Source organism: Pseudomonas sp. BNK-30, assembly GCF_047456185.1.
Lineage (GTDB): Bacteria > Pseudomonadota > Gammaproteobacteria > Pseudomonadales > Pseudomonadaceae > Aquipseudomonas > Aquipseudomonas putida_E.
Genome location: NZ_CP179904.1, coordinates 958,288 through 1,015,812, shown reverse-complemented (window position 1 = coordinate 1,015,812; position 57,525 = coordinate 958,288). Strand labels below are relative to the sequence as shown.

At 60.9% G+C, this 57,525-nt stretch carries 52 protein-coding genes and 1 other RNA gene (2 of these 53 cut by a window edge); 34 read left to right on the top strand and 19 right to left on the bottom strand.

Translation table 11 applies throughout. The annotated features are described in order from the left end of the window. The 3 genes from hemN to ACMGGN_RS04815 form a co-directional block, all read left to right on the top strand. Positions 1-1,170, top strand: partial view of an oxygen-independent coproporphyrinogen III oxidase gene (gene hemN / locus ACMGGN_RS04825; RefSeq protein ID WP_115274246.1) — the 3' portion only. 213 nt of this gene lie to the left of the window's left edge; 1,170 of the gene's 1,383 nt are visible here — the last part of the coding sequence; its start codon lies off the left edge, out of view; its stop codon occupies positions 1,168-1,170. A gap of 185 nt (positions 1,171-1,355) precedes the next feature. Next, entirely contained in the window at positions 1,356-2,090 is a 735-nt protein-coding gene (gene fnrA / locus ACMGGN_RS04820; protein WP_012315416.1) for a Crp/Fnr family transcriptional regulator FnrA, read from the top strand. Positions 2,091-2,145: 55 nt separating this feature from the next. Continuing rightward, entirely contained in the window at positions 2,146-2,694 is a 549-nt protein-coding gene (locus tag ACMGGN_RS04815) for an adenine phosphoribosyltransferase (protein ID WP_003254303.1), read from the top strand. Between the two features lie 111 nt (positions 2,695-2,805). On the opposite strand, the gene recR is transcribed toward ACMGGN_RS04815, so the two are convergent. The 4 genes from recR to ACMGGN_RS04795 form a co-directional block, all read right to left on the bottom strand. After that, the gene (gene recR / locus ACMGGN_RS04810; RefSeq protein ID WP_012315417.1) at positions 2,806-3,408 is read right to left on the bottom strand and encodes a recombination mediator RecR; all 603 of its coding nucleotides are present in this window, start codon (positions 3,406-3,408) and stop codon (positions 2,806-2,808) included. Positions 3,409-3,612: 204 nt separating this feature from the next. Further along, a complete protein-coding gene (locus tag ACMGGN_RS04805) occupies positions 3,613-3,948 on the bottom strand; it encodes a YbaB/EbfC family nucleoid-associated protein (protein WP_012315418.1) in 336 nt (111 codons plus the stop codon). A 63-nt stretch (positions 3,949-4,011) separates the two neighbouring features. Next, positions 4,012-6,105: a DNA polymerase III subunit gamma/tau gene (gene dnaX, locus ACMGGN_RS04800; protein ID WP_414156490.1), complete on the bottom strand. Its 2,094-nt coding sequence runs from the start codon at positions 6,103-6,105 to the stop codon at positions 4,012-4,014. A gap of 138 nt (positions 6,106-6,243) precedes the next feature. Continuing rightward, positions 6,244-6,729 carry a DUF2938 domain-containing protein gene (locus ACMGGN_RS04795; RefSeq protein ID WP_196996806.1) on the bottom strand — a complete coding sequence of 162 codons (486 nt, stop codon included), beginning with the start codon at positions 6,727-6,729 and terminating at the stop codon, positions 6,244-6,246. 82 nt (positions 6,730-6,811) lie between these two features. On the opposite strand from ACMGGN_RS04795, the gene ACMGGN_RS04790 reads away from it, so the two are divergent. The 3 genes from ACMGGN_RS04790 to ACMGGN_RS04780 all read left to right on the top strand — a co-directional run bounded on the left by ACMGGN_RS04790 (position 6,812) and on the right by ACMGGN_RS04780 (position 9,822). After that, positions 6,812-7,225, top strand: a complete 414-nt coding sequence (locus tag ACMGGN_RS04790) for a helix-turn-helix domain-containing protein (protein ID WP_119687518.1) — start codon at positions 6,812-6,814, stop codon at positions 7,223-7,225. A gap of 268 nt (positions 7,226-7,493) precedes the next feature. Continuing rightward, positions 7,494-8,786 carry a site-specific integrase gene (locus ACMGGN_RS04785; RefSeq protein WP_103469867.1) on the top strand — a complete coding sequence of 431 codons (1,293 nt, stop codon included), beginning with the start codon at positions 7,494-7,496 and terminating at the stop codon, positions 8,784-8,786. Between the two features lie 373 nt (positions 8,787-9,159). Next, positions 9,160-9,822, top strand: coding sequence for a hypothetical protein (locus tag ACMGGN_RS04780; protein ID WP_414156489.1), 663 nt, complete (start codon positions 9,160-9,162; stop codon positions 9,820-9,822). 584 nt (positions 9,823-10,406) lie between these two features. Here ACMGGN_RS04780 and ACMGGN_RS04775 read toward each other — a convergent pair. After that, positions 10,407-10,721: a hypothetical protein gene (locus tag ACMGGN_RS04775; RefSeq protein WP_103469870.1), complete on the bottom strand. Its 315-nt coding sequence runs from the start codon at positions 10,719-10,721 to the stop codon at positions 10,407-10,409. 123 nt (positions 10,722-10,844) lie between these two features. On the opposite strand from ACMGGN_RS04775, the gene ACMGGN_RS04770 reads away from it, so the two are divergent. The 4 genes from ACMGGN_RS04770 to ACMGGN_RS04755 all read left to right on the top strand — a co-directional run bounded on the left by ACMGGN_RS04770 (position 10,845) and on the right by ACMGGN_RS04755 (position 13,100). Next, positions 10,845-11,066, top strand: a complete 222-nt coding sequence (locus tag ACMGGN_RS04770; RefSeq protein WP_103469871.1) for a helix-turn-helix domain-containing protein — start codon at positions 10,845-10,847, stop codon at positions 11,064-11,066. Between the two features lie 50 nt (positions 11,067-11,116). Then, positions 11,117-11,323, top strand: coding sequence for a hypothetical protein (locus ACMGGN_RS04765; protein ID WP_103469872.1), 207 nt, complete (start codon positions 11,117-11,119; stop codon positions 11,321-11,323). 44 nt (positions 11,324-11,367) lie between these two features. After that, positions 11,368-12,333, top strand: coding sequence for a hypothetical protein (locus tag ACMGGN_RS04760; protein WP_103469873.1), 966 nt, complete (start codon positions 11,368-11,370; stop codon positions 12,331-12,333). A 155-nt stretch (positions 12,334-12,488) separates the two neighbouring features. After that, positions 12,489-13,100: a recombinase family protein gene (locus ACMGGN_RS04755; protein ID WP_414156488.1), complete on the top strand. Its 612-nt coding sequence runs from the start codon at positions 12,489-12,491 to the stop codon at positions 13,098-13,100. A 219-nt stretch (positions 13,101-13,319) separates the two neighbouring features. Here the strand turns inward: ACMGGN_RS04755 and ACMGGN_RS04750 are convergent, their stop codons facing one another. From ACMGGN_RS04750 to ACMGGN_RS04720, 7 genes are all read right to left on the bottom strand, one after another. Then, positions 13,320-13,757, bottom strand: coding sequence for a hypothetical protein (locus ACMGGN_RS04750; protein ID WP_414156487.1), 438 nt, complete (start codon positions 13,755-13,757; stop codon positions 13,320-13,322). 209 nt (positions 13,758-13,966) lie between these two features. Continuing rightward, positions 13,967-14,611 carry a hypothetical protein gene (locus ACMGGN_RS04745; RefSeq protein ID WP_400722821.1) on the bottom strand — a complete coding sequence of 215 codons (645 nt, stop codon included), beginning with the start codon at positions 14,609-14,611 and terminating at the stop codon, positions 13,967-13,969. 376 nt (positions 14,612-14,987) lie between these two features. Beyond that, positions 14,988-15,084, bottom strand: an RNA gene (gene ffs, locus ACMGGN_RS04740) — signal recognition particle sRNA small type. A gap of 132 nt (positions 15,085-15,216) precedes the next feature. Continuing rightward, the gene (gene ligA, locus ACMGGN_RS04735) at positions 15,217-17,547 is read right to left on the bottom strand and encodes an NAD-dependent DNA ligase LigA (RefSeq protein ID WP_046785302.1); all 2,331 of its coding nucleotides are present in this window, start codon (positions 17,545-17,547) and stop codon (positions 15,217-15,219) included. A gap of 275 nt (positions 17,548-17,822) precedes the next feature. Further along, the gene (gene zipA, locus ACMGGN_RS04730) at positions 17,823-18,707 is read right to left on the bottom strand and encodes a cell division protein ZipA (RefSeq protein ID WP_115274215.1); all 885 of its coding nucleotides are present in this window, start codon (positions 18,705-18,707) and stop codon (positions 17,823-17,825) included. Between the two features lie 204 nt (positions 18,708-18,911). Continuing rightward, positions 18,912-22,400, bottom strand: coding sequence for a chromosome segregation protein SMC (gene smc / locus ACMGGN_RS04725; RefSeq protein ID WP_414156486.1), 3,489 nt, complete (start codon positions 22,398-22,400; stop codon positions 18,912-18,914). A 3-nt stretch (positions 22,401-22,403) separates the two neighbouring features. Continuing rightward, a complete protein-coding gene (locus tag ACMGGN_RS04720; RefSeq protein ID WP_012315435.1) occupies positions 22,404-23,063 on the bottom strand; it encodes a GntR family transcriptional regulator in 660 nt (219 codons plus the stop codon). Between the two features lie 267 nt (positions 23,064-23,330). Here ACMGGN_RS04720 and xdhA point away from each other — a divergent pair, with 267 nt between their 5' ends. From xdhA to guaD, 4 genes are all read left to right on the top strand, one after another. Continuing rightward, entirely contained in the window at positions 23,331-24,785 is a 1,455-nt protein-coding gene (gene xdhA, locus ACMGGN_RS04715) for a xanthine dehydrogenase small subunit (RefSeq protein ID WP_414156485.1), read from the top strand. Then, a complete protein-coding gene (gene xdhB, locus ACMGGN_RS04710) occupies positions 24,778-27,177 on the top strand; it encodes a xanthine dehydrogenase molybdopterin binding subunit (protein WP_046785305.1) in 2,400 nt (799 codons plus the stop codon). Before xdhA ends, xdhB begins: the two co-directional genes overlap by 8 nt. A gap of 163 nt (positions 27,178-27,340) precedes the next feature. Then, positions 27,341-28,186: a xanthine dehydrogenase accessory protein XdhC gene (xdhC, locus tag ACMGGN_RS04705; RefSeq protein WP_046785306.1), complete on the top strand. Its 846-nt coding sequence runs from the start codon at positions 27,341-27,343 to the stop codon at positions 28,184-28,186. A gap of 10 nt (positions 28,187-28,196) precedes the next feature. Then, complete coding sequence (gene guaD, locus ACMGGN_RS04700; protein ID WP_115274211.1) at positions 28,197-29,501, top strand: guanine deaminase; 1,305 nt, start codon at positions 28,197-28,199, stop codon at positions 29,499-29,501. Here guaD and aqpZ read toward each other — a convergent pair. Both aqpZ and ACMGGN_RS04690 read right to left on the bottom strand, forming a co-directional pair. Beyond that, positions 29,498-30,196: an aquaporin Z gene (aqpZ, locus tag ACMGGN_RS04695; RefSeq protein ID WP_119687520.1), complete on the bottom strand. Its 699-nt coding sequence runs from the start codon at positions 30,194-30,196 to the stop codon at positions 29,498-29,500. The two genes, guaD and aqpZ, sit on opposite strands and share 4 nt — an antisense overlap. A gap of 121 nt (positions 30,197-30,317) precedes the next feature. Then, entirely contained in the window at positions 30,318-31,073 is a 756-nt protein-coding gene (locus ACMGGN_RS04690) for a GntR family transcriptional regulator (protein ID WP_012315441.1), read from the bottom strand. Positions 31,074-31,357: 284 nt separating this feature from the next. Between ACMGGN_RS04690 and ACMGGN_RS04685 the strand changes: the two genes are divergently transcribed. Continuing rightward, positions 31,358-32,707 carry an NCS2 family permease gene (locus ACMGGN_RS04685; protein ID WP_012315442.1) on the top strand — a complete coding sequence of 450 codons (1,350 nt, stop codon included), beginning with the start codon at positions 31,358-31,360 and terminating at the stop codon, positions 32,705-32,707. Between the two features lie 297 nt (positions 32,708-33,004). Here the strand turns inward: ACMGGN_RS04685 and uraH are convergent, their stop codons facing one another. Then, the gene (uraH, locus tag ACMGGN_RS04680) at positions 33,005-33,358 is read right to left on the bottom strand and encodes a hydroxyisourate hydrolase (RefSeq protein WP_012315443.1); all 354 of its coding nucleotides are present in this window, start codon (positions 33,356-33,358) and stop codon (positions 33,005-33,007) included. 377 nt (positions 33,359-33,735) lie between these two features. On the opposite strand from uraH, the gene puuE reads away from it, so the two are divergent. The 7 genes from puuE to ACMGGN_RS04645 all read left to right on the top strand — a co-directional run bounded on the left by puuE (position 33,736) and on the right by ACMGGN_RS04645 (position 40,687). Beyond that, positions 33,736-34,662: an allantoinase PuuE gene (puuE, locus tag ACMGGN_RS04675; protein WP_012315444.1), complete on the top strand. Its 927-nt coding sequence runs from the start codon at positions 33,736-33,738 to the stop codon at positions 34,660-34,662. Beyond that, positions 34,662-35,177 (top strand): 2-oxo-4-hydroxy-4-carboxy-5-ureidoimidazoline decarboxylase, encoded by a 516-nt coding sequence (gene uraD / locus ACMGGN_RS04670; RefSeq protein ID WP_012315445.1) that lies wholly within the window; start codon positions 34,662-34,664, stop codon positions 35,175-35,177. The genes puuE and uraD overlap by 1 nt, the downstream gene beginning before the upstream one ends. Positions 35,178-35,234: 57 nt before the next feature. Then, positions 35,235-35,738 (top strand): ureidoglycolate lyase, encoded by a 504-nt coding sequence (locus ACMGGN_RS04665; RefSeq protein ID WP_012315446.1) that lies wholly within the window; start codon positions 35,235-35,237, stop codon positions 35,736-35,738. 43 nt (positions 35,739-35,781) lie between these two features. After that, complete coding sequence (locus ACMGGN_RS04660; protein WP_046785311.1) at positions 35,782-37,110, top strand: urate hydroxylase PuuD; 1,329 nt, start codon at positions 35,782-35,784, stop codon at positions 37,108-37,110. A gap of 158 nt (positions 37,111-37,268) precedes the next feature. Then, positions 37,269-38,624 carry a nucleobase:cation symporter-2 family protein gene (locus tag ACMGGN_RS04655; protein WP_039601600.1) on the top strand — a complete coding sequence of 452 codons (1,356 nt, stop codon included), beginning with the start codon at positions 37,269-37,271 and terminating at the stop codon, positions 38,622-38,624. Between the two features lie 141 nt (positions 38,625-38,765). Then, positions 38,766-39,551: an outer membrane protein OmpK gene (locus tag ACMGGN_RS04650; RefSeq protein WP_012315449.1), complete on the top strand. Its 786-nt coding sequence runs from the start codon at positions 38,766-38,768 to the stop codon at positions 39,549-39,551. Between the two features lie 353 nt (positions 39,552-39,904). Next, positions 39,905-40,687: an outer membrane protein OmpK gene (locus ACMGGN_RS04645; RefSeq protein ID WP_039601601.1), complete on the top strand. Its 783-nt coding sequence runs from the start codon at positions 39,905-39,907 to the stop codon at positions 40,685-40,687. Positions 40,688-40,799: 112 nt separating this feature from the next. On the opposite strand, the gene ACMGGN_RS04640 is transcribed toward ACMGGN_RS04645, so the two are convergent. After that, positions 40,800-41,711, bottom strand: coding sequence for a DUF808 domain-containing protein (locus ACMGGN_RS04640; RefSeq protein ID WP_119687522.1), 912 nt, complete (start codon positions 41,709-41,711; stop codon positions 40,800-40,802). A 132-nt stretch (positions 41,712-41,843) separates the two neighbouring features. Between ACMGGN_RS04640 and ACMGGN_RS04635 the strand changes: the two genes are divergently transcribed. Continuing rightward, positions 41,844-42,455: a TetR/AcrR family transcriptional regulator gene (locus tag ACMGGN_RS04635; protein ID WP_039604598.1), complete on the top strand. Its 612-nt coding sequence runs from the start codon at positions 41,844-41,846 to the stop codon at positions 42,453-42,455. 105 nt (positions 42,456-42,560) lie between these two features. Here the strand turns inward: ACMGGN_RS04635 and ACMGGN_RS04630 are convergent, their stop codons facing one another. Beyond that, positions 42,561-43,001: a GlcG/HbpS family heme-binding protein gene (locus tag ACMGGN_RS04630; RefSeq protein WP_012315453.1), complete on the bottom strand. Its 441-nt coding sequence runs from the start codon at positions 42,999-43,001 to the stop codon at positions 42,561-42,563. 256 nt (positions 43,002-43,257) lie between these two features. On the opposite strand from ACMGGN_RS04630, the gene gcl reads away from it, so the two are divergent. The 8 genes from gcl (at position 43,258) to ACMGGN_RS04590 (ending at position 52,828) form a co-directional block, all read left to right on the top strand. Next, positions 43,258-45,033 carry a glyoxylate carboligase gene (gene gcl, locus ACMGGN_RS04625; protein ID WP_115274207.1) on the top strand — a complete coding sequence of 592 codons (1,776 nt, stop codon included), beginning with the start codon at positions 43,258-43,260 and terminating at the stop codon, positions 45,031-45,033. A gap of 68 nt (positions 45,034-45,101) precedes the next feature. After that, on the top strand, positions 45,102-45,884 hold the full coding sequence (gene hyi, locus ACMGGN_RS04620) for a hydroxypyruvate isomerase (protein ID WP_012315455.1): 783 nt from the start codon (positions 45,102-45,104) through the stop codon (positions 45,882-45,884). Between the two features lie 180 nt (positions 45,885-46,064). Beyond that, a complete protein-coding gene (locus tag ACMGGN_RS04615; RefSeq protein WP_039603965.1) occupies positions 46,065-46,958 on the top strand; it encodes a 2-hydroxy-3-oxopropionate reductase in 894 nt (297 codons plus the stop codon). 166 nt (positions 46,959-47,124) lie between these two features. Further along, positions 47,125-48,399, top strand: a complete 1,275-nt coding sequence (locus ACMGGN_RS04610; RefSeq protein ID WP_115274206.1) for a glycerate kinase — start codon at positions 47,125-47,127, stop codon at positions 48,397-48,399. Further along, positions 48,396-49,811: a pyruvate kinase gene (gene pyk, locus ACMGGN_RS04605; RefSeq protein WP_125924714.1), complete on the top strand. Its 1,416-nt coding sequence runs from the start codon at positions 48,396-48,398 to the stop codon at positions 49,809-49,811. Before ACMGGN_RS04610 ends, pyk begins: the two co-directional genes overlap by 4 nt. A 190-nt stretch (positions 49,812-50,001) precedes the next feature. Next, positions 50,002-50,871: an urea transporter gene (locus tag ACMGGN_RS04600; protein WP_115274204.1), complete on the top strand. Its 870-nt coding sequence runs from the start codon at positions 50,002-50,004 to the stop codon at positions 50,869-50,871. A 45-nt stretch (positions 50,872-50,916) separates the two neighbouring features. Further along, complete coding sequence (locus ACMGGN_RS04595; protein WP_046785318.1) at positions 50,917-51,741, top strand: ion transporter; 825 nt, start codon at positions 50,917-50,919, stop codon at positions 51,739-51,741. 88 nt (positions 51,742-51,829) lie between these two features. Beyond that, positions 51,830-52,828, top strand: a complete 999-nt coding sequence (locus ACMGGN_RS04590) for a sulfate ABC transporter substrate-binding protein (protein WP_119687525.1) — start codon at positions 51,830-51,832, stop codon at positions 52,826-52,828. 57 nt (positions 52,829-52,885) lie between these two features. On the opposite strand, the gene ACMGGN_RS04585 is transcribed toward ACMGGN_RS04590, so the two are convergent. Together ACMGGN_RS04585 and ACMGGN_RS04580 are read right to left on the bottom strand one after the other, a co-directional pair. After that, complete coding sequence (locus ACMGGN_RS04585) at positions 52,886-53,821, bottom strand: class I SAM-dependent methyltransferase (protein ID WP_115274202.1); 936 nt, start codon at positions 53,819-53,821, stop codon at positions 52,886-52,888. A 98-nt stretch (positions 53,822-53,919) separates the two neighbouring features. Continuing rightward, complete coding sequence (locus tag ACMGGN_RS04580; protein ID WP_161872762.1) at positions 53,920-54,816, bottom strand: DMT family transporter; 897 nt, start codon at positions 54,814-54,816, stop codon at positions 53,920-53,922. Between the two features lie 133 nt (positions 54,817-54,949). Between ACMGGN_RS04580 and ACMGGN_RS04575 the strand changes: the two genes are divergently transcribed. From ACMGGN_RS04575 to ACMGGN_RS04565, 3 genes are all read left to right on the top strand, one after another. Next, positions 54,950-55,387: an Lrp/AsnC family transcriptional regulator gene (locus ACMGGN_RS04575; RefSeq protein WP_039603292.1), complete on the top strand. Its 438-nt coding sequence runs from the start codon at positions 54,950-54,952 to the stop codon at positions 55,385-55,387. A 450-nt stretch (positions 55,388-55,837) separates the two neighbouring features. Continuing rightward, complete coding sequence (locus ACMGGN_RS04570) at positions 55,838-57,370, top strand: NCS1 family nucleobase:cation symporter-1 (protein ID WP_046785322.1); 1,533 nt, start codon at positions 55,838-55,840, stop codon at positions 57,368-57,370. A gap of 16 nt (positions 57,371-57,386) precedes the next feature. Next, a protein-coding gene (locus tag ACMGGN_RS04565) for an aspartate/glutamate racemase family protein (protein WP_012315469.1) crosses the window boundary here: on the top strand, positions 57,387-57,525 show its beginning. It continues 590 nt past the right edge of the window; 139 of the gene's 729 nt are visible here — the first part of the coding sequence; the start codon lies at positions 57,387-57,389; its stop codon lies off the right edge, out of view.

The following is a 57,525-nucleotide window of genomic DNA, read 5'->3' as shown; positions in this document are numbered from 1 at the left end:
TGCAACAAGGTGATCACCAAGGACCGTGGCCGAGCCGCACCCTACCTGCAGCGCCTGGAGCAGGAAATCCAGCTGATCGCCTGCCACCTGGACCCTAAACAGCGTGTTGAACAGTTGCATCTGGGCGGCGGCACGCCGACCTTCCTCAGCCATGTGGAACTGCGCCAGCTGATGGCCACCCTGCGCCAGCACTTCAACCTGCTGGACGATGATTCCGGCGACTACGGCATCGAACTGGACCCGCGCGAGGCCGACTGGTCGACCATGGGCCTATTGCGCGAACTGGGCTTCAACCGCGTGAGCCTCGGTGTGCAGGACCTGGACCCTGCGGTGCAGCGCGCGATCAACCGCCTGCAGAGCCTGGAACAGACCCGCACCCTGATCGAAGCGGCGCGTACCTTGCAGTTCCGCTCGGTCAACCTGGACCTGATCTACGGCCTGCCCAAGCAGACCCCGGAAGGCTTCGCCCGCACCGTCGAGGAGGTGATCCGCCTGCAGCCCGATCGCCTCTCGGTCTTCAACTACGCCCACCTGCCTGAGCGCTTCATGCCACAACGGCGTATCGACAGCAACGACCTGCCGGCCCCGGCAGCCAAGCTGGAGATGCTCCGGGCCACCATCGAGCAGCTCACCGCCGCCGGCTATCGCTACATCGGCATGGACCACTTCGCCCTGCCCGACGACGAGCTGGCCGTCGCCCAGGAAGAAGGTACCCTGCAGCGCAACTTCCAGGGCTACACCACCCACGGCCACTGCGACCTGATCGGCCTGGGGGTTTCGGCAATCAGCCAGATCGGCGACCTGTACTGCCAGAACAGCAGCGACCTCAATACCTATCAGGACGCGCTGTCCGGCTCCCAGCTGGCAACCCAGCGCGGGCTGCTGTGCAATCACGATGACCGCCTGCGACGGGCAGTGATCCAGCAACTGATCTGCCACTTCGAGCTCGACTTCGAGCCGATCGAAAGCGCGTTCACCATCGATTTTCGGGGCTATTTCAACGATCTTTGGCCAGCGCTGCTGAACATGCAAAAGGACGGCCTGATCCGCCTCGACGAAAAGGGCATCCGCATCCTGCCGGCCGGGCGCCTGCTGGCCCGCTCGGTATGCATGGTGTTCGACGCGTATCTGGCGATGCACGACCGTCAGCGATTCTCGCGGGTGATCTAGCCAAGCGAATCTTTGACCGTGTGGACAAGCCCGCTTGCCAGGCACACTATGGGCAAGAACGGACCCCCGGCATGATGCAGCTGGGGTTCGGCCAAGGCGCATCATCCTCGCGCACACTGGCCTACACCCTATGCCGTAGGTTACCCTTACGACTTATGTGTGCTTTCCCACAAGGATCGATTCAAATGTCCGAGCCAGTCAAACTGCGCGCCCACGGCCAGGCCCATTGCAAGGATTGCAGCCTGGCCCCCCTGTGCCTGCCTCTTTCGCTCAACCTGGAAGACATGGATGCACTGGATGAAATCGTCAAACGCGGACGCCCGCTGAAAAAGGGCGAGTTCCTGTTCCGCCAGGGTGACAATTTCGGCTCGGTTTACGCCGTACGTTCCGGCGCCCTCAAGACGTTCAGCCTGAGCGACAGCGGCGAGGAGCAGATCACCGGCTTCCACCTGCCCAGCGAACTGGTCGGCCTGTCCGGCATGGACACTGAAGCCTACCCGGTCTCGGCCCAGGCGCAGGAAACCACCTCGGTGTGCGAAATCCCGTTCGAGCGCCTCGATGAGCTGTCGGTGCAACTACCCCAGCTGCGCCGCCAGCTGATGCGGGTGATGAGCCGTGAAATCCGCGACGACCAGCAAATGATGCTGCTGCTGTCGAAAAAGACCGCCGATGAGCGCATTGCCACCTTCCTGGTCAACCTGTCGGCACGCTTCCGCGCCCGCGGCTATTCGGCCAACCAGTTCCGCCTGAGCATGTCGCGCAACGAAATCGGCAATTACCTGGGCCTGGCCGTTGAAACCGTGTCGCGGGTGTTCACCCGCTTCCAGCAGAACGGCCTGCTGCGCGCCGAGGGCAAGGAAGTGCACATCCTCGACCCGATCCAGCTGTGTGCGCTGGCCGGTGGTGCGATGGAGGCCTGAAAGCCTGCTTGAAAAAGGTATACTGGCGCATTCGTTTTTCAGGATACCTGCAACAATGCACAGCGAAGCCTTCGACCTCAAAGCCCTGATCCGCCCGGTAGTGGACTTCCCCAAGCCGGGTGTGATCTTCCGCGACATCACCCCGCTGTTCCAGTCGCCACGCGGGCTGCGTTATGTCGCCGACCAGTTCATCGAACGCTATGTCGAGGCGGAGTTCAGCCACATCGGCGCCATGGATGCCCGGGGCTTTCTGATCGGCTCGATCATCGCCCACCAGTTGAACAAGCCGCTGATCCTGTTCCGCAAGCAAGGCAAACTGCCGGCTGACGTGCTGTCGGAGGGTTACCAGACCGAGTACGGTGAAGCCTTCCTGGAAGTGCATGCCGACAGCCTGTGCGAAGGCGATTCGGTGCTGATCTTCGATGACCTGATCGCCACCGGCGGCACACTGCTGGCCGCAGCCAACCTGGTGCGCCGCACCGGTGCACAGGTGTTCGAGGCGGCGGCGATCATCGACCTGCCTGAGCTGGACGGTTCGCGCCGGCTGCAGGCGGCGGGTGTGCCGACCTTCTGCCTGACCGAGTTTTCGCTGAGCGAGTACTGAGTGATTCTTGGGGTGCTTTGCACCCCTTTCGCGACACAAGGCCGCCCCTACAGGGGACCGCGTACGGCCTTATGTCGCGAAAGGGCCGCACAGCGGCCCCAGCAATTCAAATCAAAGGGAAATCGGCTTACGCCCCGCAAAGGCATGTGCCAGGGTGCCGCCGTCGACCAGCTCCAGCTCGCCGCCCAGCGGCACGCCATGGGCAATCCGCGAGGCTACCAGCCCCTTCTCGGCCAGCAACTGCGCGATGTAATGTGCTGTCGCCTCCCCTTCCACAGTCGGGTTGGTGGCCAGGATCACCTCGGTAAAGCTGCCCTGCTCCTCGATCCGCGCCATCAGCTGCGGCACGCCAATAGCATCAGGCCCCAGGCCATCAAGCGGCGACAGATGCCCCTTGAGCACGAAGTAGCGACCGCGATAGCCGGTCTGCTCCACCGCATACACATCCATCGGCCCCTCCACCACGCACAGCTGGGTATCGTCGCGGCGCGTATCAGCGCATTGCGGGCACAACTCCTGTTCGGTCAAGGTGCGGCACTGGCGGCAATGGCCAACCCCTTCCATGGCCAGGCTAAGCGCCTGGGCCAGGCGCACCCCACCACTGCGGTCGCGTTCCAGCAACTGCAGGGCCATGCGCTGGGCGGTTTTCTGGCCGACGCCCGGCAGCGTGCGCAGGGCGTCGATCAGTTGGCGGATAAGGGGGCTGAAGCTCATGGGAAAGGCCTGATAATTCTATGAGAGGCGGTTTATACCGGCGCAGCCTGACAGCGTCAAATCTCACCTATCACAAGCGGCGCTCGATCCAAAGGCCGCCAGAACATCCAGGCATGCGCCCGGCCGCATCAGCAACGACCTGTAAACAACACCACAAAAAAAGCCGCCCTGGAACCCAGCGGCGGCTTTTCAACTGCAAATGCCTTAGAACGGCATCTTGAAGCCCGGCGGCAGCTGCATGCCTGCAGTCATGCCACCCATTTTTTCCTGGCTGCTCTGCTCGACCTTGCGTACGGCATCGTTCAGTGCAGCAGCAATCAGGTCTTCGAGCACTTCCTTGTCGTCTTCTTCAGTCGACATCAGGCTTTGATCGATGCTGACGCGCTTGACGTCATGACGACCGGTCATCACCACGCTGACCAAGCCGCCACCAGACTGGCCCGTCACTTCGGCGTTGGCCAGCTCTTCCTGCATCTTGGCCATTTTTTCCTGCATCTGCTGGGCCTGCTTCATCAGGCCGGCCATGCCACCTTTCATCATGGGGGTATACCTCGATTGGGTCGTGTGATGCAGCCCGCCGCAGGCCGGCCGCATGGTTATCCGTTACTGACCCTGACTGACCAGGGCTTCTACAGGTTCAATAGTATCCTGCCGCACGGTCGCACCGAACTGCTTGATCATCTGCTGGATCAACGGATCCTGCTCGATCGACGCCACGGCGTCCTGCTGGCGCTCGGCACGCTTGCGCGAGGCTGCCTGGGCCGGGGTTTCCTGCTCGGGCAGGATAAGCTCGATGCGCAGGTTCAGCGTGCGCCCCAGGTGCTGGTTGAGCGCTTCATTCAGCCGGCGTTGCTGGGTGGCGTTGAACAAGGCGCCCTGACCCGGGTCAAGGTGCAGCAGCCAGTCGTCACCGTCTGCGGCCATCAGCGTACAGTTTGCGGCGATGTTGCCTGTCATCCCGGACACAGGCAACTGTGGGAATAATTCCAGCCATTGCAGGGCCAGGCCGGTGGCGGGCTTGGCGGCCGGCAGCGGCTCGGGCGCAGCGATGGGGGCCTCTTCCTGAACGTGCTCGACCAGCTCGTCCAGATAGCTGAAGCCCACCGGGTCGCTTTCGCCGCCATAGTAGTCCTCATCCATCGGTGGCTCGTCATCACGCTCCATGCCCGCCGAGGCGTAGGCAGACGGATCGAATGGCGGCTCGTCATAGGCCGGCTGGGCATCTTGCGGCTCGGCGACTGGGGGCTGGGGCGCGGCAGCCGGCGCAGGCGCAGGCGCAGGCTCCGGCTCCGGCTCCGGCTCCGGCTCAACGGCAACGGGAGCAGGTTTGGCAGCAGGCTCCTCCCAGGGCAGGTCGATGACTTCTTCTTCCGCTGCCGGCTCGGGCTCGGCCAGCTCGGCCTTGGGCTCAGGTTGTGGTGGCACAGCCGACATTGCCTCGACGACAGCCGCAGGCTCGGCTTGCGGGGCCGCAACCACTGCAGCGGGTGCTGCGGCAGCAACGACAGGCGCGTCGGGGACCACCGTGGGCGCTGCCACCGGGGTTGCAGGATCAGCTGTGGCCTGGCTGATCCCCACCGGCTTTAGTACCGGTTTCGGCGCATCGTCGCTATCGGCCGGTCGGAACGCCAGCATCCGCAGCAGGACCATTTCGAAACCGCCCCGCGGGTCGGGTGCCAAGGGCAGGTCGCGTCGGCCAATCAGGCCCATCTGGTAATAGAACTGCACATCTTCGGCAGGCAAGGCCGACGCCAGCGCCAGCACTCGGTCGCGATCACCCTGACCATTGTCCACCGCCTCGGGCAGCGCCTGGGCAATGGCGACCCGGTGCAACACATTGAGCATTTCGGCCAGCACGCCACTCCAGTCCGGCCCCTGCTCGGCGAGGTTGCGCACCGCCTCCAGCAGCGCCCGCGCATCCCCTTCCAGCAGCGCCTGCAGCACACCATAGACCTGGCCGTGATCGAGGCTGCCGAGCATGGCCCGCACATCGGCGGCCAACACCCTGCCCTCACCGAACGCGATCGCCTGGTCGGTGAGGCTCATGGCATCACGCATCGAACCATCGGCAGCGCGGCCCAGCAGCCACAGGGCATCAGGCTCGAACGGAACGTTCTCGGCCTCCAGGACATGACTCAGGTGTTCGACCACCCGCTCCGGGCTCATGTTCTTCAGCGAGAACTGCAAGCAGCGCGACAGGATGGTGGCCGGCAGCTTTTGCGGGTCGGTGGTGGCGAGGATGAACTTGACGTAGGGCGGCGGCTCTTCCAGCGTCTTGAGCAAGGCGTTGAACGAGTGCGTGGACAGCATGTGCACTTCGTCGATCAGGTAGACCTTGAAGCGCCCGCGGCTGGGGGCGTACTGCACGTTGTCGAGCAGTTCGCGGGTGTCCTCGACCTTGGTGCGGCTGGCGGCGTCGATCTCGATCAGGTCGACGAAACGGCCTTCATCGATCTCCCGGCACACCGAACAGGTGCCACATGGCGTGGAGGTGATGCCGGTTTCGCAGTTCAGGCACTTGGCGATAATACGGGCGATGGTCGTCTTGCCCACGCCCCGGGTACCGGTGAACAGGTAGGCGTGGTGCAGGCGCTGATTGTCCAAGGCATTGATCAAGGCCTTCAGCACATGGGCCTGGCCGACCATTTCGCGGAACGAGCGCGGACGCCATTTACGTGCAAGAACCTGATAACTCATCGAAAAACCATCGTAGCCTGATCGAGCGGAAGATCGCTAATGCTAGCGGAGCGGGGCCGAAATTGCACCCTGCATGGTTCGCCTACGCTGAGTAACTGGCGCACGATCCTGGGACACCTGTAATCCCGAGCACTTTCTTCAAAGAGCCGAAATAAAACCGGCACTCAAGTACAACCCAACCCCAAATACCAAGTGCGTAACCAAACTCTTCAGACAATTAGGCCAAGGCGTCGGCGTCCTGGCGGCAAAGAACCCTGCCCCCATCAATGGCTGCATGAAGCACAGCGGCGCCGCCACCGTCACCACACCCCACGCCAATGCAGGCCACACCGTCGGCGCGCGTAACCAGCCCTCGCCGGCCACCCCTACCAGCACCACCGCAAACAACACACCAATCCCATAATGGATCAACCACCCCCAGATCAGCTCGTTCGCCACCGGTTCGGCCCTGGCAATTGCCTGATGCCGTACTCGCCCCCGCAGCAGATGCCCTACCCAACGCCCCACCATGGCGAAGTTCAGCGTGGCGATACCCAAGCGCCGCAGCAACATCCCCCACAGGTCCATGATCACGGTAGCACCGACCCCGATCAGCAAAGCAGCTTGTAGCATGGCAAGCGTCATTGATTCAGCCCTCTGAAATTGACATTAAGCAACCTGCCACGCAGCATAGAAGTTGAAGTCAACTTCAAGTCAAGGCCCCTCAATGGATATTGCCGATGTCGCCAAACGCACAGGCGTCCCTGCATCGACACTGCGTTACTACGAAAAGAAAGGCCTGCTCGAGTCACTTGCCGGGCGTGGCCAGCGGCGCCAGTTCGCCGCCGATGTTACGGACAGGCTGGCACTGATCGCCTTGGGACAGGCCGCAGGTTTTTCCCTCGATGAAGTCGGGGCGATGCTGGTGGACCAGCAGGTCGATCGGCAGAGGCTGATGGCCAAGGCGGACGAAATCGATGCACAGGTCAAACGCTTGCAGGCACTTGGCAAGGGGCTGCGGCATGCAGCGCAGTGCTCAGAGGAAAACCACCTGGCCTGTCCGAAATTTCAGCGCTTGATGAAGCTGTCAGCAGCAGGGGCGCTGCGAGGTAAACGGGCCAGAGGAAAGGCCGTATCGTGACAGGCTGAGGTTTTTGAACCCCAGAAATGGAGGCGGCCCCACCAGCCACACCCCGGCACTCGATGTTCCCGCTATGGCTGCTCCCTTCCGGGCCTGACCGGGTGGCATGCAAGCATGCTCGGGAATCAATGCAGGCCTTATGGGGCAAGGGTTTCAGGCTGATGGGGGTAGCAGACGCTCTACCCGTGCAGACACCCAGCATGGGTGCTCAAAACTTGGGTGTAGCCAGCACTGTCACACTTTGCTGTAACACTTTGGTGTCACACCCATGGCCTACATCATCAAGCGCGGGGCGCTCTACTACCTGAATCTCAAGCTGCCAAAGCACCTATTCCCGAGGTGTAACACTTTGCGTTTGAGCCTGAACATACGGCATCGTCAAAGCGCCATCTTTATTGCCACATCACTGGTGCAGCGGTTGCATCACCACCTTAGCGAGCACCCTCTTGAAGACCTCCAGACGCTTCGTACGTTGTGTTCACAATGGCGGGACTCTACACCCACGCCCACTATCCAAACCGCTCCACGGATCGCTACGGCAGTCTCAGCGAAACGGAATAGCGACAGCCCTACCCTCGTGGCACTCTCCAAGCTTTATATAGAGGAAGGGAAACGGGGAGGCACATGGCGACAGGTCAGCACCGAGGAAGTCGAGCGAGCCTTATCAGACCTTTTCGAGTTGGTGGGTGACATGCCCGCTAAAGCCTTCGATGCGCACCAAGCACGCCTTCTAAAGGAACGGCTCAGCCTATGCCCGCAATATTTCGGCTTACGCCCCGAGTTCAAGGGAAAGACACTGAGGCAGGTGGTTGACTCAGGAAGTTCTTACAAGACCATCACCGCTGTCACAGTGAACAATCGGCTACGCAAGCTCACCGCCTTCCTGAACTGGTGCAAAACGAATGGGTACGTCACAGACAACCCACTGACGGGCATGAAAGTCATGACAGGATCAGCGAAGGAAGCCCGGCTGTCTTTTGAACCACACGACCTAAATGCCCTGCTGAACCACGATGCGCTGCGAAGAGAAGCCCGAAAGCACCCGTGGCGTTACTGGCTGCCACTCCTTGGGCGAACCACTGGGGCACGACTGGAAGAACTGTGCCAACTGCGTGTCGATGACTTCATTGAGCAACAGGGCGTCCAGTGCATCCGCATCGATGACAGCCGTGAAGGCCAGAACCTTAAGAATGCCAGCAGCCGCCGAGTACTTCCCCTGCACCCTTCACTGATTGAGTTGGGATTGTTGCAGTACGCTGAATCGGAGAGGACAGATGGAGCTGATCGCCTGTTCCCCGAGCTTGAAGCAGTACGCGGTAAACGAGGTCACGCGGCATCTAAATGGTTTGGCCGCTATAAGGCGAAACTGGGTATCACCGACCCACGCAAAACCTTCCACAGCTTCCGCCACACCTTCATCGATGACCTGCGTGATGCTGGCGTGCAAGACTCACTGATCAAGCGGATGGTGGGTCATGAAGATAGCTCCGTGACCTTTGGCATCTACGGTAGCAGGACGCCAATCAAGGCGATGGTCGAGGCCATGAAGCACATCAAATAACCTCGAATAACCCACCAATAACCTCGGTTAAACCTTCCCTTCAGCGGGATGATATCCAACCGCCTCTCACACCAAACCCAATGATTACAGGGCAAAAGGGAGCTATAGATTAAGCGAAGCGCGTTCCTCACCACGAATATCGGTTTATGGTGAAATCTGGCTTGTCAAGTATCGATCTTGACCGGTCATCGCAAAGCGTGTAAGATCCTTAACCTGCTTCAGAGAGCAGACAGACATACTGAAGAGCCTCCACCGCGACCACCAAATAGGTGCATTGCATGGGGGCTTAAATTTGCCTGCGATTTACCAAACAAAATCGGCACAACCCAAGAGGAACTGCCTATCGAAATGAACTTGAAGAGGAGAACGTACAATGGCATACGAATGCCCAGCTTTTACCGCATCACCCTTCCTTAACGTCGATGGACTGCTGATCAGCCCAACAACCGGCGAGATCTTTGGTTACGATGACAAGCCTTCTGTCTTCAGCAAACGCCCTGACTACCAGCCAGAACTGAGTAAGTGCCGCAGTGCTGACGACCTGCACGCGCATCTGAAGCACGTCGACCGCCGCAAGCTGCCAACGCATACGCTGCACTCACTGACCGACGCACAGAACTACGCCCATGGCCTATGGCGCCGGACAGGCGTGGACTGTCGTATCACTGTCCCGATGATGAACACTCTGAGCAAACTGCACGAGCTGGTTCAGTACCGGAACATGATCATCATGCCTCAAGCCGACTTGGCGAAGGCATTGAGTACAACAGCTCCAAACTTGATGAAGAAGTTGGGAGCGCTGATCAGCACCAATATGGTGCGCGTGAGCACCTCAAGGCAGGGTGGCATTCGCACGGGTGAAATCAAGCTGACAGTAAATCCATGGCTGATCTTCCGGGGTGATGATGCCAAACGGGATGAGTACATCAAGCATTGGTATCGTGACTGGACAACTCTCCACCCTCAATCGGCATCGAGCATGAATAGAAGAGGATGGGATGACAACACCATTACCACAGCAGCACTTGCCGCTTGACCCGAAATGCTGGTTGTTGACCTTGCGTAGTTTCACATCACTTTTTTAAAAAAACTACGCAAGAATCTTACTGCAAGCCACGCAATACAAGGGGTTGAAGAAAGTCCTATTATATACAAGGATTTCTTGCACCGTTCATAAACACTCATTAGACCGTCAAGTCTAAGCTGTATGCGTTGGCTCAGGTGAAAAACCCTACCCCTATTGCGCAAGCAATGAGTCGTACACAGGGACAACAAACAACAAGGTTGTCCCAAATGAAAAAAACTATCATTGCTAGCTGACGCTAACGGCCAAGCGTACTAGTCCAACCAACCAATAACATGGTTGGACAACAGAATACGAGCTACTACTAAAGCTACGCTCTGATCGTGCAAAACTCAATCCTGCGGATCGGATATTGTGCACAGGAACAGCGTCAGCTGTGGATAGTGCGGATTAGTAGTTTTGGGGGGTGGTTGTTGTTTCACCCCCTCTACACCGTTAGGTGTCCACGATCCTGACCTACGGTCATCTACAGTGCAACCAGCGGAAAGCTTGCCGCTTTCGGTGCGGAGCAATCGGCTTAACCTCATTAGGTAAAGCTACTTCATGAGCAGGAACAATCCCACAGTCACTGCAATTACTGTGAGGACGAAAATCTGGTCGTTTCTACGTTTGCTGGCTGCTTCGTCAGCCGCTACACGTTGATAGGTTTCAACATCGCTCAAACCCTGCACCTTGTAATCCAGCACATGGCCCATCTGCTTCTGTATCCGTGCATTGTGCTTGCTGTTACTACCTGCAACCAGCAGCCAGACGATCAACCACAGGCCGAACGTTGGTATGCAGAGCAGCAGGTGTAGCACGTGGCTGGTGGTCTTCTTCTGGCTAGCCAATACGAAGAGCTTTTCGTTCATAGTTGATCCGTCCTGACATGATTGCGCTTGCCCACCGATAGGTGGAGATTGACCTAATGTATCACTTGGTGTGTCATCAGTCAGTGTGTTCACGATCAGAGTGCGTCAAACCATCATGCGGGGATGCAGACAAACCAACACCTACGAAAAGCTTTTGGCCAAAGAATCCGCGAACTACGCAGCAGCCAAGGCTTCAGCCAAGAGGCATTCGCTGACAAATGCGGCTTTGTCCGTACCTACATGTCCCGCATCGAGACAGGCACAGCTAACCCCAGCCTTGAAGCGGCCAAGGTGCTTGCTGACGGCCTGAGCATGTCCCTTTCCGAGCTTCTTGAGGATCTGTAACCAGTCAGATCGACGCTACACTCAGGCTCGACCCCTCATAGGACTACTACATGGACGACCGTATCTCAGTCACTGCTGACACGCTGGAGCTGCTGCACCTCAACCAGACTGCCCTACGTGCTGGCCTTGAAGAACTCTCGCTTTGGATCAAGCAGCGGGGATCAACCAACGTGCACGACAATGTGCTCGGCATCCTGCAAACCTTGGACACAAACGCCCAAGCAATCGCCTCAGGGATCGATTCGCTCCGTTCCTGAGCTTTAGAACACCGCAAATTAAACTGCACGAGGCATCCACAACCATGCCCGGAAAACCGCAGCATTCATTGGCAAGCGGAATTACCACAAACTTCGGTTACTACCCAGTACGCTGCGATCTGGAGACTGAAAGGTTTTCCATCCTGACCCTACCAGATCACGAGGATACCGTATCCTCAATCGCCGAAGATGAGAATGTCATCGACGGCTGGCTCTACCCGGGACCACAGCAGCGATTGCACTTCGTGAGCGGAATTGTCCGATCAATGCCCTATAGTAGTCGCGTCTTTGGGCTGCCCAAAACTCATGCCTTAACCCTTCATAGAAGCAAAAACCAAGACGACCTCGACTTTGTAGTCTGGTGCCTATCCTTTTTCACTGGCATGCGCCTGACGAATACAGAGGCGGGTTTTCTTGATGCGACTCCCGTTAAGCCACACAAGCTCGTTGACTTCGTCCTCCACCGCCCCACCCTAATCGAAGCTGTGCATTTGGCACTCGATTTCCTAGAACAGGAACGCGACGCTCCTCGTGCACCCAAGAGGATCGCCGCAGTCATTCATGCTTTGTTCTTGGCCCAGTACCCACAGAGCCTTCCTTTTGAGCGGTTTCAATACCTCTACATGGCATTAGATGGCTGTTTCAAACTTCTCGAAGTCAAGGAGGAGACCAAGCTACGCGTGCCTCATGCACGACGAATCCAATGGATGTGTGAAAAATTCGATATTCCCATACCCGAATGGGCAGAAAGCAAAGCAGGAGCTTCGCCCCTATCAACCGCCCGTAATGATGCCATCCACGAAGCACTATTCTTCGATGAGCCTTTAGGGTTCTCGATTTACGGTGGTAACAAGCCTGATGGAGATCCCACAAATGTCACCCTGCAAATGAAGGCGTTGGTATGTCGGCTTCTGGTCGCCATTCTCGGAAGGGCTGATACCACATACGTCAAATCCCCAGTTAACACCCGAATGATACAAAGCCTTGAGTTGTCAGATCGCATCACCTAACGCCGGAAGGATACCGTGGAGGTGAGTTCATTTGGGTATAGATCAGCGAGTACAGGCAAACGGCACCACACGAATGTACCGAATAACTCGATAGACAACCCTAACGAGCACAGTTAAAATCGGCACATCCAAAACGGCACAAGGCACCAGCCATCATGTTCATCCGTGCATACCTTCGAGCTTCGACCGACTCCCAAGACGCCAGCCGTGCCAAAGGCGCTCTCGTTCAGTTCGCTGCTGACAACGGTCACAAGATCGCCGCCTTTTACACAGAGAACGAATCAGGGACCAAGCTCCATCGTCCAGAACTGTTTCGTTTGCTGGACGATAGTCATGATGGTGATGTGCTGCTGATTGAGCAGGTAGACAGGCTGTCCCGCCTTTCTCCTGATGACTGGGCAAGCCTGAAAGCCATCATCGCAGCGAAGAAGGTCACAGTGGTGTCGCTCGACTTAGCAACCAGTCATGCCGCATTGAAACCTTCCCAAGTTCAAGACGACTTCACCAAAGGCATGATCAACGCTGTGAACGGGATGTTGCTCGATATGCTCGCTGTGGTTGCACGCAAGGACTATGAAGATCGCCGCCGCCGTCAGGCTGAGGGTATTGAGAATGCCAAGGCCAGAGATGTTTACAAGGGCAGACAGGTCGATCAGGCACTTCATAACCGCATCAAAGAATGCCTTGGTGCAGGCAAGAGCATCCGCAAGACTGCTGAGATTGTGGGTTGTGCAGTATCTACGGTGCAACGAGTGAAGGCAGCGTAACAACTCTGGCGCCAGCCACGCCTCTGCCACTTAGATCAGGAGGTGACACCTCACCACCCCTACTTATTTTAAAAACAAGAACGATTCCTATTGGCTTATTCGCACCTGCTTAGCACCTCGGAAAAACCACCAGATTATATTTCTAGCTCAAGAGCCCAACCAGTACTGAATTGCAGAGGAGTTTTTGACGGCGGGGGCATAGGTTCCGTTTGTAAACAGCTACCCAACCCGGTTTTTCTTGTCATGAGGAGCAGAGCCCCAATCCAACTGATCAAGGTGATGCTTGGTGTTGATGTACTGCTGACCTACCACTTCATCAATCCAGCCATACTGCTGAACCACTCGCGGATTTACCCACCCATTGTACGCCAGCGACAGAATCTGGCTTCGCCAGCCTTGCAGGTAAGCCGGAACGTCAAACCTCCTGCAACCCCTGATGGCATCCTCACTCCCCAGCAGAGACCACGGGCGGTCATAAGCCCTGTCAAAGACAAAATTGACACTTTTCCTCTGCCAGTAGCTGTTACGTATGTCTCGCTGGCAGTCTTCAAAATCAAAGCGTCCGCCATGCTCAAAATCCCCCATGGCTCGCTTAATGTGAGCCTTGGCTAGCTTCCGTGCTTTATAGCGAATGATTTCATTGAAAATGGTAGACATCTGACATCCCTTTGTCAGTTAGGAAGTGGGTGATTAACAGTGCAACCTAAGCATGAATCCACTCCACCAAAGGTTGCCTTCCATTATTATCCCGAGCCAAAACCTTGGGCCAAGCTAAGGTGCATGGTCCTCGCGGCGGGGGGGATTTCGTCAGGGAAAAAGGGCAAGACACCTCTAAAGGTAGAGTCATTGCCCCTGCTTTGCCCTAGCTACTTCTTGTCAGAAATTGCGTTGACAGGACGAACCTGAAACTTCTTGCTGTAAAGCGGTGATTTGAAGTACCGCCCAACCCGCTCGGCGGTTTCAATCAGTCGATCCATAGCCTCTTCCAACCCTTCTTCCTTGAAGGCAATCGACTCTTCATTCGAGTGTATGCCTACATCGTCGTTGATGGTTTTGCACGGAACGAAAGGGTGGGCAATCTCTTCAAGGTACTGGTAGAAAGCACTCTTCGCTATCACCAACCCGAAACGGCGCCATGCATACTTACGACCCCAGTAATAACCGTCTTTCGCTCGGTGCCTCACACGGGCGTCATTCTTGCCCTTATTCTCAGCCAGCTTGTCTATCGAGAAATGTTTTGCAGCCGAGTAGCTCAGCAGCTTGTTAGCAGTGTCGGCCTTTCCTAGAGCAGACGGCTCAATGATGTTCCTCCCCGCCTTGTCTGTAACGAATCCGATGTTGTAGCGGTCTCCATCCACCAATTCCGCATTGCTGCTGTTGGTCTCGAATTGGTACAGGGTATCGGTAGTAAGCGGGTTGAACTGGTGCAGAAACTTACCCGACGGTAGCGCCGTGACCGTGTAGTTTCTGATGATCACATCATGGATTGTATACAGGTTTCTAGATTTCACCGCGCCGTCCTTGAGGTATCAATAGGCCGTACAAAATAGTGTCAATTAGCCTTCATGGCAATCAGGAGCTACACCCATGACACCGCCCGCTAGCCCGAAGAGCTAAACGGTTACCACTGACGACTGTCAAATCACCCTTGCGATTGCTGAACGCCGCATTTTTTAACAATGCACACGCTCACCCCATAACCATCATTGATGCACAGGGCTGCACGACATACCTGAGGGGATGACAGAACAATGATTGGGGGAAGCGGGATAATCGGATAGGATAATCAGCACAGTGCACCACTCAGGTGTACCTAAACGCTGTCACACTTCGAGATTTTTGAGCGAGAAATCCTTGAGAATTCAAGGACTTGCGTAATGGAGGCGGCCCCACCAGCCACACCCCGGCACTCGATGTTCCCGCTATGGCTGCTCCCTTCCGGGCCTGACCAGGTTAACGGGTAATCAATGCGGGGGGACCGATGGGGCCACCACTACGCGGCTCGCCAAGCAGCGAGCCGCGCCATTGTACCGGTCTGGGGCGAAGTTACAACCTTTAACCGGAGAAAAAGTCATCATTTCTCAATGACTTGTCCAGACCGATGAGGCCAGGACAATCAGATGGCAATACCCTGCTCGCCCAGGAACACGACGAACGCATCCTCATCCAGCACCTTGACCCCCAGCTCACTGGCCTTGGCCAACTTGGAACCGGCGCCAGGGCCAGCGACCACGCAGTGTGTCTTGCCCGACACCGAACCGGCCACCTTGGCCCCCAGGCTTTCCAGCTTCTCTTTGGCGATGTCGCGGCTCATGCGCTCCAACGTGCCGGTCAGCACCCAGGTCTGACCAGCCAGGGGCAAGCCCTCGGCGACCTTCTTTTCGCTGTTCCAGTGCATGCCGAACGCCAGCAACTGGGCTTCGATGTCTCTGGCCAGCTTCTGGTTGGCCTCGTCCTTGAAAAATTCGCGCACGGCTTCGGCCTGTTTCGCTGCCAGCGCCTGACGCAAGTCGATGCCGTCGGCCGCGATGATCTTGTCCAGGCTGTCCAGCTTGGCGACCAGCTTTTCAGCGCCCGTGGGCCCGACCGAAGCGATATCGAGCTTGGCGATCATCCCGGCCAGGGTAGTGCTGGCAGCGAATTCGGCAGCCAGCTCACCTTCGTCCTGCAATTGCATGCCGCAACCGAGCAACTGTTCGATGACCTTGCAGTTGTGTTCGTCTTCAAAGAAGTTGTGGATCTCGTAGGCCACCTCCAGACCAATGTCCGGCAGGTACGTCAGCACCTGCGGCAACGCCTGCTGCACCCGGGCCAGGCTTCCCAGCGAGCGGGCCAGTACCTTGGCGGTCTCCTCCCCCACATCCGGGATGCCCAGGGCATAGATGAAGCGCGCCAGGCTCGGGCGTTTGCTGGCCTCGATGGCATCCAGCAGTTTCTTGCTGGAGACTTCGGCAAATCCCTCCAGCCCGACGATCTGGTCGAATTGCAGCTTGTAGAGGTCCGCCGGCGAACCGATCAGGCCTTCGTCCACCAACTGCTCGACGCTCTTCTCGCCTAGGCCGTCGATATCCATGGCTCGCCGCGAAACATAGTGAATGATCGCCTGTTTGAGCTGGGCACCACAGGCCAGGCGACCGACACAACGGTACACCGCGCCTTCGCTGGTGGTTTCCTTGCCCTTGCTACGCTTGACCAGCTGAGTACGCTCAACCTGGGAGCCACACACCGGGCACGCGCTTGGCACCTGCACCGGGCGGGCGTCTTCAGGACGGCGTTCAAGCACCACCTGCATGACTTGCGGGATCACGTCACCGGCACGGCGGATAATTACCGTATCGCCGATGCGCAGGCCCAGCCGGGCAATCTCGTCCATGTTGTGCAGGGTGGCGTTGGACACGGTCACGCCAGCCACCTTGACCGGCTTGAGGCGTGCAACCGGCGTGACCGCACCGGTACGCCCGACCTGGAATTCCACATCCAGCACCTCGGTGAGCTCTTCCATGGCCGGGAACTTATGGGCGATGGCCCAACGCGGCTCGCGGGCGCGAAAGCCCAGCTCGCGCTGGGAGGCCAGGCTGTTGACCTTGAACACCACCCCATCGATTTCGTACGGCAGGCTGTTGCGCCGCTCGCCGATATCGCGGTAGTAAGCCAGACACTCCTCGATACCAGCCGCATGCCTGAGCTCGCGACTGATCGGCAAGCCCCATGCCTTGAGCTGCTCGAGGATACCGATATGGCTCTCGCCAATGCTTGCCGAGACCTGGCCAACGCCATAGCAGCAGAATTCCAGCGGGCGGCTGGCGGTGATCTTCGAGTCCAACTGGCGCAGGCTGCCGGCAGCTGCGTTGCGCGGGTTGGCGAAGGTCTTGCCCCCGGCTTCGGCCTGTGCGGCATTGAGGCGATCGAAACCCGCCTTGCTCATGAACACTTCACCACGCACTTCGAGCACAGCCGGCCAACCTTTGCCCTGCAGCTTGAGCGGGATGTTGCGCACGGTACGCACGTTCGCGCTGATGTCTTCGCCGGTGGTGCCGTCACCCCGGGTCGCGCCCTGGACCAGTTGGCCATCGCGATAGAGCAGGCTCACCGCCAGGCCATCGAGCTTGGGCTCGCAGCTGTAGTCGACCGCGCCCGGCTGGTCGAGGCCTTCCACCACACGGCGGCCGAACTCACGCAGGTCGGCTTCCTCGAAGGCGTTGCCCAGGCTGAGCATGGGCACTTCGTGGCGCACCTGGCTGAACGCGGCCAGGGCAGCGCCGCCGACGCGTTGAGTGGGCGAGTCGGGAGTGATCAGGTGAGGATGTTCGGCTTCGAGGGCCTTGAGCTCGTTGAACAGGCGGTCGTACTCGGCGTCCGGCACGCTGGGCTCGTCGAGTACGTAGTAGCGGTAGTTGTGCTGGTCGAGTTCGGCGCGCAGTGCGTGGATTCGGGATTCGGCGTTCATTCTTCAGGTTCTCTTGCAAAGCAAAAGAGCAGCCCTAGGCTCAATGCCAGTCAGTTAAACGATTTGGGGCCGCTTTGCGGCCATCGCCGGCAAGCCAGCTCCCACAGGCACAGCGCAGACCTCAAGAACTGCATGGTATCTGTGGGAGCCGGCTTGCCGGCGATGGGCTGCGAAGCAGCCCTGGTAACGCTAACTGACTGGCATTAGCCCCAGGCTGCTCTTGCGCTTGAAACGAAGCGAGCAAGACCAAGGCATGGTCCGCTCGCTCAATGACATCAGCGTTTCTGGGTCAACGCGCGGCGCTCGAACTCGACGATGCGCTGGCGGTAATGCTCGATGGTCTGGGCGGTGAGCACGCTGCGCTGGTCATCCTTGAGCTCGCCATTGAGCTCGTGGGCCAGCTTGCGCGCCGCAGCGACCATCACATCGAAGGCCTGTTTCGGATGACGCGGCCCTGGCAACCCGAGGAAGAAACTCACCGCACGGGTGCTGAAGTGGTCGATGTCGTCCAGGTCGAAAATGCCGGGTTTGACCGCGTTGGCCATGGAGAACAGGACTTCGCCGTGACCGGCCATGCTTTCGTGACGGTGGAAAATGTCCATTTCACCGAAGCGCAAACCGCTTTCAAGAATATTCTGCAGCAGCGCCGGGCCCTTGAAGCCACCTTCGTCGCGGGAGATCACGCTGATCACCAGCACCTCTTCGACCGGCGGCAGCTCCTTGGCAGCACCGCCCGCATCAGCAAAACCACTGTTGCGGTTGTTGTCGCCAGCAAAATCGTCATCGGCATCGGCGAACAGGTCGGGCTCGCGCTGCTCGGCCACCAGGTCCAGGTCGCCCTGCGGCTGCAGTTCAGCGGCACGTTTACCACGCTTGCTGGCCTTGGCCGGTTTCTGCTCGCGCTCGCGTTCACGCGCCGGCGCACTGAGCGACGGCAGGTCGCTTTCGTCCAGCTCCGGTTCCTTCTGGGTATCGAGCACCCGCGACGGGCCGAGCACCTCAGCGCTGCCTTCCTCGTCCGGGAGGTTGGAATAACTGCGATCCAGACGGAATTTCAACTTGCCTTTTCCGCCGCGCATACGTCGCCAGCCGTCGAAAAGAATACCGGCGATGACAATGATGCCGATGAGGATCAGCCACTCGCGCAGACCGATTTCCATGTAATCCCGTGCCTCTATAAAAATATGCTTGAAAACAAAGGCTTCAAAGCCCTTTAACACGTGGCGCCAACTCTATGTTCTGACAGGCGTTTTACCCACGCAAAAAACGAGTGACATTAAGCTAGCACGACCAAAGACAACTTTACACCGTCTGTCGCACATGGCGGGGGCATTTACCTGCACAATCCGCCTTCTCTTCGCTCATCAGGCGTCGACCATGGCCAATGCCTCCTCCACATCCACTGCAACAAGACGTGAACACCCAGGCTCATGCATGGTTACCCCCATCAATTGATCCGCCATCTCCATGGCAATCTTGTTATGGGTGATGTAGATGAACTGCACGCTTTCACTCATTTCCTTGACCAACCGGGCATACCGGCCGACGTTGGCATCGTCCAGCGGCGCATCGACCTCGTCGAGCATGCAGAACGGTGCGGGGTTCAACTTGAAGATGGCAAACACCAGCGCCAATGCGGTCAGTGCCTTCTCGCCGCCGGACAGCAAATGGATGGTGCTGTTCTTCTTGCCCGGTGGGCGCGCCATGATCGTCACCCCTGTATCGAGTAGATCTTCGCCCGTCAGTTCCAGATAAGCGCTGCCACCACCGAAAACTTTTGGGAAAAGTGCCTGTAATCCGGCATTTATCTGATCAAAGGTATCCTTGAAGCGGTTGCGGGTTTCCTTGTCGATCTTGCGGATGACGTTTTCCAGCGTGTCCAGCGCCTCGACCAGATCGGCGTCCTGGGCATCAAGGTAGCGCTTGCGCTCGGACTGCTGTTCGTACTCCTCGATCGCGGCCAGGTTGATCGCGCCCAAACGCTGAATACGGGCGTCGATCTGTTCCAGCTCCTGCTCGGTACCCTGTTCGCTGGCCTCGGCCTCGACGGTGGCAAGCACACCCTGCAAATCGTAGCCGTCAGCCAGCAATTGCTCCTGCAAGGTCTTGCGCCGCACATCCAGCCCCTGGCACTCCAAGCGCATCTGCTCGAGCTGGCCACGCAGCAACTGCGCCTGCTGCTCGGCCTGGGTGCGGCGCTTTTCGGCGTCGCGCAGGGCACGATCGGCTTCGTCCATGTGCAGGCGCGCCTGGCGCATTTCTTCGTCGACGCTCATGCGCCGCTCAAGCAGCTCTTCCAGCTTCAGGCGCAGCTCTTCCAGCGGTGCCTCGCCCTCCTCCAGGTTCAGGCTCAGCTGCTCCTGCCGCTCGCTCAGGCGTGCCGCCTGCAGCTCCAGACGTTCCAGGGCCTGGCGGGTCGAGTCGTGCTGGGCGCGCAGTGATCCCAGGCGCACAGCCAACTGGTGAGCGTGATCCTTGTGCTGGCGAGCTTCCTGGCGGATCCGGTCAAGGCCTTCGCGCAGGGTATCGCGGCGGGCCATCAACTGTTCGCGTTGCTCGGTGTCCTGGGCCATCAGGTCCAGGGCCTCTTGCAGCACCAGGCGGGCTTCGCCCAGTTGCTCATGCTCCAGAGCGCGCTGCTCCTGAAGTTCGCTCAATTCTTCCTGCAGCCGGCGCCGACGCAGCTCCACCTGTTCGGCACGGGCCCGGCCTGCCGAAAGGCTGGCCTTGAGCTCGCCATGCTGGCGGCTCTCTTCCTGGGTGCTACGGCGTAGCTGCTCGCGCTGCTCTTCCAGGCCCAGTTGCTGCTCACGCAAGGCTTGCAGCTGTTGCTCCATCTGCTCCAGCGTAGCTTCCAGCTCCAGTTGCTCCTGGCCGAGGCGCTCGATTTCCTGGCCCCGCGCCAGCACCCCACCCTGGGATTCGCCCCCCCGGCTGACGCGTAAAAAATGCCGACCAACCCAGTAACCATCGCGGCTGACCAGGCTCTGGCCTTCGCCAAGCCCGGCGCGTTCAGCGAGGGCTTGAGCCAGGTCTTCAACTGGCCGGACCTGGGCCAGCCAAGGGGCCAGGTCGGTGTGCCCCTCGACTTTGTCGAGCAAGCTGCCGGGCCGGCGTGCACCTTCCTGCCCCGCCACCAACAGACGCAGCTCGCCTTGCTCCAGCTCGGCAAAATCCAGGCCGGTGAAGTCCTCCACCAGCACGGCCTGCAGGTCAGCGCCCAACACGGTTTCCACCGCCAGCTCCCAACCCGGCTCCACACGCAGCCCTTGCGCCAGGCGCGGCCGCTGCTCCAGGCCTTGACCGCGAAGCCAGTCGGCAGCACCAGCCCCAGGTTCGAGCGCGGCCTGTTGCAATGCCTCCAGGGATGCCAGACGGCCCCCCAGGCGCTGCAAGTCGCCTTGCTGTTGCTGCTGAGCCTGGGTCGCCTGCTGCAATTGCGCGCGTACGCCCTCCAGGCGCTCGACCACCTGCTCTTCGGACAGCTGCAGCTCTTCAAGCAATATCTCGCTGGCAGCCAGCTGCTCGGCCAGCTCAAGCATGGCGCTGTCCTGCGGGTCAGCGCCCAACTGGTCGCGCTCCTCGCCCAACTTGCGCTGGCGCTCGGCCATGCGCTCCAGGCTGGCTTCAAGCTGCTGCAGACGCGACTGCTGCACTTCGGCCTTGCGCCGGGGCTCGGCGGAGCGGGTGTTGAAGCTGTCCCACTGCTCCTGCCAGCCATGCATGCCCAACTCGGCCTCTTCGAGGACAGCGGCAGCCTCTTCGGCTGCGGCCAAGGTCATTTCCTGCTCCGGTTCGAGCATCGCCAGCTCTTCACCGAGAGTCGCCAGCAGGGTGCGGTCATGCCCCAGGTGCGACTCGGTTTCCTGGCGCGTGCGCTCAGCTTCCTTCAGGTCATCCTGCAATTGGCGCAGGCGCTGCTGACCGTGCTGAATGCTCTGCTCGACCCGGGCAATGTCACCGGCCACCGAATAGAAGCGCCCCTGCACCTGGTTGAAGCGCTCGGACAGTTCGTGATGGCCGTCACGCAGCCGCTCGATGCTCGCATCGGCATTGCGCTGTTCGGCAACCAGCGCCTCATGGGCCACATCCTGATCGCCAATCACCGACTCGCGCTGGCGTACGCGTTCATCCAGGTCACGCCAGCGCAGCGCCGCCAAGCGTGCTTTGAGCTGCCGTTCCTGGGCCTTGTACTCACGGTATTTCTCAGCGGCCTGCGCCTGGCGGTGCAGGCGTTCGAGCTGGCGCTCGAGCTCATCGCGCAGGTCGGTCAGGCGCGCCAGGTTCTCCTGGGTGCGTCGGATGCGGCTTTCGGTCTCGCGGCGGCGCTCCTTGTACTTGGAGATGCCCGCCGCCTCTTCGATGAAGTTGCGCAGCTCCTCGGGCTTGGCCTCGATCAGCTTGGAGATCATGCCCTGTTCGATGATCGAGTAGCTGCGCGGGCCCAGGCCGGTGCCGAGGAAGATGTCGGTGATGTCGCGGCGGCGGCATTTGGTGCCGTTCAGGTAATAGGTGTTCTGCCCGTCACGGGTGACCTTGCGGCGGATGGAGATTTCCGCATAGGCGGCATATTCGCCCAGCAGCGTGGTCTCGCTGTTGTCGAAGATCAGCTCGATGCTGGCCTGGCTGACCGGTTTGCGGCTGGTGGAGCCGTTGAAGATGACATCGGTCATCGACTCGCCACGCAGGTTCTTCGCCGAGCTTTCGCCCATCACCCAGCGCACCGCATCGATGATGTTGGACTTGCCGCAGCCATTGGGCCCGACCACGGCCGCCATGTTGCTGGGGAAGTTGACGGTGGTCGGGTCGACGAACGACTTGAACCCGGCCAGGCGAATGCACTTCAGGCGCATCGGTCAGCCTCGGGCCAGCGCCGCCAGCACCAGCTCGCAACTGCGCTGGCAATAGGCGGTGAGTACCTCGCGGATGCGCGGCAGATCACGGGCGACCACGGCGTCGAGCAGGTGGGCGAACAGGTCAAGGTAATCGAGCATGTTGGCCTGGCGCTGGTCGAGGGCCAGATAATAGGCCCGGCTCATGGCCGGCTGCAGGTTTTCGACGGTTTCCTGCAGGTAAGGATTGTCGGCAAACGGATAGGCGGCGCGCATCACGGCAAAACTGTCGGCGACGAAGGCCTTGATGTCACCTTGTTCACGGGCCTGCTGCAGGCGTTGCTGGATGTCCAGGAACGGGCGCAGGTCTGCGTCGGTGCGCCATTTCTGCGCAACGGCGTTACCCAGCAGAATGTAGAACTCGCCCATGAGGGCGCACAGGCTGCGCACGCTGCGCTCGTCGAGCCTGGTCACATGGGCGCCGCGGCGCGGCAGGATCGCAACCAGATGACGACGTTCGAGGATCAACAACGCTTCACGCACCGAGCCGCGGCTGACATTCAACGCCTGGGTGACCTTCTGCTCCTGGATGCGCTCACCCGGCTCGAGCTCGCCGCGGATGATGCGTTCGGCCAGGTAGTCGGCAATCTGCTCGGAGAGGCTGTCCGGCGCCTTGAACGTCATGGTTTTCCTTCAAAATCATTGAACTGGGCACAAGTGGACGATTGTAGCGCACTTGGCCAGCAGTCGCGCAGAGGGGCGACAGCCTTTATTTGAGCCGCCAGACAACGGTCAAGGCGGCCCGATCTATGCTTTGTATATGGGCAGGCTGGGCGGCCAGACTACCGTGCGGAGAATTTCTTGACCCTCAAGTCAGAAAATTATTGACCATCGTGTCAGCTCTGCTTATTGTCCGCTCAACAACAATAAAACCATTGCGAGGCCATCCCCGTGATCCAGTTTCTCGTCAACCAGGAGCTGCGCAGCGAGCACGCCCTGGACCCGAACATGACGGTGCTGCAGTACCTGCGTGAGCACCTGGGCAAACCCGGCACCAAAGAAGGCTGCGCCAGTGGCGACTGCGGCGCATGCACCGTGGTGGTCGGCGAGCTGACCCAGGATGATCAAGGCCAGGACACTCTGCGCTACCGCAGCCTCAACTCCTGCCTGACCTTCGTTTCGTCGCTGCACGGCAAGCAACTGATCAGCGTCGAGGGCCTCAAGCACCAAGGTGAACTGCATAGCGTGCAACAAGCCATGGCCGACTGCCACGGTTCACAATGCGGCTTCTGTACCCCAGGCTTCGTCATGTCGTTGTTCGCCCTGCAGAAAAACAGCCAGGGCCACGACCTGCATCAGGCCCAGGAGGCGCTGGCGGGCAACCTGTGCCGCTGCACCGGCTACCGGCCGATTCTCGATGCTGCCGAACAGAGCTGCCGCCAACCCTGCCGTGATCAGTTCGACGCGCAAAAAGCGCAGACCATCAGCCGCCTGAAAGCCATCACACCAACCCAGACCGGCGAGCTCAACAGCGGCGACAAGCGCTGCCTGGTGCCGCTGACCGTGGCCGACCTCGCCGACCTGTACAGCTCGCACCCCGAAGCGCGCTTGCTGGCAGGCGGCACCGACCTGGCGCTGGAAGTCACCCAATTCCACAAGACCTTGCCGGTCATGATCTATGTCGGCCACGTGGCCGAACTCAAACGCATCGACAAGACCGCCAGCCACCTGGAAATCGGCGCCGCCACGCCGCTCACCGATTGCTACGGCGCGCTCAATGAGGAATACCCCGATTTCGGCGACCTGCTGCACCGCTTCGCTTCGCTGCAGATCCGCAACCAGGGCACCCTGGGCGGCAACATCGGCAACGCCTCGCCGATCGGCGACTCACCGCCCTTGCTGATCGCCCTCGATGCGCAGATCGTGCTGCGCCAGGGCGACCGCCAGCGCACGATGCCGCTTGAGGACTACTTCATCGACTACCGCATCACTGCCCGCCAGGACAGCGAATTCATCGAGAAGATCATCGTACCGCGAGCCAGCAATGACTGGGCCTTCCGTGCCTATAAAGTCTCCAAGCGTCTGGATGACGATATCTCGGCCGTGTGCGGCGCCTTCAACCTGAGCATCGAAGACGGCGTGGTCAGCGGGGTGCGCATTGCCTTCGGTGGCATGGCCGCTATCCCCAAACGTGCCCGCGCCTGTGAAGCAGCCCTGCGCGGCAAGCCCTGGAACCAGGCGAGCCTGGAGCGCGCCTGCCAGGCCCTGGCCGAGGACTTCACCCCGCTCAGCGACTTCCGCGCCAGCAAGGAATACCGCCTGCTGGCCGCGCAGAACCTGCTGCGCAAGTACTTCATCGAACAGCAAACGCCGCACATCGAAACCCGGGTGACCGACTATGTCTAACCATCACGCCGTCAAGAGCCAGGCCGAGATGGCCGAACTGTTCAGCCAGGACCTGACCACCGGGGTTGGCCGCAGCGTCAAGCACGACAGCGCCGACAAGCACGTGGCAGGTGAAGCGGTGTACATCGACGACCGCCTGGAATTCCCCAACCAGTTGCACGTCTATGCGCGCACCGCCGACCGTGCCCACGCACGCATCCTGCGCATCGATACCACACCTTGTTATGCCTTCGAAGGGGTGCGCATCGCCATCACCCATGAGGACATTCCTGGCCTGAAGGACATCGGCCCGGTGGTGGCCGGTGACCCGCTGCTGGCCATCGACAAGGTCGAGTTCTTCGGCCAGCCGGTGCTCGCCGTGGCCGCGCGCGACCTGGACACCGCGCGCCGTGCAGCAATGGCGGCGATCATCGAATACGAAGACCTGGAGCCGGTACTGGACGTGGTCGAGGCATTGCGCAAGAAGCACTTCGTACTCGACAGCCACACCCACCAGCGCGGTGATTCGGCCACCGCCCTGGCCAGCGCCCCGCACCGCCTGCAGGGCACCCTGCATATCGGCGGCCAGGAGCATTTCTACCTGGAGACGCAGATTTCCTCGGTAATGCCCACCGAAGACGGCGGCATGATCGTCTTCTGCTCCACGCAAAACCCTACCGAAGTGCAGAAGCTGGTCGCTGAAGTGCTCGACGTGCCGATGAACAAGGTGGTGCTCGACATGCGCCGCATGGGCGGCGGCTTCGGCGGCAAGGAAACCCAGGCCGCCAGCCCGGCCTGCCTGTGCGCGGTGATCGCACGCCTGACCGGCCAACCGACCAAGATGCGCCTGCCGCGCGTCGAAGACATGATGATGACCGGCAAGCGCCACCCCTTCTATGTCGAGTACGACGTCGGCTTCGATGACGACGGGCGCCTGCAAGGCATCAACATGGACCTGGCCGGCAACTGCGGCTACTCGCCCGACCTTTCCGGCTCGATCGTCGATCGTGCCATGTTCCACTCCGACAACGCCTACTACCTGGGCGATGCCACCGTGCACGGCCACCGCTGCAAGACCAACACCGCCTCCAACACCGCCTACCGCGGCTTCGGCGGCCCACAAGGCATGGTTGCCATCGAGCAGGTGATGGACCACATTGCGCGTCACCTGGGCCGTGACCCGCTGGCAGTGCGCAAGGCCAACTACTACGGCAAGACCGAGCGCAACGTCACCCACTATTACCAGACCGTCGAGCACAACATGCTCGAGGAGATGACGGCCGAGCTGGAAGCCAGCAGCGACTACGCAGAACGCCGCGAATCGATCCGCCGCTTCAACGCCAACAGCCCGGTCCTCAAGAAAGGCCTGGCGCTGACCCCGGTCAAGTTCGGCATCTCGTTCACCGCCACCTTCCTCAACCAGGCCGGCGCGCTGATTCATATCTACACCGATGGCAGCATCCACCTGAACCACGGCGGCACCGAGATGGGCCAGGGCCTGAACACCAAGGTGGCCCAGGTCGTTGCACAGATTTTCCAGGTTGATTTCAGCCGCATCCAGATCACCGCCACCAATACCGACAAGGTGCCCAACACCTCGCCAACGGCGGCATCCAGCGGCGCCGACCTGAACGGCAAAGCGGCGCAGAATGCCGCCGAGATTCTCAAAAAGCGCCTGACCGAGTTCGCCGCGCGGCATTATCAGGTTACCGAGGAGGACGTCGAGTTCCGCAACGGCCATGTGCGCGTGCGCGACCAGATCGTCAGCTTCGAACAACTGGTGCAGCAGGCATACTTCGCCCAGGTGTCGCTGTCGAGTACCGGCTTCTACCGCACGCCGAAGATCTTCTACGACCGCAGCCAGGCACGCGGCCGGCCGTTCTACTACTTCGCCTTCGGCGCCGCCTGCGTGGAAGTGGTCGTCGATACCCTGACCGGCGAGTACAAGATGTTGCGCGCCGACATCCTGCACGACGTCGGCGATTCGCTGAACCCGGCCATCGACATTGGCCAGGTGGAAGGCGGTTTCATCCAGGGCATGGGTTGGCTGACCACCGAAGAGCTGGTGTGGAATGCCAAGGGCAAGCTGATGACCAATGGCCCGGCCAGCTACAAGATCCCGGCCGTGGCCGACATGCCGCTGGATCTGCGGGTGAAACTGGTGGAAAACCGCAAGAACCCGGAAGACACCGTGTTCCACTCCAAGGCGGTTGGCGAGCCACCGTTCATGCTCGGCATCGCCGCCTGGTGCGCGATCAAGGATGCCGTGGCCAGCATTGCCGATTACCGGCTGCAACCGAACATCGACGCACCGGCGACACCGGAGCGGGTGCTGTGGGGGTGCGAGCAGATGCGCAAGCAAGTAACTGCCGCGCAGCCTGCCTTGCAGGAACTGGAAACCTCCACTCACTGACGCCGCAGACCTGTGGTAGGAGCGGCCTTGTGTCGCGAAAGGGTCGCGCAGCGGCCCCAAGATCTGTGCAGCAATGGAGATTCTTGGGGCCGCTGCGCGACCCTTTCGCGACACAAGGCCGCTCCTACCACAGGACCGAGTCGCCCATAGAGGATTTTGAATCATGCACCAATGGATCAACGCCCTCGCCGACCACCAGGCCCGCGGCGAACCCTGCGTACTGGTGACCATCATCGAGGAGCGCGGCTCGACCCCGCGCAATGCCGGCTCGAAAATGGTCGTCAGTGCCACAGCCCTGTATGACACCATCGGCGGCGGCCACCTGGAATTCAAGGCGCTGCACATTGCCCGGGCAATGCTCGAAGAACACCGCACCACGCCGCACCTGGAGCGCTTCAGCCTCGGCGCCAGCCTCGGACAGTGCTGTGGCGGCGTCACCGTGCTGCTGTTCGAGCCCATGACCGCTGTGCAGGCGCAAATCGCCGTGTTCGGCGCGGGCCATGTCGGCCGGGCTCTGGTACCCTTGCTCGCCGCCCTGCCCTGCCGGGTGCGCTGGATCGATTCGCGTGAACAGGAATTCCCCGAGCTCATCCCCAACGGGGTGACCAAGGTGGTCAGCGAAGAGCCGGTCGACGAAGTGGCCGAGCTGCCAGCCGGTTGCTACTGCATCGTCATGACCCACAACCACCAGCTCGACCTGGAGCTGACCGCCGCCATTCTCAAGCGCAACGATTTCACCTGGTTCGGCCTGATCGGCTCGAAGACCAAACGGGTCAAGTTCGAACACCGCCTGCGCGAGCGCGGCTTTGACGAGGCCGTGATGGCGCGCATGCGTTGCCCGATGGGCATCGCCGAGGTCAAGGGCAAGCTGCCGATCGAGATCGCCGTGTCCATCGCCGGCGAAATCATTGCCACCTACAACGCCTGCTTTGGCCAGCATGACGCTGGCGTCAATGCGGGCCCCATCGCCCAGTTGCTGCCGCCCTCCCGGCGCAGCCAAGCCAATTGACGAGTGAGTTATGACCGTTACCCGCAAAGCCTACCGTGCCGCCATCCTGCACAGCATCGCCGACCCGGCCGAGGTGGGCCTGGACGCCTCCCATGAGTACTACGAGGACGGCCTGCTGGTGATCGACGAGGGTCGCATCAGTGCATTGGGTCATGCCAGCGAACTGCTGCCGACGCTGGATGCCGACATCGAAGTGGTGCATTACCAGGACGCCCTGATCACCCCGGGCTTCATCGACACCCACATTCACTTCCCGCAGACCGGCATGATCGGTTCCTACGGCGAGCAACTGCTGGACTGGCTCAACACCTATACCTTCCCCTGTGAAAAGCAGTTCGCCGACAAGGATCACGCCGACAAAGTGGCGAAGATCTTCCTCAAGGAACTGCTGCGCAACGGCACCACCACTGCGCTGGTGTTCGGCAGTGTGCACCCGCAGTCGGTCAATGCACTGTTCGAGGAGGCCGAGCGCCTGGACCTGCGCATGATCGCCGGCAAGGTGATGATGGACCGCAACGCCCCCGACTACCTGACCGATACCGCCGAAACCAGCTACACCGACAGCAAGGCGCTGATCGAGCGCTGGCACGGCAAGGGCCGCCTGCACTACGCGGTAACCCCGCGCTTCGCGCCCACCAGCACCGCGCAGCAATTGAAGCTTGCCGGGCAGTTGCTCAAGGAGCACCCGGGCGTCTATATGCACACCCACCTGTCCGAGAACCTCAAGGAAATCGACTGGGTCAAGGAACTGTTCCCTGAGCAGAAAGGTTACCTGGACGTCTACGACCACTTCGAACTGCTCGGCGAGCGCTCCGTTTTCGCCCACGGCGTGCACCTGTGCGACGACGAATGCCAGCGCTTGTCCGAGACGGGCTCGGCGATCGCCTTCTGCCCGACCTCGAACCTGTTCCTGGGCAGCGGCCTGTTCAACCTGCCCCAGGCCGAACGCTTCAAGGTAAACGTAGGCCTGGGTACCGACGTCGGCGCCGGCACCAGCTTCTCGCTGCTCAATACCCTGAACGAGGCGTACAAGGTCATGCAACTGCAAGGCGCGCGCCTGCACCCCTACAAGTCGCTGTACCTGGCCACCCTGGGCGGTGCCCGTGCGCTGCGCCTGGATGACCGGATCGGCAGCCTGCGCCCCGGCAACGATGCCGACTTCGTGGTGCTCGACTACAAGGCCACGCCGCTGCTTGACTACCGTATCCAGCAATCAGGCAGCATCGAAGAGACCCTGTTCGTGCTCACCACCTTGGGCGATGATCGCACCGTGCGCGAAACCTACGCCGCCGGGCGCTGCGTGCACCAGCGCTAAGGCACTTTCGCCAGGCCCCGGTAAAGTGCGCCGCCGATCGCTGCCCCGATCAGCGGCGCCAACCAGAACAGCCACAGCTGCTGCAAGGCCCAGCCACCGACGAACAGCGCCGGCCCCGTGCTGCGCGCGGGGTTGACCGAGGTATTGGTCACAGGGATCGAGATCAGGTGGATCAGGGTCAGGGCCAGGCCGATGGCGATAGGTGCAAAACCCGCCGGGGCCCGAGCGTCGGTTGCGCCCATGATCACCACCAGGAACATCGCCGTCATCACCACTTCACTGACAAAACCTGCGCCCAGCGAGTAACCGCCTGGCGAGTGGTCGGCATAGCCGTTGGACGCCAGGCCCGCCGACAGCTCGAAGCCGGCCTTGCCACTGGCGATGAAGTAGATCACCGCTGCCGCGCAGATCGCACCGATCACCTGAGCGATGACGTAAGGCAGCAACTCTTTGGCCGGAAAACGCCCACCCACTACCAACCCGAAGGAAACGGCAGGGTTCAGATGACAACCGGAGATGTGGCCAATGGCGAATGCCATCGTCAGCACGGTAAGACCGAAAGCGAAGGCGACACCGAGAACGCCGATGCCGAGGGGAGAGCTGGCTGCGATTACCGCACTGCCGCAGCCGCCGAGTACCAACCAGAAGGTGCCGATCAGCTCGGCTCCCATGCGCACACCCAAAGACGTCGACATGAACCTTTCCTCATGTAGTTGAACGCAGGAGACTGCGCAAGCCCAACTACTTGATGAAGGTTTGCTCACAAGAATCTAGCAGACGTTTGGTTTATGGCCACTCATTCAGCCAGGCAAACGATCAACCCTTGAGCGAAACCTTGGGTTTTTTCAGCAGATGCGAAAACACCGCATGCAGATCGTCCGAGGCACTCTCCTCGTCCAGGTTGAGCTTGCTGTCGATATGATCCATGTGATGCATCATCAGGCTGACCGCCTGCTCGGCATCACGCGCCTCGATGGCATCGATCAGTTGCATGTGCTCGTCGTAAGAGCAGTGCGAGCGATTGCCGCTTTCGTACTGGGCAATGATCAGCGACGTCTGCGACACCAGGCTGCGCTGGAAGCTGACCAGCGGGGCATTGCCGGCCGCCTCGGCCAGCTTCAGGTGAAACTCGCCGGACAAACGGATGCCGGCACCACGGTCGCCCCGCGAGAAGCTGTCACGCTCTTCACGCACCATGTGCCGCAGTTCGTTGAGCTGCTCGAGGGTGGCGTGCTGTACGGCCAGTTCGGTGATGGCGCGTTCGACCATGCGCCGGGAGAAGAACACCTGGCGCGCCTCTTCGACCGTCGGGCTGGCCACCACGGCACCGCGGTTGGGCCGCAGCAGCACAACGCTTTCGTGGGCCAGGCGCGACAAGGCACGACGGATGATGGTACGGCTGACGCCGAATATCTCGCCCAGCGCTTCCTCGCTCAACTTGGTGCCCGGTGCGAGTCGCTGCTCGAGGATCGCCTCGAAGATATGCGCATAGACGATATCGTCCTGGGTACCGCTGCGGCCAGCCTTGCCGGCACGTGCAGGTTTCTTCAGAGGTTGCAGCTGTTCGTTCATGGGCTCTCGAGGCACGAAGGAAAGTATGGCGGCATTGTACACAGGCTGAGCCGTTTCTGCAGGTGGGCTTTTAGCTATATAGCCGATGCGCGGCATATTGTGCGCACAAAAGATAAAACATTATTTGCTTTCTTTGTACACAAAAGCATAATCCATCGAGCAACTTCTTGACCCGTAAGTCAACAAAGCGGCGTCAGACGTCTGCCATCCCTCGCGGAGCCACCAAGTGCATTGCGCAGGTCACTGGCTCCAAGAACAACAAGAAAGACTTGAGGAGTACCGCTGTGGAAAGCCGCAAATCCGACGCACCTACGCTGGATCTCGCTCCGCCGCTCGAAACGAGCTGGCTGGAGCGGATTTTCAAACTCAAGCAACACGGCAGTACCGTCAAAACCGAAATGATCGCCGGGGTGACCACCTTCATCACCATGGCGTACATCATCTTCGTCAACCCCAACATCATGGCTGACGCCGGCATCGATCACGGCGCAGCATTCGTCGCCACCTGCATTGCCGCAGCACTGGGCTGCCTGCTGATGGGCCTGTACGCCAACTGGCCGGTGGGCCTGGCGCCGGGCATGGGCCTCAACGCGTTTTTCACCTACACCGTGGTCGGGACCATGGGCTACAACTGGGAGACAGCGCTGGGCGCGGTATTCGTATCGGGTGTGCTGTTCATGTTCCTGACCCTATCCAAGGTTCGCGAGTGGCTGCTCAACAGCATCCCGGTAAGCCTGCGACATGCCATGGGGGCCGGCGTCGGATTGTTTCTCGGGCTGATCGGCCTCAAGACCGCAGGCATCATCGTCGACAGCCCGGCCACGCTGATCAAGCTGGGCTCAATGCATGAACCAGGCCCACTGCTGGCGGCCCTGTGCTTCCTGTCGATTGCCATCCTCAGCTACAAACGCGTGTTCGGCGCCATCCTGATCAGCATCATCGGCGTCACTCTGGCAGGCTGGGGCCTGGGCCTGGTGAAATTTGGCGGCGTGATGTCGATGCCGCCGAGCCTGGCCCCCACCTGGATGGCCATGGACGTGGCCGGCGTGTTCAACGTGAGCATGATCAGCGTGGTGCTGGCGTTCCTCTTCGTGCACATGTTCGATACCGCCGGCACCTTGATGGGCGTCGCCCAGCGGGCCAACCTGGTGGCGCCGGACGGCCGCATCGAAGGCCTGTCGAAGGCATTGAAGGCGGACAGCGCATCCAGCGTGTTCGGTGCCGTGGTCGGGGTGCCGCCGGTAACCAGCTATGTAGAAAGTGCCGCGGGTGTTGCCGCAGGTGGCCGCACTGGCCTGACCGCGGTGGTGGTTGGCCTGCTGTTTGTGGCGGCGATGTTCTTTGCACCGCTGGCCGGGATGATTCCAGCCTACGCGACTGCAGGTGCACTGATTTACGTGGCCATGCTGATGATGGGCAGCATGGCGCACATCCATTGGGATGAAGCCACCGACAGCATCCCGGCGATCGTCACGGTGATCATGATGCCGCTGACCTTCTCGGTGGCAGACGGTATTGCCATGGGCTTCATCACCTATGTGGCGCTGAAGGCCGGTACCGGCAGGTACAAAGAGATTTCGGCCAGCCTGTGGGTGCTGTGCGCGATCTTCATTGCCAAGTTCGTGTTCCTCTGAGCTGACAATTGCACCAGAACAGGGCGCTTCGGCGCCCTTTTTGCGCTGTTGGCCCCACCCTCATCGCCGGCAAGCCGGCTCCTACAGGAGTGGTGTCAGCTGTAGAAAGTGAATAGGTCAGAGCCCCGGTAGGTGGCGAAATCGCTTGGATACCATTCGATATGGCCAACGCCGTACCTTGTGGGGGAGCCGGCTTGCCGGCGATGAGGCCAGTGAGGAAAACAAAACAGCAGACGAAAAAAAGCCCGCCAGTGTGAGAGCGGGCCAAGGACCTACGAAGATTCTTCTAGCGACCAACTAGCTCCCGCGATAGGTCGAATAGCTATACGGCGAGATCAGCAGCGGCACATGGTAGTGCTCCTGCTTCTCGTCGATGCCAAAGCGCAGCACAACAACATCCAGAAACGCCGGCTCCGGCAGTTGTACGCCGCGAGCACGGTAGTAGGCGCCAGCACTGAATTGCAGCTGGTAAACGCCAGTACGGTAATCGTCACCCTGCAACAGAGGCGCATCGACGCGGCCATCGCTGTTGGTCAGGGCAGTGTTCACCAGCTCAAGCTGCTGGCCTTCGACACGGTACAACTCGACCTTGATCGCGCTGCCCGGGCAGCCGTGAGCTGCATCCAGTACGTGTGTAGTCAAACGTCCCATTGCTTGTCGCCTCTTGTTCAATCTGTGGGCAAAAAATACACAGCCATTCGCACGGCAAGGAACCTGCGATGGGCGGGAATGCCGTTATTAAGACATTTCGTCGGCAGATTGTACACAATTTTTTGAGCCCTTCCGTCGAGGCCCGCTCGAACGGGTCAATAGTCGCAAATACAGGCGCTGTGCCGACGCCAATCTCATTAACTGACCAATCAGGCAGGTTTCTTGCAACAGATTCTCAGGCGACAAAAGGGAAGAAATGCGGAAAAACAGGCTTACAAATGATTTCAGAAGTTGTATACAATCAGCCCATCCGGTGGTGCGACATCCCGACGCGGCCCGCCCACCCCCCGCACTAACGCACAAGAAGGAAGACTGCAGTGAGCGCTGACTATCCTCGCGACCTGATCGGTTACGGCAACAACCCACCTCACCCGCAATGGCCGGGCAATGCCCGCATCGCGCTGTCTTTCGTCCTGAATTACGAAGAAGGTGGCGAGCGCAACATCCTGCACGGCGACAAAGAGTCTGAAGCCTTCCTGTCCGAGATGGTCGCTGCCCAGCCGCTGCAGGGCCAGCGCAACATGAGCATGGAGTCGCTGTACGAATATGGCAGCCGGGCCGGCGTATGGCGCCTGCTCAAGCTGTTCAAGGACAGCGGCGTGCCGCTGACCGTGTTCGCCGTGGCCATGGCTGCCCAGCGCCATCCGGACGTGATCCGCGCCATGGTCGAAGCCGGCCACGAGATCTGCAGCCACGGCTACCGTTGGATCGACTACCAGAACATGGATGAGGCCCAGGAGCGCGAGCACATGCTCGAGGCCATCCGCATCCTCACCGAACTGACCGGCGAACGCCCGGTAGGCTGGTACACCGGCCGCACCGGCCCCAATACCCGCCGCCTGGTCATGGAGGAAGGTGGCTTCCTCTACGACAGCGATACCTACGATGACGACCTGCCCTACTGGGAACCGAACAACCCGACCGGCAAGCCGCACCTGGTGATCCCCTACACCTTGGACACCAATGACATGCGCTTCACCCAGGTACAGGGCTTCAACTGCGGCGAGCAGTTCTTCCAGTACCTCAAGGACGCCTTCGATGTGCTGTACGCCGAAGGTGCCGAAGCGCCGAAGATGCTTTCCATCGGCCTGCACTGCCGGCTGGTCGGCCGCCCGGCGCGCCTGGCCGCGCTCAAGCGTTTCGTCGACTACGCCAAGAGCCATGACCAGGTCTGGTTCGCCCGTCGCGCGGACATCGCCCGCCACTGGCACGCCACCCACCCGTACAAGAAAGAGAACGCCTGATGACCGCCTTCAAGACCCTCAAGCCATCGACCTTGGACCGTGACACCTTCGTCAAGGTCTTCGCCGACATCTACGAGCATTCGCCGTGGGTCGCCGAAAAAGCCTACGACCTGGGCCAGCTGGACGAGCTGAACGAGATCGAAGCGCTGCACCAGCGCATGAGCGACATCCTGCTCAGTGCCAACCACGCCGACCAGTTGGCGCTGATCAACGCTCACCCGGACCTGGCCGGTAAAGCCGCCATCCAGGGCGAGCTGACCGAATCGAGCACCAACGAACAGGCCGGCGCCGGTATCCACCAGTGCACCGCCGAAGAGTTCGCCCGGTTCACCGAACTGAACGATGCCTACAAGGCCAAGTTCCAGTTCCCGTTCATCATGGCAGTCAAGGGCAGCAACCGGCACCAGATCCTCGCCGCTTTCGAAAAGCGCATCCATAACGACACCGATGCCGAATTCAAGGAAGCCCTGGCGCAGATCAACCTGATCGCCCTGTTCCGTCTGCTGCAGCTGTAACCGGCGCGGCAACGTTAGAGCCTTATCCAGAACAACGAACATAGAAGAGATAACCGCATGCGCACCCTGATGATCGAGCCCCTGACCAAAGAAGCCTTCGCCCCCTTCGGTGACGTGATCGAAACCGATGGCAGTGACCACTTCATGATCAACAACGGCTCGACCATGCGCTTCCACAAGCTCGCCACGGTCGAGACCGCCGAGCCTGAAGACAAAGCGATCATCAGCATCTTCCGCGCCGACGCGCTGGACATGCCGCTGACCGTGCGCATGCTGGAACGCCATCCGCTGGGCAGCCAGGCTTTCATCCCGCTGCTCGGCAACCCCTTTCTGATCGTGGTCGCGCCCGTTGGCGATGCACCTGTATCAGGCTTGGTCCGTGCCTTCCGCAGTAATGGCAGGCAGGGCGTCAATTACCATCGCGGCGTTTGGCACCACCCGGTGCTTACGATCGAAAAGCGGGATGATTTCCTGGTGGTTGATCGCAGTGGTTCCGGCAACAACTGCGATGAGCATTACTTCACCGAGGAACAGATGCTGATCCTCAATCCCCACCAATAAGAAAAGGTCGATCATCGTTCGGTGATCGGCAGAGGTACATACTGTGGAAGCACACCTTCACGAATGGCTGAACCTGAGCATTCGCTGGGTTCACATGATCACCGGCGTGGCCTGGATCGGTGCATCGTTCTACTTCGTCTGGCTGGAAAACAACCTGAACCGGAGCAATCCGCGTGACGGGCTGTCGGGTGACCTTTGGGCCATCCACGGCGGTGGTATCTACCACCTTGAGAAGTACAAGCTGGCGCCGCCGAAAATGCCCGAGAACCTGCACTGGTTCAAATGGGAAGCCTACTTCACCTGGATGTCCGGTATCGCCCTGCTGTGCGTGGTGTTCTACTGGAACCCGACCCTGTACCTGCTGGCCCCTGGCAGCACCCTGAGCGGTGCCGAGGGCGTGGCCATCGGTATCGGTTCGCTGGTGGCCGGCTGGTTCATCTACGACCTGCTCTGCGATTCGCCACTGGGCAAACGCCCGGCACTGCTTGGCGCCGTGCTGTTCGTACTGATCATCGCTGCCTGCTGGGGCTTCAGCCTGGTGTTCAGCGGCCGTGGCGCGTACCTGCACACTGGCGCGATCATCGGCACCATCATGGTCGGTAACGTGTTCCGCATCATCATGCCGGCCCAGCGCCAGCTGGTGGCAGCGATCGAGAACAACACCACCCCCGACCCGCGCCTGCCGGCCAAAGGCCTGCTGCGTTCGCGTCACAACAACTACTTCACCTTGCCGGTGCTGTTCATCATGATCAGCAACCACTTCCCGAGCACCTACGGTAGCCAGTACAACTGGCTGATCCTGGCCGGCATTGCCGTAGCCGCGGTACTGATCCGCCACTACTTCAACACCCGCCACGACAGCAGCAAGTACGCCTGGACCCTGCCGGCCGGCGCCCTGGCGATGATCTGCCTGGCTTACGTCACCGGCCCGAAACCGATGGCTGTTGCCCCTGAGCAGGCCGCAGCGAAGGTCGAGTACCAGCCACTGCCAGCGACTGCAGTAGGTGGCAAGACCGCTGCCGAACAGCGCGCCGAGGACGCTGCCAAGGCGGCCCAAGCGCCTGCCGCACCGGCTCAAGCCCCAGCCCAGGCGACTGCGCAGGCCGGTGGCGGCGCCTTCGACAAGATCCACACCGTCATCCAGGAACGCTGCACAGTGTGCCACTCGTCGAAACCGACCAGCCCGCTGTTCAGCACCGCCCCTGGCGGCGTGGTGTTCGACACCCCGCAGCAGATCCAGGCCCAGGCCGCGCGCATTCAGGCGCAAGCGGTCGCCAGCCAGATCATGCCGCTGGGCAACATCACCCAGATGACCGTCGAGGAGCGCAAGCTCGTCGGTGACTGGATCGCCAAAGGTGCCCAGGTCAACTGATCGAAGCCGCACGCTTCAAGCTTCAAGCTGTAAGTCCCAAGTAACAAGCAAGCATCGAGCGTCAGGCTCCAACGCGGATCACCAAGCTTCTTCCTGAAGCTTGCCGCTTGGAGCTTGCCGCTTGGATCCGAGAATAAAAACAAAACTCGAGGTGCTGCATGTCCGAGTCACGCAAGGCGTACATTCCTGTGGCGCCACCGCGCGAACCTCTGCCCCTGTTCCAACTGATCCTGGTCGGCCTGCAACACGTTCTGCTGATGTACGGAGGCGCGATTGCCGTGCCTTTGATCATCGGCCAGGCAGCCGGATTGTCCCGTGAAGAAGTCGCTTTCCTGATCAACGCCGACCTGCTGGTCGCAGGCGTAGCCACCATCATCCAGTCGTTCGGTATCGGCCCGGTAGGGATCCGCATGCCGGTGATGATGGGCGCCAGTTTCGCTGCCGTCGGCAGCATGGTGGCCATGGCCGGCATGCCTGGCGTAGGCCTGCAGGGGATCTTCGGTGCGACCATCGCCGCCGGGTTCTTCGGCATGCTCATCGCGCCGTTCATGTCCAAGGTCGTACGCTTCTTCCCGCCGCTGGTCACAGGTACCGTGATCACCTCGATCGGCCTCTCGCTGTTCCCGGTCGCAGTCAACTGGGCCGGTGGCGGCCATGAGGCAGAAGCCTTCGGCTCGCCGATCTACCTGATGGTGGCAGGCCTGGTGCTGGCCGTGATCCTGTTGATCAACCGCTTCATGCGTGGCTTCTGGGTCAACGTGTCGGTGCTGGTAGGCATGGGCCTGGGTTACATCCTGGCCGGTTCCATCGGCATGGTCGACCTGTCCGGCCTGAGCCAGGCACCGTGGCTGCAAGTGGTGACGCCACTGCACTTCGGCATGCCGACCTTCAGCCTGGCACCGATCCTGTCGATGTGCCTGGTGGTGGTGATCATCTTCGTCGAGTCCACGGGCATGTTCCTCGCCCTGGGCAAGGTGACCGATCGCGAAGTCACCCCAGGGATGCTGCGCCGGGGCCTGCTGTGCGATGCCGGCGCGTCGTTCATCGCCGGGTTCTTCAACACCTTCACCCACTCCTCGTTCGCCCAGAACATCGGCCTGGTGCAGATGACCGGGGTACGCTGCCGCTATGTCACCGTGGTGGCAGGCGCGCTGCTGATCCTGCTCAGCCTGCTGCCCAAGGCGGCTTACCTGATCGCCTCGATTCCGCCTGCAGTGCTGGGTGGTGCGTCCATTGCCATGTTCGGCATGGTCACCGCCACCGGGATCAAGATCCTTCAGGAGGCAGACATCGGCGACCGCCGCAACCAGCTGCTGGTTGCGGTCAGCGTCGGCTTCGGCCTGATCCCGGTGGTCCGCCCGGAGTTCTTCGCACAGATGCCGCAGTGGATGGAACCCATCACCCACAGTGGTATCGCCATGGCCACGGTCAGTGCCTTGGTGCTGAACGTGCTGTTCAACATCCTCGGTGGTGCCGACCGCGCGGCGCACAACGACGCCTGTCACCAGCATTGAGCCAAGCGGGGCGGCGCCGTGCGTCGCCCCTGCTCTTGTCCGTTGTAACTGCCACACCGTCGGCCCGCCGGAATGGGCCGCCCGGGGCGCCTGCGCGCCAAAAAATCCGCCAACAAAAACAATAAGTCCGGGAATCACAACATGAAGCGCATCGCATCAACCCTGTTGCTGGGCAGCAGCCTGCTGGCCACCCTCCCCTCGCATGCAGGCGAATGGCTGCTGTGGCACGGCGAAAGCCTGACCTATCTGTATGGCAAGGACTTCAAGGTCAACCCAGACATTCAGCAGACCATCACGTTCGAGCACGCCAACAAATGGAAGTACGGCGACACCTTCCTGTTCGTCGACAAGATCTTCTACAACGGCAAGCCCGATGCCAGCAAAGGCGTGACCACCTACTACGGTGAGTTCAGCCCGCGACTGTCGTTCGGCAAGATCTTCGACCAGAAGCTCGCCTTCGGCCCGATCAAGGACGTGCTGCTGGCCATGACCTACGAGCGTGGCGAAGGCGACAACGAGGCCTACCTGATCGGCCCCGGTTTCGACCTGAACATTCCCGGCTTCAACTATTTCACCCTCAATTTCTACCTGCGCAACACTGAAGGCGGCCGCCCTGGCGACGACGTCTGGCAGATCACCCCCGGTTGGTCGTACACCATTCCCGTGGGCAGGTCGGACATTCTGATCGACGGCTACATGGACTGGGTGCCCGACAATGACCAGAACAGCCGCGGCACCTATCACGCCAACCTGCACTTCAACCCGCAGGTCAAATACGACCTGGGCAAGGCGCTCAACCTGGGCGCCAAACAGCTGTATGTAGGCTTTGAGTACAGCTACTGGAAGGACAAGTACGGCATCGACAGCCGCGGCAATCTGGAGAGTAACCAGAGTGTCGCCAGCGCCCTGATCAAGGTACATTTCTGAAAACCTGATCGAACGCCCAAGTTTGATACACGCTGCTCCAGGACGGAGCACTTGAGGCCAGGCGCGCAAGCCAGTAATCTGCGCGCCCCCTCGAACAGGGCAGGATGGATCCTGCCCGCGTTTACTGACCGCTCAGTCAATGAATTCGGGCGGTTGGCCAACGCGTTGCCAGCCGGAAATACCCATTTTCAGCCGTTCAGAACGAGTCGAGCAGGAAGGTTGTAGCCAATCCGGAAAGTTGGCGCAGCTCTTGCCAAACAACTGTGGCCAATCGAAAAAAGCTGACTCAAAAGACAAAAAAAGCGCCAATACCGAGCGCTGACAACAGACCAATCAAGGGAGCGACACTCGCAATGCGTACCATCAATAGCCTGATTCTCGCGGGCGGCCTGCTGGCCTGCGGCACCACCTACGCCGATGACCTGCTGCAGTGGCAGAACAACAGCCTGACCTACCTGTGGGGCAAGAACTTCAAGGTCAACCCGGCGATCCAGCAAACCGTCACCTTCGAGCACGCCGATGGCTGGAAGTACGGCGACAACTTCGTCTTCGTCGACAAGATCTTCTACAACGGCAAGAAGGACTCGGGTAACGGCGACAACACCTACTACGGTGAAATCAGCCCGCGCCTGTCGTTCGGCAAGATCTTCGACCAGAAGCTGGCATTCGGCCCGGTCAAGGACGTGCTGCTGGCAATGACCTATGAGTTTGGCGAGGGTGATACCGAGTCCTACCTGATCGGCCCTGGCTTCGACCTGGACATCCCGGGCTTCGACTACTTCCAGCTGAACTTCTACCAGCGCACCACCGACGGCAGCCGGGCCGGTGACAACGTCTGGCAGATCACCCCGGTATGGTCGTACACCATCCCTGTGGGCTCCTCCGACATCCTCATCGACGGCTTCATGGACTGGGTGGTCGACAACGACGAGAACCGCCGCGGTACCTACCAGGCCAACCTGCACTTCAACCCGCAGGTCAAATATGACCTGGGCAAGGCGTTGCACCTGGGTGAGAAGCAGCTGTATGTGGGCTTTGAGTACGACTACTGGAAGAACAAGTACGGCATCAAGGATTCCGACGGGTTCACCACCGACCAGAACACTGCAAGCTTCCTGGTCAAGGTTCACTTCTGATCCTGGGGGCTGCTGTGCAGCCCCATCGCGACACAAGGCCGATCCTACAATGATCGCCGTAGGAGCGGCCTTGTGTCGCGAAAGGGCCGCAAAGCGGCCCAATTCACCTTCATCAAGCCGGGCGCAGTACCCGCCACAACTTGCCCAATCCGCTGACCACCGCCAACACCACGGCCCCCGCAACAATCCCCACCCCACCATTGAGCAACGCGCCAGTAAGCGCCCCGCCCCGCCCTTCACTGAACGCCTCGATGGCGTGATGCAGCGGCGCAACACCGTGTACCAGAATCCCGCCACCGACCAGGAACATCGCCGCAGTCCCGATCACCGACAGGCTCTTCATCATGTAAGGCGCCGCCCGCAGAATGCCGTTGCCCACCACCTGGGCCGCTTTCGAGGCTTTCTGAGTCATCCACAAGCCCAGGTCATCGAGCTTGACGATACCGCCCACCAACCCATAGACACCCACGGTCATGACGATCGCAATGCCCGACAGCACGATGATCTGCTGAGTCAGCGGCGCATCGGCCACAGTGCCCAAGGTGATGGCGATGATTTCTGCCGAGAGGATGAAGTCGGTGCGCACCGCCCCCTTGATCTTGGTCTTCTCAAAGGCCACCAGGTCGACGTTCGCATCGGCAACGGCTTCGCTGCGCGCACTGTGCTCGGCAGCATCCTCCTCCTTGCTGTGCAAGAACTTGTGCGCCAGCTTTTCGAAGCCTTCGAAACACAGGTACGCACCACCGATCATCAGCAGCGGCGTCACCGCCCATGGGATGAACGCGCTGATCAGCAGCGCCGCCGGCACCAGGATCGCCTTGTTGACGAACGAGCCCTTGGCCACCGCCCACACCACCGGGATCTCGCGCTCGGCGCGCACACCGGTGACCTGCTGGGCGTTGAGTGCCAGGTCGTCGCCCAGCACACCTGCGGTTTTCTTCGCCGCCACCTTGGTCATCAAAGAGACATCGTCGAGTACCGTGGCAATGTCGTCGATCAGTACCAGTAAACTGCTTCCTGCCATGTCTGCCTGTTTCCCGTGAAATGAATGGGCCGGAGTCTAGCCCAAAGTCGCTGCCTTGAGCGCCCCTCGAGCCCGGTGCTACCATGCCCGATCCCTCTTAGAGGTGGCCAGACACGAGGAAGATCCCTGACCATGAGCACCATTCGCGAGCGCAACAAGGAACTGATCCTGCGCGCGGCCAGCGAGGAATTCGCCGACAAGGGCTTCGCCGCCACCAAGACCAGCGATATCGCGGCCAAGGCCGGCCTGCCCAAGCCGAACGTGTATTACTACTTCAAGTCCAAGGACAACCTCTACCGCGAGGTCCTGGAGAGCATCATCGCGCCGATCATGCAGGCGTCCACGCCGTTCAATGCCGACGGCGACCCCAAGGAAGTGCTGAGTGCCTACATCCGCTCGAAGATCCGCATTTCGCGAGACCTGCCGCATGCCTCGAAGGTGTTCGCCAGCGAGATCATGCACGGTGCGCCGCACCTCTCGCCCAACCAGGTGGAACAGCTCAACGAGCAGGCCCGCCACAACATCGAGTGCATCGAGCGCTGGATCGAGCGCGGGCAGATTGCCAAGGTCGACGCGCACCACCTGATGTTCAGCATCTGGGCGGCGACTCAGACCTATGCCGATTTCGATTGGCAGATTTCGGTGATCACCGGCAAGGCCAAGCTGGCCGACAGTGATTACGAAGCAGCAGCCGAGACCATCATTCGGCTGGTGCTCAAAGGCTGTGAACCCGAGGCGGCCTGACAAGGCCAGTGGGGCTGCTCTGCAGCCCTCTCGCGACACAAGGCCGCTGTAGGAGCGGCCTCGTGTCGCGATAGGGCCGCAACGCGGCCCCGGCAATTTAAAGCCTTACGCAGCTACACCGGCATCCGCCGTCAACCCCGCCTCTTCGATCGCACTGATCGCACACTGCTCGTCGATATCCGACGTATCGCCGCTGATCCCTACGGCACCCAGCACCTTGCCGTCCTGATCGCGGATCAGCACGCCACCTGGCGCCGGCACCACCGGCCGCTCACCCACACCATTCAACGCGGCAAAAAACGCCGGCCGCTGCTGCGCATCCAGCGCCAGCAAGCGCGAGCCCTTGCCCAGGGCAATCGCGCCCCAGGCCTTGCCCGTGGCCACCTCAGGGCGAATCAGGCTGGCGCCATCTTCGCGCTGCAGGGCCAGCACATGCCCACCGGCATCCAGCACCACCACCGTCAACGGCGCAGCATTGATCTTGCGGCCCGCCGCCAGCGCCGCGTTCACCAGGCTGACAGCGACTTTCAGGTTCAAAGCGTTCATGGAAAGGTCCTCTTCTTGTTGTGAGAAGCCCGAGGGCAGTTGAAAATCGATCACTCAAATAGAACACAACTGCAACCACTTTTGTATACAATAAATTGAAACGATCGTATGCGATGACGCAAATCGCCGTTTTCATGGGCGCTCGGACGAAAGCAACCTCCCCCGATGAAAACCCATTGACCTGAACCGCCAGCCGTGAATACACTCTGGCACAAAGCAAGTTGTATACAATTACAAAATCGATGAGGCACAACCCATGAGCAAAATGAGAGCAATCGATGCAGCCGTTCTGGTCATGCGCCGTGAAGGTGTAGATACCGCGTTCGGCATCCCAGGGGCTGCCATCAACCCGTTGTACTCGGCCCTGAAAAAAGTCGGTGGCATCGATCACGTCCTCGCTCGTCACGTTGAAGGCGCCTCGCACATGGCCGAGGGTTACACCCGCGCCAACCCAGGCAACATCGGCGTGTGCATCGGCACCTCCGGCCCCGCCGGCACCGACATGGTCACCGGCCTGTACAGCGCATCGGCCGACTCCATCCCGATTCTCTGCATCACCGGCCAGGCGCCACGTGCCCGTCTGCACAAAGAAGACTTCCAGGCTGTCGACATCACCAGCATCGTCAAGCCCGTCACCAAGTGGGCGACCACCGTTCTGGAACCAGGCCAAGTGCCTTATGCCTTCCAGAAAGCCTTCTACGAAATGCGTACCGGCCGCCCAGGCCCTGTGCTGATCGACCTGCCGTTCGACGTGCAGATGGCCGAAATCGAATTCGACATCGACGCCTACGAGCCGCTGGTCGTCAACAAACCGTCCGCCACTCGCGTACAGGCTGAAAAAGCCCTGGCCCTGCTCAACGACGCCGAGCGCCCGCTGCTGGTGGCCGGTGGCGGCATCATCAACGCCGACGCCAGCGACAAGCTGGTGGAGTTCGCCGAACTGACCGGCGTGCCCGTGATCCCTACCCTGATGGGCTGGGGCACCATCCCGGACGACCACGCCCAGATGGTCGGCATGGTCGGCCTGCAGACCTCGCACCGCTACGGCAACGCCACCCTGCTCAAGTCCGACCTGGTGTTCGGTATCGGTAACCGTTGGGCCAACCGCCACACCGGTTCCGTTGACGTTTACACCGAAGGCCGCAAGTTCGTTCACGTCGACATCGAGCCCACCCAGATCGGCCGCGTGTTCACCCCGGACCTGGGTATCGTTTCCGACGCAGGCCTGGCGCTGGACGTGTTCATCGAAGTGGCCCGCGAGTGGAAAGCCGCCGGCAAGCTGCAGTGCCGCAAGGCCTGGCTGGAAGACTGCCAGCAGCGTAAATCGAGCCTGCAGCGCAAGACTCACTTCGACAACGTGCCGGTCAAGCCGCAGCGCGTTTACGAAGAGATGAACCAGGTGTTCGGCAAGGACACCTGCTACGTCAGCACCATTGGCCTGTCGCAAATTGCCGGTGCACAGTTCCTGCACGTGTACAAGCCACGTCACTGGATCAACTGTGGCCAGGCCGGCCCGCTCGGCTGGACCATCCCGGCGGCACTGGGTGTGGTCAAGGCCGACCCGAAACGCAAGGTTGTGGCACTGTCGGGTGACTACGACTTCCAGTTCATGATCGAAGAGCTGGCCGTGGGCGCGCAGTTCAACCTGCCGTACGTACACGTGCTGGTGAACAACGCCTACCTGGGCCTGATCCGTCAGGCGCAGCGTGGCTTCGACATGGATTACTGTGTACAACTGGCGTTCGAGAACATCAACTCCACCGACGCCGCCACCTACGGTGTCGATCACGTCGCCGTGGTCGAAGGCCTGGGCTGCAAAGCCATCCGTGTCTTCGAGCCAGGTGAGATCGCCCCGGCCCTGCTCAAGGCACAGAAGATGGCCGAAGAGTTCCGAGTACCGGTCGTGGTGGAAGTGATTCTGGAGCGTGTGACCAACATTTCCATGGGCACCGAGATCAACGCGGTCAATGAGTTCGAAGACCTGGCGCTGGTCGGCAACGACGCGCCAACCGCCATCTCGATGCTGGACTGATCGCCTGACGCCCCCGTGCTGCGCCCTACCTGAGGGCGCCGGGGGCCTTCATCGCAAGGAGACACATCATGCCTCGCTTCGCTGCCAACCTGTCCATGCTGTTCACCGAACAGGACTTCCTGGCCCGCTTCAAGGCTGCCGCCGATGCTGGTTTCAGCGGCGTCGAATACCTCTTCCCGTACGACTTCAGCGCTGCCGAAATCAAGCAGCAGCTCGACGCCCACGGCCTGACCCAGGTGCTGTTCAACCTGCCGGCCGGTGATTGGGGCAAAGGTGAGCGCGGAATCGCCTGCCATCCCGACCGCGTCGAAGAATTCCGCGCCGGTGTCGACAAGGCCATCGAATACGCCAAGGTACTGGGCAACACCCAGGTCAACTGCCTGGCCGGCATTCGCCCGCAAGGCCTGCAGTGCGCCGACGTGCGCAAGACCTTTGTCGACAACCTGAAGTTCGCTGCCGACAAGCTCAAAGCCGCTGGCATTCGCCTGGTCATGGAAATGATCAACACCCGCGACATCCCGGGCTTCTACCTGAACACCACCCGGCAGGCCCTGGAAATCCAGGCCGAAGTGGGCAGCGACAACCTGTTCCTGCAATACGACATCTACCACATGCAGATCATGGAAGGTGACCTGGCTCGCACCATGGAAGCCAACCTGAAACTGATCAACCACATCCAGCTGGCCGACAACCCGGGCCGTAACGAACCGGGTACCGGCGAGATCAACTACCGCTTCCTGTTCGAACACCTGGACCGCATCGGTTACCAGGGTTGGGTAGGCGCGGAGTACAAGCCGCTGACTACCACCGAAGCAGGCCTGGGCTGGCTGAAGACACACAACGCAATCTAAGAACGCTCGCAGAACCTGCTGTAGGAGCGGCCTTGTGTCGCGAAGGGCTGCAAAGCAGCCCCGGCAGATTGCCTGCGCAACTGAGATCGAGGGGCCGCTGCGCGCCCCTTCGCGACACAAGGCCGCCCCTACAGGGGGCCGAGTCGCCTGCTTACATAAATATAAAAGAGGTAATTTCTCATGGCTAAAATCGGTTTCCTCGGCACCGGCATCATGGGCAAGCCCATGGCTCAGAACCTGCAAAAAGCAGGTCACAGCATTTTCGTTTCCACCCACCACGAGGCCGCACCGGCTGACCTGATCGCCGCTGGCGCAGTGGCGCTGGCCAACCCGAAAGAGGTTGCCCAGGAAGCCGAGTTCATCATCGTCATGGTGCCGGACACCCCGCAGGTCGAAAGCGTACTGTTCGACCAGAACGGTGTCGCCGAAGGCGTGGGCCCGAACAAGGTGGTGATCGACATGAGCTCGATCTCGCCGACCGCCACCAAGGCCTTTGCCGAGAAGATCAAGGCCACCGGTGCCGCCTACCTCGACGCACCAGTGTCCGGTGGTGAAGTCGGTGCCAAGGCCGCGACCCTGAGCATCATGGTCGGTGGCTGCCCGAACGCCTTCGAACGCGCCCTGCCGCTGTTCGAAGCCATGGGCAAGAACATCACCCGCGTCGGCGGCAACGGTGACGGCCAGACGGCCAAGGTCGCCAACCAGATCATCGTCGCCCTGAACATCCAGGCCGTCAGCGAAGCTCTGCTGTTCGCGGCCAAGAACGGTGCAGACCCTGCCAAGGTGCGTGAAGCGCTGATGGGCGGCTTCGCCTCCTCGAAGATCCTCGAAGTGCATGCCGAGCGCATGATCAAAGGTACCTTCGACCCAGGCTTCCGCATCAATCTGCACCAGAAAGACCTGAACCTGGCCCTGCAAGGCGCCAAGGAGCTGGGCATCAACCTGCCCAACACCTCCAACGCCCAGCAAGTGTTCAGCACCTGCGTGGCACTGGGCGGCGGCAACTGGGACCACTCGGCGCTGATCAAAGGCCTGGAGCACATGGCCAACTTCTCGATCCGCGGCGAGAAATAAGCTTCAAGCTGTAAGCCTCAAGCGGCAAGCAAAAGCAGGTCTGCTTTTACTTGCGGCTTGTAGCTTGAAGCTTGCAGCTCTGGGGACCGCCCCTGGTTCGGCCTGCACGGAGGCAGTTCCAGGGGCGTTTTCGATTCTGCAGAACAACAATAACTGGGAGCCTGCCATGTCGGTCGATCCGCAAAAACTTCTCCGCGACCTGTTCGACACAGCCATCGCTGCCGCCCACCCCCGTCAAGTCCTCGAACCCTACCTGCCCGCCGACCGTAGCGGCCGGGTCATCGTCATCGGCGCCGGCAAAGCCGCAGCGGCCATGGCCGAAGTGGTCGAGAAGAGCTGGCAGGGTGAAGTGTCCGGGCTGGTGGTCACACGTTACGGTCATGGCGCCAACTGCCAGAAGATCGAAGTGGTCGAAGCCGCCCACCCGGTCCCCGACGCCGCTGGCCTGGCCGTGGCCAAACGTGTGCTGGAACTGGTCAGCGACCTGAACGAAGACGACCGCGTCATCTTCCTGCTCTCTGGCGGTGGTTCGGCCCTGCTGGCGCTGCCAGCCGAAGGCCTGACCCTGGCCGACAAGCAACAGATCAACAAGGCGCTGCTCAAGTCCGGCGCCACCATCGGCGAGATGAACTGTGTGCGCAAGCACCTCTCGGCGATCAAGGGCGGCCGCCTGGCCAAGGCTTGCTGGCCCGCCACTGTCTACACCTATGCCATTTCCGATGTGCCCGGCGACCTGGCTACGGTCATCGCCTCCGGCCCCACCGTGGCCGACCCGAGCACCTCGGCCGACGCCCTGGCGATCCTCAAGCGCTACAACATCGAAGCGCCCAAGGCCGTCATCGACTGGCTCAACAACCCCGCCTCGGAAACCGTCAAGGCCGATGACCCGGCCCTGGCCCGCAGCCACTTCCAACTGATCGCCAAGCCCCAGCAATCGCTTGAAGCCGCTGCAGTGCAAGCCCGCCAGGCCGGCTTCAGCCCGCTGATCCTCGGCGACCTGGAAGGTGAATCGCGCGAAGTGGCCAAGGTGCATGCCGGTATCACCCGGCAAATCGTCCAGCACGGGCAGCCGCTCAAAGCACCTTGCGTGATCCTTTCTGGCGGCGAAACCACTGTCACCGTACGGGGCAATGGCCGTGGCGGGCGCAATGCGGAGTTTTTGCTCAGCCTCACCGAAAGCCTGAAGGGCCTGCCGGGCGTGTACGCCCTGGCTGGTGATACCGACGGCATCGACGGCTCGGAAGAAAACGCCGGCGCCTTCATGACGCCAGCCAGCTTCGCCCGCGCCGAGGCACTGGGCCTGTCGGCCAGTGACGAGCTGGACAACAACAACGGCTACGGCTATTTCGCCGCACTCGATGCGCTGATCGTCACTGAGCCGACCCGCACCAACGTCAACGACTTCCGCGCCATCCTGATCCTTGAGACTGCACAATCATGACGCCTGATAAAAAAGTCAAAATCCTCGCCACCCTCGGCCCTGCGATCAATGGCATCGACGATATCCGCCAGCTGGTAGAAGCCGGGGTGAACATCTTCCGCCTCAACTTCAGCCATGGCGAACACGCCGACCACGCCCTGCGCTACCAGTGGATCCGCGAGGTCGAGCAGCAACTGAACTACCCGCTCGGCATCCTCATGGACTTGCAGGGCCCCAAGCTGCGCGTTGGCCGCTTTGCCGAAGGCAAGGTGCAGCTGCAACGCGGCCAGGCGCTGCGCCTGGACCTGGACAAGGCCCCGGGTGACAGCCGCCGGGTCAACCTGCCGCACCCGGAGATCATCGCCGCGCTGGAGCCCGGCATGGACCTGCTGCTGGACGACGGTAAGCTGCGCCTGCGGGTGACCGCCAAGCACAGCGATGCCATCGACACCGAAGTGCTGGCCGGTGGCGAGCTGTCCGACCGCAAGGGTGTCAACGTGCCGCAAGCGGTGCTTGACCTCTCCCCGCTCACCGAAAAGGACCGCCGCGACCTGGCCTTCGGCCTGGAACTGGGCGTGGACTGGGTGGCGCTGTCGTTCGTGCAACGCCCCGAAGACATCCTTGAGGCCCGCCAGCTGATCGGCGACCGTGCCTACCTGATGGCCAAGATCGAAAAGCCGTCGGCCGTGGAGCAGCTGCAGGCGATTGCCGAACTGTCCGATGCAATCATGGTGGCGCGTGGCGACCTGGGTGTGGAAGTGCCGGCCGAGAGCGTGCCGCAGATCCAGAAACGCATCATCGGCACCTGCCGCCAGCTGGGTAAACCGGTGGTGGTGGCCACGCAGATGCTCGAATCCATGCGTTTCTCGCCAGCCCCGACCCGCGCCGAAGTCACCGACGTCGCCAATGCCGTTGCCGAAGGTGCCGATGCGGTGATGCTGTCGGCCGAGACCGCCTCGGGTGACTACCCACTGGAAGCCGTGCAGATGATGAGCAAGATCATCCGCCAGGTGGAGAACGGCCCGGATTACCAGGCCCAGCTCGACGTTGGCCGGCCCAAAGCTGAAGCCACCGTGTCGGACGCCATCAGCTGCGCGATCCGCCGGATCAGCGGCATCCTGCCGGTGGCGGTGCTGGTCAACTACAGCGAGTCGGGGGCTTCGACCCTGCGCGCCGCACGCGAGCGGCCACGGGCACCGATCCTCAACCTGACGCCGAACCTGGTCACTGCCCGCCGCTTGAGCGTGACCTGGGGCGTGCACTCGGTGGTCAATGACCGTTTGCGCCAGGTAGATGAGGTGGTCTCCACCGCACTGGAAATTGCCCAGGCCCAAGGCATGGCCAGCCGTGGTGACACATTGCTGATCACTGCCGGTGTGCCGTTCGGCAAGCCAGGCTCGACCAACAGCCTGCGGATCGAGACCTTGGTCTGAGATTGCCGGGGGCGCTTTGCGCCCCTTTTGCGACACAAGGCCGCTCCTACCGGCGAACGCGAAACCCTGTAGGAGCGGCCTTGCGTCGCGAAAGGAGGGCAAAGCCCTCCCCTTGCCCCCAACAACAGACACGCGGAAAACCGAGGCCCAAAGAGGCCCACCGCTCTTCCATCAACCTTACCGACTGCCCATGTACACCAAAAATTTTGTCAACCCGTGCCCCGACTGGGCCACGGCGCTACTCAACGGCTTCAGCCAGGTACTGCTGCTGCGCAGCCCCCTGTGCGGCCTGTGCTGCCTGCTGGCCATCCTGCTGACCGCCCCCGACCTGGTCGGCGGTGCCCTGCTCGGCGCCCTCGCCGGCCTGCTCACCGCACAGCGCCGCGGCTATGACCGCGCCGACCGCCAGGCCGGGCTTTACTGCTATAACGGCGTGCTGATCGGCATCCTGATCTGCGCGGTACTGCCCTGGTCGGCAATCATGCCGCCGCTGATCATCGCTGCCGGTGGGCTGTCCAGCATCATTACCCACCAGTGGCGCAAGCGCGGGGGCAAACTGCTGATCGCCTACACCGCCCCTTTCGTGCTGCTGGGTTGGGGCACACTGCTGCTCGCCAGCCCCTCACCCAGCGGCTTCGTCGAAGCCGACCCTCTGTATGCTCTGGCGCGGGGCGTAGGCCAGATTTTCCTGCTCGACCAGCCATTGGCCGGGTTGCTGATCATCTTAGGCATGTTCATCGCCAACCCCTATGCCGCGATGTGGGCGGTGATCGGCTCGGCCATCGGTGGCAGCGTAGCCTTGTTTGCCGAAGCGCAATCTGCCTGGCTGGGTCTGTACGGCTTCAACGCGGCACTGGCGGCGCTGGCCTTCAGCAGGCAGGGTGAAAAGCCTTGGGTGACCCTGCTGGCGATTGCCCTGGCTCTACTGCTGCAACCGCTGTTCAAGCTGCTACCGGTGCCCGGCCTGACCGCCCCGTTCGTCGCCGCCTGCTGGCTGATGCACTTGGGCAGCCACCTGGCCCAGCCCAGGCAGCGCAATGCCAGGCGCTTGCACAGCTGAAACGCAACCCCTAGGCTCAGCCCATCGCTTTTGTGGAACGAGCCCATGAACAACCCTGCGAGCCTGCGCGAACGGCTCTACGTCATCGTATTCCAGACCGACACCGTCGCCGGCCGGCGCTTCGACAAGACCCTCCTGCTGATCATCCTGGCCAGCCTGGTCACGGTGATCCTCGACAGCATCGACGAGATTCACCAGAACTACGCAGGCCTGCTGGCCGGTATCGAATGGGGCTTCACCGCGATCTTCCTGGCCGAGTACATCACCCGCCTTTACTGCTCGCCCAAGCCCATGCGCTACGCCTTCAGCTTCTACGGCCTGGTCGACCTGCTGGCGATCGTGCCGGGGATCATCGCCCTGTACTACAGCGACGCGCAGTACCTGCTGATCATCCGGGTGATCCGCATGCTGCGGATTTTCCGTGTGCTCAAGCTCGGCCAGTACCTGAACCAAGCGAATTACCTGATGGCGGCACTGCGTGGCAGCAAGCAGAAGATCATCGTGTTTCTGCTCAGCGTGTCGACCCTGGTCACTGTGTTCGGCACCTTGATGTATGTGATCGAGGGCCCCGAGCACGGCTTTACCAGCATCCCCAAAGGCATCTACTGGGCCATTGTCACGCTCACGACCGTGGGCTTTGGCGATATCGTGCCGAAAACACCGCTGGGCCAGGTACTGTCCTCACTGGTGATGATCACCGGTTATTCGATCATTGCCGTGCCCACAGGGATTTTCACCGCCGAACTGGCCAATGCCATGCGCGCCGAACAGTTGCAGCACGACTGCCCAAGGTGCAGCAAAAAGGCCCATGAACACGGCGCTGCATTTTGCTCGCGCTGCGGTAACCTGCTGTTCCCGAAAACAGAATAAGCAAAGAGCCATTTGGTCTTTAGTCGTTCAATAACGAAACGCTATAGTCGCGCATAAGTTACCAAACACTCCGGAACAAGGACGCATCGTGAAAAAACTCTTCACTGCTTCGCTGCTGGCCGCCGGCCTGGCGTGCGGCACCCTCGCTCAGGCCGCTCCGACCCTGCTCAACGTTTCCTACGACGTGATGCGCGACTTCTACAAGGATTACAACCCAGCGTTCCAGAAACACTGGGAAGCCGAGCACGACGAGAAGGTCAACGTGCAGATGTCCTTCGGCGGTTCGAGCAAACAGGCACGTGCAGTGATCGATGGCCTGCCGGCCGATGTCATCACCATGAACATGGCCACCGACATCAATGCGCTGGCCGATATCGGCAAGCTGGTGCCGGACAATTGGGTTACACGCCTGCCCAACAACAGCGCCCCGTTCACCTCGGCCACTGTGTTCATCGTGCGCAAGGGCAACCCCAAGGCACTCAAAGACTGGCCTGACCTGCTCAAGGATGGTGTACAGGTCATCGTGCCCAACCCCAAGACGTCAGGTAACGGGCGCTATACCTACCTGTCGGCCTGGGGTTATGTGCTCAAGCAGGGCGGTGACGAGAACAAGGCCAAGGACTTCGTCGGCAAGCTGTTCAAACAGGCACCGGTACTCGATACCGGTGGCCGCGCCGCGACCACGACCTTCATGACCAACCAGATCGGCGATGTGCTGGTGACCTTCGAGAACGAAGCCGAAATGATCGCCCGCGAATTCGGCCGCGACCAGTTCGAAGTGGTCTACCCGAGCGTGTCGGCCGAAGCCGAACCACCGGTGAGTGTGGTCGACAAAGTGGTAGCGAAGAAGGGTACCCAGGCCGTGGCCGAGGAATACCTCAAGTACCTGTGGTCGCCGGCAGCCCAGGAAATCGCCGCACAGAACTACCTGCGTCCGCGTGATGCAACCGTACTGGCCAAGTACACCGACCGCTTCCCGAAGGTCGACTTCCTGTCGGTGGAGAAAACCTTCGGTGACTGGCGCACCGTGCAGAAGACCCACTTCAACGATGGTGGGGTGTTTGACCAGATCTATACCGGTCAGTAATTGAATGCTGCCCTCACTGGCCGCCATCATGACGCTCAGTGAATGTGTCCCAGAGCATCAGGCCGGTGATTTACCGCGAAATACCAAGGCCTTCAAGCCCCCCGCCGGATCGGCATCCGGAAACTCCGGGGGGTTGTCCAAGCGCTCGACGAAGGCCAACGCCGGGGCCTGCTCAGCCATGCCCTCGATCAGAAACTCCGGCCCGATCGCCGGATCATTCACGCACGCCAGCACAGTCCCACCCTCGGTCAGCAACTCTGGCAAGCGCCGCAAGATCTTTGCGTAATCCTGGGTCAGCACGAAACTGCCTTTCTGAAAGGTGGGCGGGTCGATGATGATCAAATCGTAGGGTCCGTACTTGCGCACCTTGCCCCACGACTTGAACAGTTCATGCCCCAGGTACGCCACCCGCGATGCATCGTGGCCATTGAGGCGATGGTTGTCTCTGCCACGGGACAGCGCCGACTTGGCCATGTCCAGGTTCACCACCTGCTCGGCGCCCCCGGCAATCGCTGCCACCGAGAAGCCGCAGGTGTAGGCGAACAGGTTCAGCACGCGCTTGCCCGCCGCCTGCTCACGCACCCAGCGTCGGCCGTAGCGCATGTCGAGAAACAGGCCGTTGTTCTGCCGCACGCCCAGGTCGAGCAGATAGGTCAGGCCATCTTCGACCACCTCGCGCTGCTGGCACGGCTCGCCCCACAACCACTGGCCCGGGCTGTCCGGCAGGTAACGGTGCTGGATGAGGATCGCTTGGCCGGCCCACTGTGGGTGCTCGGCGAGGTTGCGCAGCATGGCCTCTAGTTCTGCCAACTGGCCCTCGGGTGGTTCACGGAACAACGCTACCGACAGCACGCCCTGCAACCAGTCGACGGTGACCTGCTCCAGCCCCGGCCAGCAACGGCCGCGGCCATGGAACAGGCGGCGGGTTTCCTGCGGGGCGGGGTCGAGGGCGGTGAGCAGATGCTGTTCGAGGGTGTGGATCGGCGAAGTCATGGCGGGTCGCAAGCAGATAAAAGGGAGCATTCTACCCCGCTAGGCCGCTGCGTGCCCTATCGCCGGCTTGTTCGGCGATAGGTCATTCAGCGTCCTCACTATCCTTTGGCAATGATCGGCGCCGAACGGAACCACCACCCTTGCTGCATGCCCGCCGCCGCCAGCAAGATCAGCGCCACACCGAGCCACTGCAGTGGCGCCAGGCGGTGCCCGAAGGCCACCCAGTCGACCAGGATCGCGGCAATCGGGTAGATGAATGAAAGGGCACCGGTCAACGCCGTGGGCAGGCGCTGGATGGCACTGTACAGCAGCACGTACATCAGCCCCGTGTGCACCATGCCCAACGTCACCAGGCTGGCCAACGCCGAAGGCTCGCCAGGCAACCCGCCCAGCTTGACCCACGGCGCCAGCAGCATTACGCCGGTCGCTACCTGGATCAAGGCAATCAGATGCGGTGGCGTGCCGCTCAGGTGCTTGATGATCAATGCGGCAATGGCATACAGAAACGCCGCCCCCAGCGCCAGCGCAATGCCCACCAAGTACTCTTCACCGCTGCCCTGCCCTGCGCCATGGGCGCTGACGATGGCCAGCATGCCAAGGAACGCCACGCTCAGCCAGGTGAGCTTGGCCATAGTGATCTTCTCGCCCAGAAACACTGCCGCCAGCCCCACCAGCAGGAACGGCTGGACGTTGTACACCGCTGTGCCGATGGCGATCGACGCCCGCGAATAGGAAGCGAACAGCAACACCCAGTTGCCGACGATGGCCACGCCGCTGGCAATGGCCAAGAGCAAAGCCGTGCGGCTGATCACGCCGGGCTTGAGGAACCCGAACGCCGCGCAGATCACCAGCAACGTGCCAGTACCGAACACGCAACGCCAGAACACCACGTCCAGCACCGGCTGCCCGGATACCAGCACGAACCAGCCAATGGTCCCGGAAATCAGCATGGCAGCGACCATTTCCAGCGAGCCACGGCGCAACGAACTGTCCATCTCACACCTCCCATTGATGATGGCCACAGTATGCAGAGGCTCACGGTTAGCCTACCAGCGGATAACCAAGGCAAAATGGCCAGTGCGCCTTTACTATCAAGGGGAAATCTCTCCTTAACCTAATGAGGCGTATATGACCGATGCCATCGACCAACTCCTGATCAATGCCCTGATGGAAGATTCCCGCCGCTCACTGAAAGCACTGGCGCAGATCAGTGGCCTTTCTGCACCCAGCGTCAGCGAGCGCCTGCGCCGTCTGGAGGAGCGCGGCGTGCTGCGGGGTTACACCGTGGATGTCGATGCGCGCAGCTTTGGTTACCAATTGCAGGCCATCGTGCGCATTCGCCCGCTGCCGGGGCAGTTGCAGGAGGTGGAACGGCAGATTGTCGCGATTCCCGAGTTCACCGAGTGCGACAAGGTAACGGGCGAGGATTGCTTCATTGCCCGGCTGCATGTGCGGTCGATGGAACAGCTCGACGCCCTGCTTGACCGTATCAATGTGCTAGCTGACACCAACACGGCGATCATCAAGAAGAGCCCGGTAAAGCGGCGCTTGCCGCCGATGGACTGAGGCGCCTGGAAAACCTGACCCACCTCTGTACACATAAATGTCACCTTAGGTGCCATTTTTGTGTGCATAAGTGCTAGCAATGCCCCATTACGTTACACAGTTCGCGCAACTTAATCTGACCAAATGATCAACTAATTATCCGAACAAAAAATTAAACCTGTTCAATTGGTCAATTTATAGTTTCTTTAATTCATCAACTTAGCTTTCAGAGAGATAGATTCGAGATAGTGACAACTCGAAGTACGGTTTTTGAGTGGCATGGAACTCGCTTTTGTGTGTTCGTGTTTTGTATACAAGTTAAACAGAACATAAATACACAAGAACCCGCGACGCCGCCCCAAACCGGCCGCCGCGCCCAGAACCCAGTGATGCCAACGCTGCACTGACGAGATGGCGAGCCCGTGCGCATGCCCGCTCATCGCAGTCCACGTGCATCAGGAGCCTGCCGGAATGAGTACCAGCCTCGACCTTGCCCCTGAACTATCCGTCGCCAGCACCACCCCCGCTTCCTCCCTGGCCGGCCATGCGCCACAACTTGAACTGAGCCCGCGCCTGCATAACCGCGACCTTGCCCCGACGCGCATAGAGGGCCGCCGCTGGGGGCGCTACAGTATCTTCGCGCTGTGGACCAACGATGTGCACAACATTGCCAACTACTCATTCGCCATGGGCTTGTTCGCCCTGGGCCTGGGCGGCTGGCAGATACTCTTGTCATTGGCGATCGGCGCCGCGCTGGTGTACTTCTTCATGAACCTGTCCGGCTACATGGGGCAGAAGACCGGCGTGCCGTTCCCGGTGATCAGCCGCATCGCCTTCGGCATCCATGGCGCGCAGATCCCTGCGCTGATCCGTGCAGTGATTGCCATCGCCTGGTTCGGCATCCAGACCTACCTGGCCTCTGTAGTGCTGCGCGTGCTACTCACGGCCGTGTGGCCGCAACTCGCCAGCTATGACCAGGACAGCATCCTCGGCCTGTCGAGCCTGGGCTGGGTGTGCTTCGTGGCGATCTGGCTGGTGCAACTGGTGATCCTCGCCTACGGCATGGAGATGGTGCGCCGCTACGAGGCATTCGCCGGCCCGGTGATCCTGCTGACCGTGGCCAGCCTGGCGGTGTTCATGTACTTCAAGGCCGATGCGCGCATCGCCTGGTCGGTGGCCGAGCCGCTGACCGGTTACGAGATGTGGCGCAACATATTCGCCGGCGGCGCGCTGTGGCTGGCGATCTACGGCACCCTGGTGCTCAACTTCTGCGACTTCGCCCGTTCCTCGCCGTGCCGCAAGACCATCCGCGTAGGCAACTTCTGGGGCCTGCCGGTGAACATCCTGGTCTTCGCGGTCATCACCGTGGTGCTGTGCGGCGCACAGTTCCAGATCAATGGCCAGATCATCGACAGCCCGACCCAGATCGTTGCCAGCATCCCCAACACCGCTTTCCTGGTGCTCGGTTGCCTGGCCTTCCTGATCGTCACCGTTGCGGTGAACATCATGGCCAACTTCGTCGCCCCGGCCTTCGTGCTGAGCAACCTGGCGCCGAGGCACCTGAACTTTCGCCGCGCGGGGTTGATCAGCGCCACCCTCGCCGTGTTGATCCTGCCATGGAACCTCTACAACAGCCCGCTGGTGATCGTCTACTTCCTGTCCGGCCTGGGCGCCCTGCTGGGCCCACTGTACGGGGTGATCATGGCCGACTACTGGCTGCTGCGCAAAGGCTGCATCAACGTGCCGGAGCTTTACAGCGAACACCCGGCCGGGGCCTACCACTACAGCAAGGGCATCAACCTGCGGGCGGTCGCCGCGTTCCTGCCGGCCGCGCTGCTGGCCATCGTCCTGGCGCTGGTGCCCAACTTCCATGCCATCGCGCCTTTTTCCTGGCTGATCGGTGCCGGCATCGCCGCTGCGCTGTACCTGCTGATCGCCCCGCGCAACCGCCATTACGCTGATGTCAGCGGCGAATGCATCGCCGTCGACCACAGCAGCCACTGATCAAGGAGCAGTGTTCATGCGTATTCTGATCGCCAACGTCAACACCACCGAAGCCATCACCGAGGCCATCGCCGAACAGGCCCGCAGCGTGGCGTCACCCGGCACGCAGATCATCGGCCTGACCCCATGGTTCGGTGCCGAGTCGGTGGAGGGCA

Bases quoted from the DNA above. Each gene is read 5' to 3' on its own strand.
- fnrA (WP_012315416.1), top strand. From the start codon at position 1,356: ATGTCCGAGCCAGTCAAACTGCGCGCCCACGGCCAGGCCCATTGCAAG.
- ACMGGN_RS04815 (WP_003254303.1), top strand. From the start codon at position 2,146: ATGCACAGCGAAGCCTTCGACCTCAAAGCCCTGATCCGCCCGGTAGTG.
- recR (WP_012315417.1), bottom strand. From the start codon at position 3,408: ATGAGCTTCAGCCCCCTTATCCGCCAACTGATCGACGCCCTGCGCACG.
- ACMGGN_RS04805 (WP_012315418.1), bottom strand. From the start codon at position 3,948: ATGATGAAAGGTGGCATGGCCGGCCTGATGAAGCAGGCCCAGCAGATG.
- dnaX (WP_414156490.1), bottom strand. From the start codon at position 6,105: ATGAGTTATCAGGTTCTTGCACGTAAATGGCGTCCGCGCTCGTTCCGC.
- ACMGGN_RS04795 (WP_196996806.1), bottom strand. From the start codon at position 6,729: ATGACGCTTGCCATGCTACAAGCTGCTTTGCTGATCGGGGTCGGTGCT.
- ACMGGN_RS04790 (WP_119687518.1), top strand. From the start codon at position 6,812: ATGGATATTGCCGATGTCGCCAAACGCACAGGCGTCCCTGCATCGACA.
- ACMGGN_RS04785 (WP_103469867.1), top strand. From the start codon at position 7,494: ATGGCCTACATCATCAAGCGCGGGGCGCTCTACTACCTGAATCTCAAG.
- ACMGGN_RS04780 (WP_414156489.1), top strand. From the start codon at position 9,160: ATGGCATACGAATGCCCAGCTTTTACCGCATCACCCTTCCTTAACGTC.
- ACMGGN_RS04775 (WP_103469870.1), bottom strand. From the start codon at position 10,721: ATGAACGAAAAGCTCTTCGTATTGGCTAGCCAGAAGAAGACCACCAGC.
- ACMGGN_RS04770 (WP_103469871.1), top strand. From the start codon at position 10,845: ATGCAGACAAACCAACACCTACGAAAAGCTTTTGGCCAAAGAATCCGC.
- ACMGGN_RS04765 (WP_103469872.1), top strand. From the start codon at position 11,117: ATGGACGACCGTATCTCAGTCACTGCTGACACGCTGGAGCTGCTGCAC.
- ACMGGN_RS04760 (WP_103469873.1), top strand. From the start codon at position 11,368: ATGCCCGGAAAACCGCAGCATTCATTGGCAAGCGGAATTACCACAAAC.
- ACMGGN_RS04755 (WP_414156488.1), top strand. From the start codon at position 12,489: ATGTTCATCCGTGCATACCTTCGAGCTTCGACCGACTCCCAAGACGCC.
- ACMGGN_RS04750 (WP_414156487.1), bottom strand. From the start codon at position 13,757: ATGTCTACCATTTTCAATGAAATCATTCGCTATAAAGCACGGAAGCTA.
- ligA (WP_046785302.1), bottom strand. From the start codon at position 17,547: ATGAACGCCGAATCCCGAATCCACGCACTGCGCGCCGAACTCGACCAG.
- zipA (WP_115274215.1), bottom strand. From the start codon at position 18,707: ATGGAAATCGGTCTGCGCGAGTGGCTGATCCTCATCGGCATCATTGTC.
- smc (WP_414156486.1), bottom strand. From the start codon at position 22,400: ATGCGCCTGAAGTGCATTCGCCTGGCCGGGTTCAAGTCGTTCGTCGAC.
- ACMGGN_RS04720 (WP_012315435.1), bottom strand. From the start codon at position 23,063: ATGACGTTCAAGGCGCCGGACAGCCTCTCCGAGCAGATTGCCGACTAC.
- xdhB (WP_046785305.1), top strand. From the start codon at position 24,778: ATGTCTAACCATCACGCCGTCAAGAGCCAGGCCGAGATGGCCGAACTG.
- xdhC (WP_046785306.1), top strand. From the start codon at position 27,341: ATGCACCAATGGATCAACGCCCTCGCCGACCACCAGGCCCGCGGCGAA.
- guaD (WP_115274211.1), top strand. From the start codon at position 28,197: ATGACCGTTACCCGCAAAGCCTACCGTGCCGCCATCCTGCACAGCATC.
- aqpZ (WP_119687520.1), bottom strand. From the start codon at position 30,196: ATGTCGACGTCTTTGGGTGTGCGCATGGGAGCCGAGCTGATCGGCACC.
- ACMGGN_RS04690 (WP_012315441.1), bottom strand. From the start codon at position 31,073: ATGAACGAACAGCTGCAACCTCTGAAGAAACCTGCACGTGCCGGCAAG.
- uraH (WP_012315443.1), bottom strand. From the start codon at position 33,358: ATGGGACGTTTGACTACACACGTACTGGATGCAGCTCACGGCTGCCCG.
- uraD (WP_012315445.1), top strand. From the start codon at position 34,662: ATGACCGCCTTCAAGACCCTCAAGCCATCGACCTTGGACCGTGACACC.
- ACMGGN_RS04665 (WP_012315446.1), top strand. From the start codon at position 35,235: ATGCGCACCCTGATGATCGAGCCCCTGACCAAAGAAGCCTTCGCCCCC.
- ACMGGN_RS04655 (WP_039601600.1), top strand. From the start codon at position 37,269: ATGTCCGAGTCACGCAAGGCGTACATTCCTGTGGCGCCACCGCGCGAA.
- ACMGGN_RS04650 (WP_012315449.1), top strand. From the start codon at position 38,766: ATGAAGCGCATCGCATCAACCCTGTTGCTGGGCAGCAGCCTGCTGGCC.
- ACMGGN_RS04645 (WP_039601601.1), top strand. From the start codon at position 39,905: ATGCGTACCATCAATAGCCTGATTCTCGCGGGCGGCCTGCTGGCCTGC.
- ACMGGN_RS04640 (WP_119687522.1), bottom strand. From the start codon at position 41,711: ATGGCAGGAAGCAGTTTACTGGTACTGATCGACGACATTGCCACGGTA.
- ACMGGN_RS04635 (WP_039604598.1), top strand. From the start codon at position 41,844: ATGAGCACCATTCGCGAGCGCAACAAGGAACTGATCCTGCGCGCGGCC.
- ACMGGN_RS04630 (WP_012315453.1), bottom strand. From the start codon at position 43,001: ATGAACGCTTTGAACCTGAAAGTCGCTGTCAGCCTGGTGAACGCGGCG.
- gcl (WP_115274207.1), top strand. From the start codon at position 43,258: ATGAGCAAAATGAGAGCAATCGATGCAGCCGTTCTGGTCATGCGCCGT.
- hyi (WP_012315455.1), top strand. From the start codon at position 45,102: ATGCCTCGCTTCGCTGCCAACCTGTCCATGCTGTTCACCGAACAGGAC.
- ACMGGN_RS04615 (WP_039603965.1), top strand. From the start codon at position 46,065: ATGGCTAAAATCGGTTTCCTCGGCACCGGCATCATGGGCAAGCCCATG.
- ACMGGN_RS04610 (WP_115274206.1), top strand. From the start codon at position 47,125: ATGTCGGTCGATCCGCAAAAACTTCTCCGCGACCTGTTCGACACAGCC.
- pyk (WP_125924714.1), top strand. From the start codon at position 48,396: ATGACGCCTGATAAAAAAGTCAAAATCCTCGCCACCCTCGGCCCTGCG.
- ACMGGN_RS04600 (WP_115274204.1), top strand. From the start codon at position 50,002: ATGTACACCAAAAATTTTGTCAACCCGTGCCCCGACTGGGCCACGGCG.
- ACMGGN_RS04595 (WP_046785318.1), top strand. From the start codon at position 50,917: ATGAACAACCCTGCGAGCCTGCGCGAACGGCTCTACGTCATCGTATTC.
- ACMGGN_RS04585 (WP_115274202.1), bottom strand. From the start codon at position 53,821: ATGACTTCGCCGATCCACACCCTCGAACAGCATCTGCTCACCGCCCTC.
- ACMGGN_RS04580 (WP_161872762.1), bottom strand. From the start codon at position 54,816: ATGGACAGTTCGTTGCGCCGTGGCTCGCTGGAAATGGTCGCTGCCATG.
- ACMGGN_RS04575 (WP_039603292.1), top strand. From the start codon at position 54,950: ATGACCGATGCCATCGACCAACTCCTGATCAATGCCCTGATGGAAGAT.
- ACMGGN_RS04570 (WP_046785322.1), top strand. From the start codon at position 55,838: ATGAGTACCAGCCTCGACCTTGCCCCTGAACTATCCGTCGCCAGCACC.